Raw genomic sequence first — 56,748 nt, 5'->3', positions numbered from 1 at the left:
ATCACGCGGTCGACTTCTGGCTCTGCGGTGAGGACCTGCCGGACCCCGACAACCGCGTCACCCTCGACGCGGACGGCGGGATCCACCTCGCCCTCGACGAGCAGAACAACATCGCCGGCCTGAAGCGGCTCCGGCACAAACTCCAGGGAATGCTCGGCCACTTGGGCATGCACGAGCACCATCTGCTGCCGCACAGCATCTACCTGCACAAGGGCATGCCCATCGGCGCCACGGCACATCAGGCCGGCACCGTCCGCTTCGGCCGCGACCCTCGGAGCTCCGCTCTCGACGTCAACTGCAAGGCCCACGACCTCGACAACCTCTACGTGGTCGACACGAGCTTCTTCCCCAGCATCGGCGCGGTCAACCCGTCGCTGACGGCCATCGCCAACGCCTTGCGCGTCGGAGACCACCTCGCCGAGCGACTGCAATGACCGGGACCCGGGCGGATCACCGCTGAGCCGTCCCGAGGAGGAGAAACATGGACCGCTACCCGCCCATCGCCGACCACGGACTCGTGGGGGACCTGCAGACCGCGGCCCTGGTGTCGTCCAGGGGAGTGATCGACTGGTTCGCGGCTCCGCGATTCGACTCGTCCAGCATCTTCGCGGCGCTGCTCGACCACGACAAAGGCGGATACTTCCTGCTCGCGCCGGAACACGACGAGGGGACGTGGAGACAGCTCTACTACCCGGACACCGCGATCGTGGTCACCCGGTTCATGTCTCCCGACGGGGTCGGCGAGACCGTCGACTACATGCCGGTCCTCCAGGGCCGCACCGCGACCGACCGGCACACCCTGGTGCGCGTGATCCGCGCGGTGCGCGGCACGGTGCGCTTCTCCCTCGAATGCCGCCCCCGCTTCGACTACGCGCGGGCACCCCACCGACTCGACCTGGCGGACCGCACGGCGACCTTCCGGGCACCCGGGGCGACCGCGTTCCTGCAGGCCACCTTTCCGCTCGAACGGGATGGCCAGGACGTCCGGGCCTCGATCACGCTCACCGCGGGCGAGGCGGAGGCGGCGGTGTTCACGACCGGCGGGGAGGGCAGCACGGTGCCTCCGGCGCCGGATCGCGACAGGATCACCGACGAGCTGTGGGAACAGGTCGACTACTGGCAGAAGTGGGTGCGCAGGTCGCGCTACCACGGCCGCTGGGCGGAGATGGTGTACCGCTCGGCCATCACGCTCAAGCTGCTCACGTACGCCCCGACCGGCGCGCCGGTCGCCGCCGCCACCATGGGTCTTCCCGAGCAGGTCGGCGGCGAGCGCAACTGGGACTACCGCTACACCTGGGTGCGGGACGGCTCCCTGTCGGTACGGGCCCTGCTCGACCTCGGCTTCGTGGAGGAGGCGACCGCCTTCACCCACTGGCTGGGCGACCGCCTGCGCGCCCACGAGGGCCGGGACGGTGAGCCCCTCCAGATCATGTACCGGGTCGACGGTGACCCCAACCTGACCGAGGAGGTCCTCGAACACTTCGAGGGCTACCGCGGCTCGTATCCCGTACGCGCCGGGAACGCGGCCATGGACCAGTTGCAGCTCGACATCTACGGCGAGGCGCTCTACGCCCTGTCCGAGGCCCGGGAGATCGTCGTACAGGCCGACTACCGGGGATGGAAGGCGCTGGCACGGGCCCTGGACTGGCTCGCCGACTCCTGGGACCGGCCCGACGAGGGCATCTGGGAGACCCGGGGAGGCCGCCAGGACTTCACCTACAGCCGCGTGATGTGCTGGGCCGCCTTCGACCGGGGGATCAAGCTCGCCACCGAGTTCAGCCGCCCGGCCGACACGGCCCTGTGGACCAAGGCCCGCGACGAGGTCCTCGAACAGGTCATGGAGCGCGGCTGGAGCGACACCGAGCGCTCCCTGGTCCAGCACTACGGCAGCCACGTCCTCGACGCCTCGCTGCTGCTGGTCCCCCGGGTCGGCTTCCTCGCGCCGAGGAGCCCGACCTGGCTGTCCACCCTCGACGCCATGGACCGGGTCCTGGTGTCCGACAGCCTCGTCTACCGCTACGACCCCGCGGCCTCCCCCGACGGGCTCCGCGGCTCGGAGGGAACGTTCAGCCTCTGTACGTTCCTCTACGTGGACGCCCTCGCCCGCGCGGGACGGCTGCCGCAGGCCCGCTACACCTTCGAGAAGATGCACACCTACGCCAACCACGTCGGCCTGTTCGCCGAGGAGATCGGCCCCAGCGGCGAACAACTCGGCAACTTCCCGCAGGCCTTCACCCACCTGTCGCTCATCATGGCCGCGACCACCCTGAACGAGGCGCTCGACGCCATCCAGCGCTGAACCCGCGGCCGCCGCCTCCGCCGCGGCGCCCTGGCCCCGGACCACAGGCTGCTCTACCGTCGCCATCGGGCCCACCGTCCCCGGGCTCACCGGCCGACCCGATCAGGAGACACCCGTGCGGATGCTGATCAACAGCCCCGAGACCGTCGTCGCCGATGCGCTGCGCGGGATGGCGGCCGCCCATCCCGAGCTGGACGTCGACGTGGAGCGCCGCGTCGTCGTACGGCGCGACGCACGGGACGGGGGACGGGTGGGGCTGGTGTCCGGAGGCGGGTCGGGGCACGAGCCGCTGCACGCCGGGTTCGTGGGGCGCGGGATGCTGTCGGCCGCGTGCCCCGGGGAGGTGTTCACCTCTCCGGTCCCCGACCAGGTGCTGCGGGCGGCGGCCGCCGTGGACTCCGGGCAGGGGGTCCTCTTCGTCGTCAAGAACTACACCGGGGACGTGCTGAACTTCGAGATGGCCGCCGAACTCGCCGAGGAGGACGGCCTGCGGGTGGAGAGCGTGCTGGTCAACGACGACGTGGCCGTCACCGACAGCCTGTACACGGCCGGGCGGCGCGGTACCGGGGCGACGCTGTTCGTCGAGAAGATCGCCGGTGCGGCCGCCGAGGAGGGCGCCCCGCTGGAGCGGGTCGCGGAGCTCGCCCGGCGGGTCAACGCGGCCTCGCGGAGCTTCGGGGTGGCGCTCAGCGCGTGCACGACTCCGGCGAAGGGCAGCCCGACCTTCGACCTGCCCGACGGGGAGCTGGAGCTGGGGATCGGCATCCACGGCGAACCGGGCCGCGAGCGGCGGGCCATGATGCCTGCGCGCGAGATCGCCGAGGTGGCGGTGGGCGCCGTGCTGGAGGAGCTGGCGGAGGTGGGTCCGGCGGACGGACCGCTGCTGGCGCTGGTCAACGGGATGGGGGCGACGCCACTGCTGGAGCTGTACGGGTTCCACGCGGAGGTGGTGCGGGTGCTGGCGGAGCGCGGTGTGCCGGTGGCGCGGACGCTGGTCGGGAACTACGTCACGTCCCTGGACATGGCGGGCTGTTCGGTGACGCTGTGCCGTGCGGACGAGGAATCGCTGCGGCTGTGGGACGCGCCGGTACGGACGGCGGCGCTGCGGTGGGGGTGCTGAGAAGGTGGGCGGACACGGTGAGGAGGCTCCATTGCGTGACGCGGATTTCTTCCGGCGCTGGATGAACGTGGCCGGGGCGGCGGTGGAGCGCGAGGCGGACCGGCTGACCGAGCTCGACTCCCCCATCGGGGACGCCGACCACGGCAGCAATCTGCTGCGCGGGTTCACGGCGGTACGGGCGGCCTTGGAGGCGGAGCCCCCCGCCGGCCCGGGAGCGGTGCTGGTGCTGGCCGGGCGGACGCTGATCTCGACGGTCGGCGGGGCGTCGGGCCCCCTGTACGGGACGCTGCTGCGGCGTACGGGCAAGGAGCTCGGGGAGGCCGCCGAGGTCTCCGACGAGGCGCTGCGCAAGGCCCTGTACACGGGGGTGGGCGCGGTGGCCCAGCTGGGCGGGGCGGCTCCGGGCGACAAGACCATGCTGGACGCGCTGGTCCCGGGGGTGGCGGCGCTCGGCACCTCGTACCGGGCGGCGGCGGACGCGGCGGAGAACGGGGCGCTGGCGACGGTCCCGATGCAGGCCCGCAAGGGGCGCGCGAGCTACCTCGGTGAGCGGAGCATCGGGCACCAGGACCCGGGGGCCACCTCGGCGGCGCTGCTGCTGGGCGCGCTCGCGGACGCGGCGGAGGGCGAGTGAGCGGGCCCGTGGTCGGAATCGTGCTGGTGTCGCACAGCGCGGTGGTCGCGGAGTCCGTGGCGGAGCTGGCACGGGGCCTGGCGGCGGGCGGTCCGGTCGCCCCGGTTGCCGCGGCGGGCGGCACTGCGGACGGCGGCCTGGGCACGGACGCGGACCGCATCGCGGCGGCCGCGCGCGAAGTGGACGCCGGCGCGGGGGTCGCGCTCCTGGCGGACCTGGGCAGTTCGGTGCTGACGGTGAAGGCCCTGCTGGTGGAGGACGAGCTCCCGCCGGACTCGCGGCTGCTGGACGCGCCGTTCCTGGAGGGAGCGGTGGCCGCGGTGGTGGCCGCCTCCGCGGGCGCCCCCTTGGACGCGGTGGCGGCAGCGGCCGAGGAGGCGTACACGTACCGCAAGAGCTGACCCCCGGCCCGGCCCCCGGGTCACGGCCGGCGCGGGGTCACGGCCGGCTGCCCCGGCACGTCAGCGTCAGCGGCCGCGGCCGCCGCCGCGGAGGGATTCGATCTCGCGGCGGTCGCGCTTCGTCGGACGCCCGGTGCCGCGGTCGCGGACGCCGACCACCTCGGCCTCGATGCGCGTCGGCGCCGGCGGGCTGTTGTCGACGAAGCATTCGGCGGCGACCGGCGCACCCACCCGCTTCGTCACGGGCCGCTTGACCACGACGATGCGCTCGCGCCCCGCGTGGAACAGCCGTACCTCGTCCCCCGCCCGCACCACCTGCGCCGGCTTCGCGCGCTCCCCGTTCACCTTCACATGGCCCGCCCGGCAGGCGGTCGCCGCGACCGAGCGGGTCTTCGTCAGACGGACCGACCAGATCCAGGCGTCCACCCGGGCGGATCCCGCGGCTCCTGCGGTTCCCGCGGCTCCTGCGGCTCCCGTGGTTCCCGCGCCCGTTCCCGTTGCTTCATCAGCCATGCCGAAACTCTAGCCAGCCGGAGCACCCCAAGCGGAATGCTTATTGGCGGAATTGCCAAGAGGCATGGCATCTGCCATGTGTATCAGCCCAAGGGAATTGCAAATGCGGGACGGGTGCCCCTACCTTGTCGCTCATGCAGTCCTACACCATCGGACAGGCGGCGCGCCTGCTGGGCGTCAGCCCGGACACCGCCCGCCGCTGGGCCGACGCCGGCCGTGTCGCGACCCACCGCGACGACGCCGGCCGGCGACTGATCGACGGCCGCGACCTGGCCGCGTTCTCGGTCGCCGTGGGACAAGGTGCCCACGCCGAGGACGAGGAGCCGTACACCTCGGCCCGCAACGCGTTCCCCGGCATCGTCACCGCCGTCAAGCTCGGAGACGTGGCCGCCCAGGTCGAGATCCAGGCAGGTCCCCACCGCCTGGTCTCCCTGCTCACCCGTGAGGCCGTCGAGGAGCTCGGACTGGAGGTCGGCATGCAGGCCACCGCCCGCGTGAAGTCCACCAGCGTGCACATCGACCGCACCTGACGCTCCGGCACCAGCGCACGTTCCCACCCGCTCCGCCCGTCACCGGCGCGGGTCACCACCACGCGGACCGGCACCCGGCCGGCCGCCGACCCGACCGAGGAGCACCAGCTCATGTCCCCGATCCTGAACCGCCGCAGTACCCTCGCCGCCGCGCTGACCGCCGCCCTCCTCGTGCCCGCCCTGGCCGCCTGCGGCAGCGACAAGAAGGACGACGGCGCCGCGGCCTCCCCCTCGGCGAGCGCCTCCGCCTCGGCCGAGACCAAGGCCGCGAACCTCACCGTCCTCGCCGCGTCCTCGCTCACCGACGTCTTCAAGACCGCGGGTGCCGCGTACGAGAAGGCGCACCCCGGCACGAAGGTCACCTTCTCCTTCGCCGGCTCGCAGGAGCTCGCCGCCCAGGTGAAGCAGGGCGCCCCGGCCGACGCGCTGGTCACCGCCGACACCAAGACCATGGACGGTCTGAAGGCCGAGACCAACGACCCGGCGATCATCGCCAAGAACCGCCTGGTCATCGCCGCCGGCAAGGGCAACCCGTTCAAGGTCGACGAGCTGAAGGACCTGGCCGACCCCAAGATCAAGGTCGTGCTCGCCGCGCCCGAGGTCCCCGTCGGCCGGTACAGCAAGCAGATCCTCGACGCCCAGAAGATCGAGGTGAAGCCGGTCTCGCAGGAGGCCAACGTGCGCGCCGTGCTGAGCAAGGTCGAGCTCGGCGAGGCCGACGCCGGCCTCGTCTACAAGACCGACACCATCAAGTCCGGTGACAAGGTCTCCGTCGTGGACATCCCGGACGCCGAGAACGCCGTGGCCTCCTACCCGGCCGCCACCCTCAAGTCGTCCAAGAACGCCGAGGCCGCCGCCGCGTTCGTGGCCTGGCTGAGCACCCCCGAGGCGCAGAAGATCCTCCAGGACGCGGGCTTCCAGAAGGCGTAACCGCCGCCGCGGCCGGAAGGATCGAGAGGGACTGCCTGGTCCGGGGGGACAGGCGGTCCCTTTCGCCGTGTCCCCCGCGGAGAGCCGCGTACGCGGTCGCGTCCCTGGTACTTCTCGTACCCCCTCGTACTCGCCGTCCCCCGTACGCTCCAGCCAGGAACCCACATGAGCAGACACCGCACCCGCACCCGGCCCCCCTTGACCCTGGCGCTGCCCGCGCTGCTCGCCGTCGCGTTCCTGCTGCTGCCCCTCGTCGGCATCCTCAGCCGCACCGAGTGGGGCGAGCTCGGAACCCACCTCACGAGCCCGGGTGTGGTCGAGGCGCTGCGCCTCTCGCTCTTCGTGTCCCTGTGGGCGCTCGGCCTCTCGCTGCTCCTCGGAGTTCCGCTGGCCTGGCTGCTGGCCCGGGTCCCGTTCAAGGGAAAGGCGTTCGTCCGCTCGCTGGTGCTGCTGCCGATGGTGCTGCCGCCGACCGTCGGCGGTGTGGCGCTGCTGCTGGGCTTCGGCCGGCGCGGACTGCTCGGGCCCTGGCTGGAGGGCACGTTCGGGATCACGCTGCCGTTCCACACGTCGGGGGCCGTCGTCGCGGCCACCTTCGTCGCCATGCCCTTCCTCGTCATCAGCCTGGAGGGGGCGCTCGGTGGCCTCAAGCAGAGCTACGAGGAGACCGCGGCCTCCCTCGGTGCCTCGCCGGTGCGGGTGTTCTTCACCGTGACCCTGCCGATGGTGGCGCCCGGACTGATCGCGGGCGCCGCGCTCACCTGGGCCCGTGCGCTCGGCGAGTTCGGCGCGACCATCACCTTCGCGGGCAATCTGCCCGGCACCACGCAGACCCTGCCGCTCCAGGTGTACCTGCTGCTCCAGGACGAACCGGAAGCCGCCACCTCCGTCTCGCTGCTGCTGCTCGTGATCGCCATGGCCGTGCTGATCGCCCTGCGCGGCCGCTGGACCGGCACCCCGGTCGCCGCGCGACCCGCCGAGGCGCAGGCCCCGGCGGACGAGGCGGCGGCTGCGGCGCCGGAGACCGAACGGACACCGGCCGGAGCGCTGCCCACTGCCGGTGCCGGTGGCGGTGCCGGTGCCGGTGCCGGTGCCGGTGCCGGCAGCATTCCGGCGGGTGTTCCGGCCGACCCGCATGACAGCGGCCACTGGCCGCTCCACGCCGAGGTCACCGGCTTCAACGAGCTCACGCTGGACGCCGATCCCGGCACCACGATCGCCGTCGTCGGCGAGAACGGCGCCGGGAAGACCACCCTGCTGCGCGCCCTGCTCGGGCTCACGCCGCGCGCCCACGCCGAGCTCCGGCTCGGCGACACCGACGTCACCGCGCTGCCCCCGCACAAGCGCCAGGTGGCCTGGGTCCCGCAGGACGGCGCCCTGTTCCCCCACCTGAGCGCGCTGGCCAACACCGCGTACGGACTGCGCGCCCGCCGGGTGCCGCGCGCCGAGGCCCGCCGCGAGGCGCAGCTGTGGCTGGACCGGCTCGGTGTCGGCCACCTCGCCGCCCGCAAGCCCGCGCAGCTGTCCGGCGGCCAGGCCCAGCGGGTCGCCCTGGCCCGCGCGCTGGCCGCCCGGCCCCGCCTGCTGCTGCTCGACGAACCGCTCGCCGCCCTCGACCAGACCACCCGGGCCCGCGTCCGGCACACCCTGCGCACCCACCTGGCCGGCTTCGGCGGGGTCTGCCTGATCGTCACGCACGACCCGGTCGAGGCGGTCTCGCTGGCCGACCGGGTCCTCGTACTGGCCGACGGGCGCACCCTTCAGGACGCCCCGCCGGCCGAGGTCACCCGCCACCCCCGCTCCCCCTGGGTGGCCCGGATGCTCGGCCGCAACGCCTGGCCCGGCACCGCTTCGGCCGACGGCCTCGTGCTCTCCACCGGGGGGCGGCTGGTGGTGGCGGAGGCGCTGCCCGAGGGGTCCCGGGCGCTGGCGATCATCGGTCCGGAGGCGGTGTCCGTGCACCGGGACCGCCCGGCCGGCAGTCCGCGCAACGTCTGGCAGGGCTCCGTACGGGAGATCACCGCCGTCGGCAGCCGACTGCGCGTGCTCGTCGGCTCGGCGGAAGCCCCCGACCTGGTCGCGGAGATCACCCCGGAGGCGGCGGCCGAACTGGGCCTGGTCGACGGCACGGAGGTATGGACCAGCGTGAAGGCCACCGAGGTCACGCTGGTCGAGCTCTAGGGGCTGTCTTTCGGATCAGGGCGTGTGCCGGACGGCGAGCCAGTCACCGCGGGCGAAGGCGTCCACTCCCACCAGGGTGCGGCCGGCGCCCGGGGCCGCGACGGACAGGACGCCCTCGGAGCGGGTGGCCTCGAACTCCGGGGCCGCGAGGGTGAGGACGGCGGCGCGTTTGCCGGTGGTGCGGTGGAACTCGGCGAGCAGGCGGTCCGTCAGGGCCGACTCCTTGCCGTCCACGGTGCCCGGCGCATACGCCCGTACGACGGCCAGCGCGCCCGTCGCCGGCTCCCGGGCGGCCGCCGCCAGAGCCTCGCGCAGGGCCCGCATCCGGGTCAGGCCGCCTCCCTCCAAGGTGGGCTCGGCGGTGTCGAGCGGCAGGAACCGTACGCCGCGGTGCACGAACCCGGGCCGGTCGGCGCCGGTCAGCACGAAGTCGGCACCGGGGTCGCCCTCCCCGACGGCGAACCGCCAGGGCCGCGCCCGGACCCCGGCCTCGCCGGCCACGATCGGATCCCGGACCACGGGCACGGCGGCGGGTCCGGTGGGCGGGGTCAGGGCGCCGAGCGTGTCGAGCGCGAGCCGTCCGGGGCCGGTACCCCCGACCGCCGAGAGCCGGGTCACGGTCAGCGGCGGCCGCGCGGTGGGCGGCAGCGCCAGGGTGACCTCCCGCCAGCCGGTCCAGTCCGCGGCGGGCCCGGGCACCTCGACGGCGGCCCCGTCGGCGTCGGCCAGTTCGATGGCGGGCCGGGCCCCGGAGCCGTCGCCGCCCACCCAGAGCGTGAGCGAACGGGCCAGCTCCGGCACGGGCAGTGGCCGCGGCGGGACGGCGCCGCTCCGGGCCCCGGCCGCGGGCAGCTCCAGAGCGAGACCCGCCCCCGGATGCCCCTCGGCGGCGGAGGCACCCGGTCCGGTCCAGTTCCCGGCGTCGGCCAGGTCGGTGACGGGCAGCGTCACCAGCCCGACGCCGAGGGGGATCTCCACGCGGGCGGCCCCGGCCGTGACACGGAGCCGGCCCGTGGCCCGGGGGACGAGGGCGGTGACGGTGAAGCCGCCCCGCCCGTCGTCGGCGACTCCCCACCGCGACCGGTCGAACTCCAGGGAAACGTCCCGGGGTTCCACGATCGCGGCCGCGCCCTGCGCGTCGTACCCGGTCAGCCGGAAGCCCGCCGTCTCCCCCTGCTGCGCGAGCCCGATCCGGGGCCGGGTGGGCCGGATGCGGGTCAGCGGGCCGAGCACCGTGACCGGGAGCGCACCGTGCGCCGTCGCGCGCCGGGCGTGCGCCGTCGCACGGCCGGGGCGCACGGCGTGGAACACCCCGCCCGAATCGACCGTGCCCGCCCCCTCCCCGAACCACACCGGAGCGCCCGGGGCCGGGCCCAGCAACGCGTCGTACCCGGTGGCCTTCAGGGTCCGGGTGAGCCCGGGGAAGACCCGGGTGGGTTCCCCGGGGCTGGCGCCGACGGATTCGATGCGGTACCCGGCGGTCCGCCCGGAACCCGCCGGGGCCGTGAGGACCAGCCCGTTCGCCACGGGCCGGAGCCTTCCGTCCGAAGGGGAGTTCTCCAGCGCCAGGGCCGTCGCCCCGCTCGCCCCCGCGAGCAGGGTCGTGGAGCCGCCGCCGTCGAGGTTCAGGGCCTCGTACGAGCCCAGCCGGTGCATCAGCGCCCCCAGCGCGGTCAGGGTGAGGCCGCCGCTGTCGCGCTGGCGGCCGTCCACGGCGAGGATCCGCATCCGCCGTCCGTCCCGCGAGAACCCGACGGCCGTGCGGGGGGCGGCGGTGTCGTTCGGTTCGCCGTCGTGGTCCTGCGGGACACCGGCCACGACGAGGGCCTCGCGCCCGCCGACGGCCGCCACCGGTACCGGTCCGCCGCCCGGGAGGGCCCGGGCCGCGACGGCCACGGCGTCCCCGGGCCGCAGGGCGGCGAGTTCGGCGGCGGCGGCCCTGTCCCCAGCGGCCGCCGCCAGCAGGGTCGTACCGGGTTCCGGACGCTCCCGGCGCACCGGCGCGCCCGTCCGGGGGGCGGCCGCGGAGGCGGCGGGGACGGCCGCGGTGACCCGGCCGTCCCGGACCGCCACGGCAGTGCCCAGCGCGGGCAGCCGCGTCCCCGGCCAGTCGGCGGTGTACGCGGAGAGGCCCTCGGCGGCCGGCCGGGCCGCGTTGTGGCCGGTCAGCGGGCGCACCGCCCCGCCGGGGAGGGTGACGCTCCCGTCGAGCCCGATCCGCAGGACCCGGCCGGCGCCGTCCGCGCCGAATCCGACGGCCGGGGCCGCGCCCGGCCCGGGGCCGGCGGAGTGCAGCAGCCGGCCGCCGCCCAGTCCCGGGCCGAGCGGTGCGCCCGTACCCCGGATGTCGAAGAAGTCGCCGTTGACGGCGGCGACCACGCGCCGCCCCGGCCCAGCGGTGTGGCGGGCGGCGGACTCGGCGACGGTGGCCGGGCCGCGGAGGCCCAGGTACTCGGCGCGCACCCCGCCGCTCCCCCCGAGATCGACGAGGAGCTCGTCGATCCGCAGCCAGCGGTCGGCCTCCAGCCGGTCGTACGACTCCAGCCTGACCCCGGGGGCGATCTGCCGGCCGGTCCGGGCGGTTTCGATCCCGTCGGACCCCACGGCGGCGGCCCGCGCGGAAGCGGAAGCAGAAGCGGGGGCAGGGGCTGGGGCAGGGGCAGGGGCTGGAGCGGGCTCGGGGGCCGGGACGGCGAGGACGGCGGCGAGCAGGACGGGCAGCAGCGGACGCGGGCTCAGCACCCGGGCAGGATCGGCCACTCGGCCCGCCCCGGACGGGCACGACCGTCCGTGCCCCGGGGATTCAGCCATTCGCCCGTCGTTCTGGCTCCGGACGGGGATCCGGATAAGGATTTGGCCGGCGCATGCCGGGCTGGCAAGGTTCGAGCGTGCTCGCCGCAGGTCAGCGGGCACGCGCAGCTCAGTCGCATGTTCCCGTGGGGGGTACACACCGCATGTCCTTCAACGAGCCGCAGGGCCCGCCGACTCCGCCTCCGGCTCCGGCGTACCCGGCTCAGCCCCAGCCCGGCCAGCACCAGCCCGGCCAGCCCTACCCGGGCCCGCCGTACGCCGGCGGGCCCCGGCCCGGCCAGCCCGCCGGCCCGTACCCCGGCATGCCGTACGCCGCGCCCTGGCCCCCCGCCGACGTGCTGCGCTCCCCTCGCGGCCCGGCCCTCGCCGTCTGCGTCCTGCTCGGGGTCGCGGCCGCGGTCAACCTGTTCTCGGCGGCCGTCAGCGGGTACGCCTACTCGCTCATGAACCGCGTGATCGCCGGTCCGGCGGACGTCGGCGGCGACGCCCTCGACCGGTCGGACGTCCTGACCGGGATCGCCGGTGCGCTCCAGGTCGTGATCCTGCTGGCGACGGCGGTCGTCTTCATCGTCTGGTTCCACCGCGTCCGGGTGAACGGCGGGATCATGCGTCCCGAGGTCTTCACCCAGACCCGCGGCTGGGCCATCGGGGGCTGGTTCGTCCCGATCGGCAACCTGTTCCTGCCGTACCGGACGGCCAAGGAGATCTGGACCGCGAGCACCCGGTTCGCACCGGACGGCTCGCTCCACGGGGTCTCCGCCGCGCCCGTCAACGCCTGGTGGGCCGTGTGGGTCCTCTCGGCGGTGTCCGACCGCCTCTTCAGCACCCTGTACGGGCGGGCCGAGACCCCCGAGGCGCTGCGCGACGCGTCCGCCGTGGGGGTGGTCTCCGACCTGCTCACGGTCGCCGCGGCGGTCCTCGCCGTCGTCTTCGTCCGCAAGCTGACGGCCATGCAGACCCTGAAGGCGGAGCAGGGCCCGTACGCGGCCGTGTGAGCCCGGGCGCCGCGCCGCTCAGGGCGCCGCCTCGTGCCCCGGTACGGCGAACTCGCACCACACGCTCTTCCCGCCGCCCCGGGGCTCCACGCCCCAGTCCTCGGCCAGCCGGTCCACGAGCAGCAGCCCGCGTCCCGACACCGCCCAGTCGCCCGCCTCGCGCCGGCGCGGCAGGGCGCTGCTGGTGTCCTCGACCTCGATCCGGATCCGGCCCTCCGTGGTCAGCCGCACGTTGAGGTGGCCGCCGCCGTCCGTGTGCACGAGGGCGTTGGTCATCAGCTCGTCCGCCGCCAGTTCGATCTCGTCGGCCCGGTCCCGGGCGCCCCACGCGGCCACCGCCGCGCGGATCAGGTGGCGGGCCATCGCCGGGCCTTCGGGATCGCCCGGGGTGAGCGGCAGGCGCAGCGGGCCGCCGCCGCGCGGAACGGGGGTCCCGCGGCGGCGCAGCAGGAGCAGGGCCATGTCGTCGCCGGCGCCCGCGTCGCCGACGAGGTCGCACAGGACGTCGGCGAGCTCCTCGACGTCCACCGGCCCGCCGCGGACCGCCTCCATGAGCTCCTGCATCCCGTCCCCGGGGGCGCCGTCCGGCCGTTCCAGCAGGCCGTCCGTGCACAGCACCAGGGTGTCCCCGGGGTGCAGTTCGAGGCTGGTGACGGGGTAGCCGGTGCCGGCCCCCGACCCGTCGCGCGGCGGCAGCCCGAGCGGGAGTCCGCCGGCCACGGGGATGCGGTGGCAGCTGCCGTCGCCGCGCCGCACCACCGGGTCGAGGTGACCGGCGCGGACCAGCTGGAGCAGGCCGGTGTTCAGGTCCACCTCGGCGTACGTACAGGTGGCGAACCGCTCCGTCTCCAGCTCCCGCAGGAAGGTCGAGGCCCGCGCCATGGCCGTGCCGGGGGTGTGCCCCTCGGACACGTACGCCCGCAGGACGATCCGCAGCTGGCCCATGACGGCCGCGGCGTCCGTGTCGTGGCCCTCCACATCGCCGATCATGACCCCGACGCGTCCTTCGCCGAGCTGGACCACGTCGTACCAGTCACCGCCGATGTCCCGCCCCGCCCGGGCGGCCCGGTACCGTACGGCGATCCGCGCGCCCGGCACCTCCGGGATCCGGCGCGGCAGCATCGCCCGCTGCAGGCCTTCCGCCAGATCGTGCTCCTGCTCGAAGAGGATGGCCCGCTGGAGGCTCTGCGCGATGCCGCTGCCGAGCGCGACGAGCAGGTTCCGCTCCTCGGCGGTGAAGTCCCCGTCCCGCTGGTACAGCAGCCCGAGCGCGGCGATGGCCCGGCCCTGGGCGATCAGCGGCAGGTAGACGCCGCTGCGCACGGACAGCGGCTCGATGTACGGCCACAGCTGCGGATAGCGCCCCTGGAACTCCTCGCGCGAGGCGATGAACACCGGCTGGAGGTTGCGTACGGCCTCGCTCATCGGGAACCGCGCGTCGATGCGGGTGTACTCGATCTCCGAGACGTAACTGCCCAGCTGGCCCTCCGCGACGAGGTGGATCCGGCCGCCGTCGACGATGCCGAGCATCACGCTGACCGCGCCGAGGTGCCCGAGGGCCTCGGGGTCCTTGAGGACGTCGGTCACGTCGTTGACGGTGCGGGCGTGGGCCAGGATCGCGCTGGTCCGCTCGACGACCCCGGTCATCCGGCGGCGCCCCTCGTCCTGCTGCCCGCCGGCGCCGGGCTCGCCCGGGTCGTGGGCGGCGTCGCGCAGGATGCCGATGATCCGGTACGGGCGTCCGTTCCCCTCGCGCAGGATGTGGCCCTGGATGTGGGTCCAGACGGGTGTCCCGTCGCTCAGGCGGGTCCGTACGTACGCCCCGTAGTGACTGCGGCCGTCCTTGAGCGCCTGGGCCACCCGGGCGTCGAGCCTGGCCCCCTCGCCCGGCGGGACCCGCGCCCGCAGCCCTTCGGGGGTTCCGGTGAACTCCTCCGGGCGCAGGTCGAGGACCTCGAGGGCGGTGGGATCCAGATGCATCTGCCCACTGTCGAGGTCCCAGTCGAAGGTGCCCATACGGTTGAGCGCGAGGCTCATGTCCGGCTGCGCGGGCCAGTCGACCTCGGGGCTCGCTCGCCTTTCGGCCATGCAGCCAGGGTCTCACCGTTCCCGTACGCGTGCCCGCACAAGCAGGCCGTCGGCTATTCGGCGGCGCCTCGGGCGGACGGCGTGCCGGTGTCCGGCGGGCTCCCGGGCGGGGGCTCGGAGACGGGCTCGGAGGCGGGCTTCGACGCCTCCTTCGACGCGGGCTCGGACGCCGGCTTCGACGCCGGCTCCGATGGCGGCTTCGATGGCGGCTTCGACGCCGGCTCCGACGGCGGACCGGACGGGGGCGGGGTCGTCGGCGGGGGCGGGGACACGGGCGCCTTCCCGGCCGGGGAGTGCGAGGGGACCGGCGGCGACGCGGACGCAGCGGAGGTCGCGGGGGCGGGGTGCGAGGGAGTGGCCGGCGCGGTCGGGGGCACCGGCGGCGGCACGGGCTTGTCGTGCTCGCCCTGGTGGTCGCCCCGGTTCCTCTCGAACCAGCTGCGGTCGCGGTGGTCGTAGATCACGAACTTGTGGACGACCTTCTCCGACGGCGCGATGACCACCACCTCCGACGGCTGGTACGAGCTCCACGGCTGCCCGTGCCGCTTCGGATCGGCCGGCAGCGCCACCGGCGGTCCGAGCGGGTTTCCGCACGCGCACCGCACCCGCGGCACCCCCCGGTCGTCGATCAGCACCGCGGTGCCGGCCTGGAGCACCGCCTGGTAGGCGGTGGCCTTGCCGTCGCGATAGCCGTGGTTGGTGACCCGGGTGTCCGTGCGCAGCTGCACCGGGGTGAGCGAGCGCAGGTATCCGGGGACGGACTGCGGCCGGATGCCGAGTGCCGAGGCGAAGGCCTCGTTCTTGGCGGGCTCGGCGGACAGCACCCGGACCTGCTTCTCCACGTCGCAGCTCGTCACGGACTGCGTGCCGCCGTACAGGCCGGGCGCCGCGCCGCTGATGCTGCGGGTGGCGGTGGCTGCGGTGGTGGGCGTGGCGCCAGGCGGTGACGGAGCCGGGCTCTGCGGCGGCTCCACCGCCTCGCGCGCGGCGGTGGACTCGGTGAAGGGGTCGGGACCGGTGGCGGAGGCGGGCTGGAGGAAGACCTCGCCGCGGGCGGAAGGGGAGCCGCTGGGCCGGGTGAGGACCACGACCAGGGCCACGAGGGCGGCCACCGCGACGAGAGCGGTGGCCAGCCGCGGTACGGAGCGCCACCAGGGCCCCTCGGGGGGTGGTCCCGGCGGGGTTCCCCCGGACGGTGGAGCGGGAGGAGTCGGCGGCGGGCCCTGCCGGCCGCCCGAGAGGGGGCCGGACGGCGGACCGGTGGGGCGCGGGCCGGACGGCCGAGCGGACTCGGTGGGGCGCGGGCCCGGCGGCCGAGCGGACTCTGTGGGCCGCTGCGGCTCCGGGTCGGGGCCGGAAGGTTGCGTGGTCACGGGCTCTTCTTCCAGGCGGCGGAGTTCCGGTCCCTGCGGACCATTGTGTGCGTCGTCCCGGTGGTGGCCGCAAGCCGAGCGTGCCTACGGTGGCGGCGTGAGCGTGAGCGGTCCGTCATCCCCCCGTCCGGCATCGGCGCACTCGCCGCCGGCAGGCTCCGCGCGGTCCTGGCGGGACGCCCTCGTCGCCGTCGTGGCGGGCTTCGCCGTGATGGCCGCCGTCGCGGCGGCGGGTCTGGCCTGCGCGGGCGCGACCGGTCTGCCGGGCGGCGCGTTCCCCCGGGTGATCGCCGCGGTGGTCGTGATGGCGGCCGGCGGCTCGGTCGAGGTGACGGGCGGGGCCGGATTCCTGGCCGAGGCCGACGCGAGCCTGTCCGTGCTCCCGCTCTCGGTGAGCCTGGCCGGTGCCCTCACGGCGGGCTGCCTCTTCCTGCGGCCCCTGCACAACCGGGCGGTGACCCGGCCGGGGGAACTCCTGGCCCGCGCCGGCCCGTTGGTCCTGCTGTGGCTGCTCGCCCTCACCGGCACCGCGCTCCTGGCCCGCCAGAGCTTCGGGATCGCCCCGGGCGACTCGCCGATCGCCGACCTCGGCGAACTGCTCGACGTCTCCCCCACGGCGGGCTTCCGGGCCGCCCTGCCCGCAACGCTCGGCTTCGGACTGCTGTGGATCCTGGGCCTGTTGCTCATCGCCCTGCTGGTCTCGCGCCGCGCCCCGCTCCCGGCCGGGCTGGTCCGCTTCCACACGGCGGTGCGGCCCGCCGCCTTCGCCACCGTGGCGCTGCTCCTCGCGTACGTGGTCATCGGCATCGGCGTCGGTCTGGTGGTGGCCGCCACCCAGGGGCACGCGGACCGGACCTTCGCCGTGATCCTGCTGGGCCTGCCCAACCTGGCCTGGCTCGCGCTCACCCTGGGGTTCGGCGGGGCCTGGGAGGGCAGGGTCCAGGGGCCGTTCGGGCTGCCGGTGCCCCGGCTGCTGGACGAGGTGCTGCGCGGGCCCGACCTGTCCCGGGTCGACGTGGCCTCGCTCGCGGAGCACGACTCCCGTGCCTGGTGGCTGGTGGCCGTCGCCGCCGTCCTGCTGCTCGCCACGGGATTCCTGGCCGCCGTACGCTCCCCGGCCGGCGTCCGCGCCTGGCAGCACGCGCTGCACCTGGGCGTGGCCCTCGCCCTCGCCACTCTGGCGGTGTGCCTGCTGGCCGGGGTCCAGGCCCGGTTCGGCCTGTCGCTGCTGGGCATCGGGGACGCCGGCGGGCTCGGCGGCAGCGCTCAGCTGCGCCCGGTGCTGTGGCGCAACGTGGGCCTGGCCCTGCTCTGGGGCGCCCTCGCGGGCTTCCTCGGGGCGCTCCTGGCCCGGCCCGTGCACCGGCGCGGCCTCGTCGAGGAGCCGGCCGCGACCGCCGGAGGATGACCGGCCGTCAGCCGGCGTCCTCCTCCCGGAACACCGGCCGTGCCCAGCGCGGCGGCGGGGGTACGGGGCCGGGCGGCGGGGCCGCCTCCGCGCCCGCGCGGCGCAGTGCCCCCGTGAATTCCAGGCAGCTGTTCCACCGGTCCTCAGGGGATTTGGCCAGCGCCTTCGCCAGCACCTCGTCCACCGCCGCCGGCAGACCGGGCCGCAGTGAGCTGACCGGGGGCGGCGGATCGAACTGGTGGGCCCACAGCAGTGCCATGTCGTCGTCCCGCCGGAAGGGCGGGCTCCCGGTGAGCGTTTCGTGGACGACGCAGCCCAGGCTGTAGACGTCGCAGCGGCCGTCGACCGGCTTGCCGGAGATCTGCTCGGGCGCCACGTAGTCCAGGGTGCCGACGAACTGCCCGACGCTCGTGAACCCGGTCAGCGAGAGCGACTTCTTCGTCAGCCCGAAGTCCGTGAGGTACACGTGCTCGGGGTGCTCGCTGTCCGTTCCCTCCGCGACCAGGATGTTCCCCGGTTTCACGTCCCGGTGCACCAAGTCGTGGGCGTGCGCCGCGTCCAGCGCGGAGGCCACCTGGCCGGCGATCCGGGCGGCGGTCTCCACCGGCAGCGGCCCCGTGCGGTCCAGCAGGGCGCGCAGGTCCTGTCCGGGGACGTAGCGCATCGCGATGTACAGCAGCCCCTCGGTCTCGCCCGCCTCGAAGACCGGCACGATGTGCGGGTGGTCGATGGCCGCGGCGACCTTCGATTCGTGGGCGAAGCGCTGTCGGAAGACGTCGTTGCGGGCGAGTTCGGGGGCCAGCAGCTTGAGTGCGACCGGCCGGTCCAGCCGCAGGTCGCGGGCGAGGTAGACGACCGCCATGCCGCCGCGGCCGATCTCGCTCTCCACCAGGTATCCGGCGATCCGCTTCCCGCGCAGATCGGAGGGGCGCCCGCCCGGGGACCCGGCGGCCGTCACGGCGCGCCGCCCTCGGGCGGGGTGACGATCCGCGTGGGCTCGTGTCCGGCCGGCGGCGGCGACCCGGACCGCGAGTGCCGCGGCTGCGGCGGCTGCTCCGGCCCCGGCCCCGGCCCCGGCTCCGGCTCCGGCTCCGGCGGCTGTGCCTCGGGCGGAACCCCGGGGCCCTCGTCGACGGCGTACGTCACGAGGCCGGTGCCGTCCCCGTACAGCCAGCGCCCGGAGTCCTGCTCGTACAGCCAGACGGACTCCCCGTCGATGACGATGCCGGCCCGCAGCCCCCGGAGGGCCTGCCGGAAGTCTTCCGCGCCGCTGCGCCCCGAGGCCAGGTCCCCGGCGGCCCGCCGGTAGCGCTCCAGGGCCTCGGCGGCGCGCGCGAGCAGCGCGGGCGGGTCCTCGGCCCGCGCCGTCGGCCGCCCGCCGGCCGGCGGGGGCTCGGGTACGGGGACCAGCAGCCGCCCGTCCACCCAGGCTGACCAGCCGTTGGCGCACAGGATCTCCCCCCACTCCCCGCGCCGGTCCAGCAGCCGTACGGGCAGGAAGGGGTCCAGGGCGGCGGTGGGCCGGGAGGCGTCGGGCTCCTCCCATGCGGGCAACCCCTCCCGGGGGACCACGTGGGTGGGGTGGAAGCCGGCCGGCCCGGCCGTGGTGGTCATCGGCGGCTACTTCCGCATGATCGCGGGCTCGTGGCGGCGCAGCAGCCGCAGGACCAGCACCCCGAACAGGACGGACAGGGCGACCAGCATCCCCATGTCCAGCAGCCACACCCCGGCGCTGTGCGCGAAGAGCGGGTCGTCGGTGAGCTTGCCGGGCACGATCGCGCCGAGGTCGATGGTGCCCGCCATCGCGCCGAGCGCCCAGCGGGAGGGCACCAGCCAGGCCAGCTGTCCGATCACCGGTACGCCGTCGAGCTGGAGCAGGGCCCCGCAGAACACCACCTGCACGATGGCGAGGAGGACCAGCAGCGGCATGGTGACCTCCTCCTTGCGGACCAGGGCGGAGACCAGCAGGCCCAGCATCATCGCGGTGAAGGACAGCAGGGCGACGGCCAGGGTGATTTCGACGAGGGGTGGCATGAAGACGCCCTTGCCGCCCGGTGCGTTCGTGTCGACCCCGTAGAGGCCGACGAGCGTCAGCACCACGGCCTGGGCGACGGTGACGGCGCCGAGCACCAGCACCTTGGACATCAGGTAGGCGGATCTGGACAGGCCGACGGCCCGTTCCCGCTGGTAGATGACGCGCTCCTTGACCAGCTCGCGTACGGCGTTGGCAGCGCCGGTCAGCACGCCGCCCACGCACAGGATGAGCAGGGCGTTGATCGCGGTCTCCGCGGTGAGGGCGCTGCCGGCGAGGGCCCGGGCCATGGCGCCCATGACGAACGGCAGCGCGATCATGATCGCGAGGAACGTGCGGTCGGCGCCGAGCGCGGCGGCGTAGCGGCGCATCAGCGTGGAGAGCTGGGAGCCCCAGCTCTGGGCCTTGGGGGGCGGGGCCGCGAAGTCCGCCGTCCCGGAGCGGTCCTCCTCCTGCCGGGGCTGCCGCGCGGCGTTCCGTACGTAGGTGCGGTGCTGCGGGGAGGCGAGGTACTCCCCCGCCCAGTCCCGGTCCCGCTCGTTCTCGAAGGCTTCGAAGGCCTCGGGCCACTGGTCGAAGCCGAAGAAGGCGAGCGTCTCCCCGGGCGGGCCGAAGTACGCGATGCGCCCGCCCGGGGCGAGGACCAGCAGCCGGTCGCAGACGTCGAGGCTGAGCACGCTGTGGGTGACGACGATGACGGTACGGCCGTCGTCGGCGAGGCCGCGCAGCATGTGCATGACCGAGCGGTCCATGCCGGGGTCGAGCCCGGAGGTGGGTTCGTCGAGGAAGAGGAGCGACGGCTTCGTGAGCAGCTCCAGGGCGACGGAGACGCGTTTGCGCTGGCCGCCGGAGAGGCTGTGAATGGGCTGGTCGGCGCGCTGTCCGAGGCCGAGTTCGCCGATCACCTCGTCGACGCGGGCCTGGCGTTCGCCCGCGGCGGTGTCCTGCGGGAAGCGCAGTTCTGCGGCGTAGGTGAGGGCGCGGCGGACGGTCAGCTGGGCGTGGAGGATGTCGTCCTGGGGGACGAGGCCGATGCGGCTGCGCAGCTCGGCGTAGTCGCGGTAGAGGTCGCGGCCGTCGTAGAGGACGGTGCCGTGGTCGGCGGGACGCAGTCCGGTGAGGGCGCCGAGGAGGGTGGACTTGCCGGCTCCGCTGGGGCCGACGACGGCGAGCAGGCATTTGGCGCCGACGGGGAAGGAGACGTGGTCGAGGAGGGTCTTGCGGCCGTGGTCGACGGCCACGGCGAGCTCCTGGACGTCGAGGGAGACCTCGCCGGTGTCCACGTACTCCTGGAGCTGGTCGCCGACGAGGCAGAGGGCGGTGTGGCCGATGCCGATGACGTCGCCCTCGGTGACGGGGGCCCGGTCGGTGCGGATGCCGTTGAGGAAGGTGCCGTTGTGGCTGCCGAGGTCGGCGATCTCGTACGTGCCGTCGGCGCGGGCGCGCAGTTCGGCGTGGTGGCGGGAGACGACGAGGTCGTCGATGACGAGGTCGTTGGCGGGGGCGCGGCCGATGCTCACGGCGGTCCGGGCGGGCAGGGGGCGCACGGAGGTGGGCCGGCGGAAGGTGCCCGTGAGGGACGGGTGGGATACGGCGGACGGACGGGCTCCGGCAGGCTCGTGCCCGGAGGCGGCCGGAGCCGATGGCGCCGGGGCGGCCGGAGCCGGGGCGGCCGGAGCCGGGGCGGCCGGAGCCGGGGCGGCCGGGGCCGGGCCGAGCAGCAGGGCGCGCGGGCCGTCGGCGGCGCTGCCGAAGCGCAGCTCGCTGCCCGCGCCGACGTTCCACTCGTGGATGCGGTGTCCGTCGGCCCAGGTGCCGTTGGTGCTGTCCTCGTCCTCCACGGTCCAGTGGTCGCCGTCGGGGCGCAGGATCGCGTGGTGCCAGGAGACGCGGGCGTCGTCGAGGCAGACCTCGCAGAGGGGGTCGCGGCCGACGTGGTACGTCCGGCCCGGGACCATCGCGGTGGTACCGGCATCGGTTTCCAGGACGAGCTCGGGCGCGGTCGCCGCACCGGGGCGCTGGGCCATGCGCAAATTTTCCCACGATCCGTCCGCCTCGGCAGGTATCCGCATCACCGCAGGTCAGCGGCCTCTTATGGGTAATGACAACGGTCCCCGTTGCAGCCTTTGCCCATTGCGTCCCGGTGCGCTTCACTTCACGCGTCGGAACCGAACACACGGGGGACGCCATGAGTGGGCACGACCACGCGCACGACGACCACGGCCATGCCGCGGGCCACGATCACGGCGGGCACGGCGGGCACGGCGGGCACAGCCACGGGGTCTCCGCCGACGCCGACCGACGCTGGCTGGCCATCGCGCTCGGCCTCATCGGCGCGTTCATGGCCGTCGAGGTCGTCATCGGCATCGTGGCCCAGTCGCTGGCGCTGATCTCCGACGCCGCCCACATGCTGACCGACGCCGTCTCGATCGTGCTCGCACTGATCGCGATGCGGCTCGCGGCCCGACCGGCGCGCGGCGGGTTCACGTACGGGCTCAAGCGGGCGGAGATACTCTCCGCCCAGGCCAACGGGCTCACCCTGCTCCTGCTCGCGGTCTGGCTGGCCTACGAGGCGGTCCGGCGGCTGCTGGACCCGCCTCCCGTGGCGGGCGGGCTGGTCCTCGTGACGGCGCTCGCGGGCATCGTCGTGAACGTGGCCGCCGCCTGGTGCATCTCCCGGGCGAACCGCTCCTCGCTCGCCGTCGAGGGCGCCTACCAGCACATCCTGAACGACCTGTTCGCCTTCATCGGCACCGCCGTCGCCGGTCTGATCGTGCTCACCACGGGCTTCGTCCAGGCCGACGCGATCGCCACGCTGGTGGTCGTGGTGCTGATGGTCAAGGCGGGCTACGGGCTGGTCCGCGAGTCCGGCCGGATCTTCCTGGAGGCCGCCCCGGCGCACATGGACCCGGACGCGGTCGGTGACCGGCTCGCCGGGCATCCGCCGGTCACCGAGGTGCACGACCTGCACATCTGGACCATCACCTCCGGGCAGGCGGCGCTCTCCGCGCACGTCCTGGTCGAGCCGGCCGGCGACTGCCATGCCGTGCGCCGCGATCTGGAGCGGCTGCTGGAGAAGGAGTACGGGATCACGCACACCACCCTCCAGGTGGACCACGTACAGGAAGCCCTGCTCACGGTCGGGCGTCCCGGACAGGACCCGGCCGACCCGCACTGCGCGGACGCGCACGGTCCGGTGCACCGGCAGGGTCCGCACGATCACTGAGCGGACCGCGCGCGGGGCATGCATGGAGGCATGACGCAGAAACGCAGCGCCGGACTGCTCCTGTTCCGCCCCGCCGCAGGGGCCGCCGACTCGCCCGAGGAGGGCATCGAGGTCCTCCTCGGCCATATGGGCGGCCCCTTCTGGGAGCACAAGGACGACGGGTCCTGGGCCATCCCCAAGGGCGAGTACGAGGAGGAGGAGACCCCGATCGCCGCGGCCCGCCGGGAGTTCACCGAGGAAATCGGCCTGCCGCCGCCGGAGGGCCCGTACCTCCCGCTGGGCGAGCTGCGGATCCCGAACGGCAAGCTCGTGACGATCTGGGCGGTACGGGCGGACCTGGATCCGGCGCTCATGGTGCCCGGGACCTTCACGATGGAATGGCCCCCGCACTCGGGCCGGACGCAGGAGTTCCCCGAACTGGACCGGGTGGCCTGGTTCACTCCCCCCGTGGCCAAAAACAAGCTGATCCCCTCTCAAATCCCTTTTCTGGAGAGGCTGTTGGGGCTGCCGAGGGGTTGACCCGACCTTGACTTGCCAACAAACCCCACCTGCGTGGACATTGCACATATGACGAACGTCGTGCTGGTGGGAACCCTGGACACCAAGGGTGTCGAGTACGGCTGGCTGCGCGAGAGGCTGCTGCGCACCGGCGTCGAAGTGATCATGGTCGACACAGGAATCATGGGCGATCCCCGCGTGCCCTCGGACGTACCGCGCGAAGCGGTCGCCCGGGCCGCGGGGACGGAGCTGTCGGAACTGCGCGCGGCCGCCGACCGGGGCGCGGCCGTGACGGCGATGGCCAAGGGCGCGGAGGCGACGCTGTTACGCCTGCACGCCGAGGGCCGGCTGCACGCGGTGCTCGCCATAGGCGGCAGTGGCGGCACCTCCATCGCCACCCGGGCGATGCGCGCACTGCCCCTGGGCGTGCCGAAGCTGATGGTCTCGTCCATGGCGTCGGGGGACGTGGCCCCGTACGTCGGATCCTCGGACATCACGATGATGTACAGCGTCGTGGACATCGCGGGGATCAACAGCATCTCCGAGCCGGTCATGGCGAACGCGGTCGAGGCGGCGGCGGGAATGGCGAAGGCGTTCCAGCGGGCCTCGCGGGAACTGCGCCGCCCGGCCCGCCTGGGCACCGGCTCCCGCCCGCTGGTCGCGGCGAGCATGGCGGGCGTCACCACCGTCGGCGTGGACGCGGCCCGCGAAAGGCTGACCGAACTGGGCTACGAGGTGCTCGTCTTCCACGTCAGCGGCGCCGGCGGCCGCACCCTGGAGACCCTGGCCGGCCAGGGCATCTTCGCCGGCGTACTGGACCTCACCCTCAGCGAGCTCGCCGACGACCTGTGCGGCGGCATCCTCACCGCCGGCCCCGACCGGCTCAGCGCCGCCGGGCGGGCCGGGATCCCGCAGGTGGTGAGCCTGGGGGCGCTGGACATGGTGAAGTTCGGCCCGCTGGAGACCCTGCCCGAGCGGGCCCGCTACCGCCGGGTCCACGTCCACAACCCGTCGATCACCGTCGTCCGTACGACCCCCGCCGAGTGCGCCGAGCTCGGCCGCCGGGTCGCCGCCAAACTCCGCGTCGCCACCGGCCCAACGGCCGTCTGCGTCCCGCTCCGCGGACTGTCCACGCTCGGCGCCCCGGGCGGCACCTACCACGACCCGGACGCGGACCGGGCCCTGTTCTCGGCACTGCGCGAGGGGCTGCGGGGCAGTTCCGCCCGGCTCTACGACTACGACACCCACATCAACGACCCGGACTTCGGGAAGGCGGCGGCCGACCGGCTGCACACCATGATCGGCGTTGCGGCGGCCGCGGCGTGACCCCCTGAGAACCCGTGTACAGCCCCCGTAAATCCACCCCGGCCACCTTGTGAAATGCTCCGCGCGGCGGGGAACCGGCCGTGGCGGAAATCGTGTCCCTGGGTGTGGCCGCTCGGCACGAGCGGGCAGCCCGGGGCCCGGAGCCGCGGCTGACGGGACACGGATACGGGGACTGGACGGGGACGGGGGCATGACGATGAAGAACGCGTGGACGGTGCCCGGCTATGCGCAGGTCCGCGAGCTCGGCTCGGGCGGCAGCGGCCGCGTGGTCCTCGCCGTCCACGAGGCGACGGGCACCCCGGTCGCGGTGAAGTACCTCAGCGACCGGCTGCGCGAGGACCCCGCTTTCGTCGCGGAGTTCCGGGCCGAGGCCCGTCTCCTCGGCGGGCTGGACACCCCGTACGTGGTCCGGCTGTACGAATACGTCGAGCACACGGCGGGTCCCGGCGGCGCCGCCATCGTGATGGAGCTGGTCGACGGGATCTCCCTGCGCGCCCTGCTGAAGCAGGCCGGGCAGGCCGACCCCGAGGCCGCTCTGGTGGTGCTGAAGGGCTCGCTGCTGGGCCTCGCCGCCGCCCACCGGGCGGGCGTGGTCCACCGCGACTACAAGCCCGAGAACGTACTGGTCTCCGCCGACGGCTCCTCGAAGCTGGTGGACTTCGGGATCGCGGCGCGCCGCGGTACGACGCCCGGGGTGGCCGGCACCCCGGCGTACATGGCCCCCGAGCAGTGGCAGGGCCGGCCCGCCTCGCCCGCGGCGGACGTGTACGCGGCGACGGCGACGTTCTTCGAGTGCCTGACCGGCCGCAAGCCGTTCGCCGGGGAGAACTTCGCGGAGCTCGCGGTCCAGCACATCGAGGCGCCGGTCCCGGAGACCGAGGCCCCGGAGCCGGTCCGCCCGCTGATCCGGCGGGGTCTGGCCAAGGCCCCGGAGCAGCGGCCGGAGAACGCCGAGGCGTTCGTGGCGGAGCTGGAGGACGTGGCGCTCGCCGCGTACGGGGCCGACTGGGAGGAGCGCGGGCAGCGCAAGCTGGCGGCGCTCGCCGCGCTGCTGCCGCTGCTGTTCCCCTCCGCGGGCGCCCCGGCCGCGGGGACCACGGCGGTGGCGACGACCACGATCACGCCGCCCTCGCGCTGGGCGCCGGGCCGGCGCGGGCTCGTCGCGGGCGGGGTGGCCCTGGTCCTGGGCGTGCTGACGGCGCTCACCTACAGCGCGGCGGGCGGGGAGGCCGGCGGGGCAGCCGCGCTGAACGCGTTCGCGACGTCGAGCGCGAGCCCGGGCGGTACGGGCCCTTCGCCGGTGCCGGGTCCGAGCGCGTCGGCGAGTCCCTCCCCGTCCGCCTCCCCTTCCCCTTCCGCCTCTGCGTCCCCGTCGGCTTCGCCCTCGTCCACGCCGAGCCCGGTCTACTCGCCGACGGTGACGCCCACGATCACCGCGGCGACCACCGCACCGCCCACCACGGCGCCGCCCTCGCCGAAGCCGACGGTGGTCGTCGGCGCGGTGTCCGTCACCCTCCGCCAGACGGGAGTCTCCGTCGGCCAGGCGACCGTGAGCGTCGACGCGAAGGGCACCGCCCCGGTGACGGTGGTGCTCGAATGGTTCACGGGTGACGTGGAGGGCCGGCTGGGCAAGGCGGACGGCGCCGCGGACACCCTCACGTACCAGCCGGGCGCCGCGGCGCCGCTCGTCAAGACCCACACCTTCTCGGGCGCGGGCTGCTACTGGGGCGTGCGCGCCACCACCAGGCCCGCCGCCGGCAACGGTTCCTCGACCAGCCAGGTCTTCATCAGGCGGTGCACGATCTCATGAGCGACAGCAACAGCGACGACGACTACAGCGCCACCGTCCTCGGCAGCCACTGGTTCAGCGGGCCGCAGCAGACGGCCCACCAGACGGCTCAACAGACGGCCCACCAGACCCTGGTCCAGCCGCAGGACGCCGTGCCCGACCGGGTCGAGGGCTCGGTCCTGCGGTTCGGGCCCGGGGTGACGGCCGCCATGCCGGCCCCCTTCCCGGTGGTCGCGGAGCCGGTGGTGCGCCGCCGGCGCGGGGAGTGGCGCCGGTACACCCTGGCCGCCGTGATCCTGCTCGCGGTGCTCGCGTACCTGGCCTGGCAGCGGTACGGCCCGGCCATCGACGTACGGGGGGTGACGGTCGCGACCGTCGACCCGCAGGGTCCCGGCTGCGACTCGGCCGCCGACGTGGTGGCCGTCGTACGGACCAACGGGCGGGCGGGGACGCTCACGTACCGGTGGATCCGCTCCGACGGCACGCAGTCGGAGCAGCTCACCGAGCGGGTGCCGAGCGGGCGGAAGGAGGCCCGGCTGCACCTGCTGTGGACCTTCCAGGGCCGCGGCACGTACGCGGCGGAGGCCAAGCTCCAGCTCGTCTCGCCCGGGCAGCACACCGCGGCGACGCGGTTCACGTACCGCTGCGCCGACACCCCGTAGGACCGGGCCGCGGCCCGGAGGTGTCCCGGGGTGTCCCGGGGTGGCCCGGGGTGTCCCGGGGTGTCCGCCTCGTCCTTCCGGCCGAGGCGGCCGCCCGGGAGCCGGCCGTACGGCCGAAGCGTCCGCACCCCGCGCGCTGGTTGACTCGTAGGCGTTGACGAGGGCTCAGGGACGCCCTCCGGCACCCTTGCGCGTCACGTTCCAGCCGGCGAACACCCCCACCGGAGCGTGGCCGTCCCGCACGGATGCCAGTCCGCGCGGGAGGCCCGCAGCCGCTTTGGGGAGTGGCTGCGGGCCATCCCGCCGACCTGTCCGTGGCAGGTCGCTCAGAAGCGGGCGTGGGCGGTGATGTCCGCCTCGAACTCGCCCGTCATCGCGGGGGTCACCGTCGGCCTGCACTGCGCGATCGCCGCCAGGTAGTCCCCCGTGGAGGCTCCGGGCTGCGCCGCCGCTCCGCGCGCGCCCACCGCCTCCAGATCCCGCTCGAAGGAGACCTGCGCCGCGGTCCGCGCCGCGTGCTCGATGTCGGCCGGGGTGAACAGCTCGCTCGCCGCCACCAGCGCCGCCACGTCCACGTCGGTGCGGCCCGCCGTGTGGCGCGACCAGATCGCGGCCCGCGCCCCGGCGTCCGGGGTACCGATCGGGATCAGGTAGTCGAAGCGCCCGGGCCGCAGGAACGCCGGGTCGAGGGAGCGGATGGAGTTGGTGGCGCACACCAGGAGCCGCTCGCCGCCCTCACGGAACCCGGGGATCAGCTTCAGCAGCTCGTTGGTGACCCCGTGGATCCCGCCGGGCTGCGCGGGTTCGGTGCGGACGGGCGCTATCTCCTCGACTTCGTCGATGAAGACGAGGACCCGCTCCAGCTCGGCGATCCGGGCGAACGCGGCGCGCAGCGCGGCGGCCAGGTTCCCCTCGTCGGCCAGGCGGGAGGGCAGCAGTTCCACGAACGGCCAGCCGAGGCGGGAGGCGATGGCCCGGGCGAACGTGGTCTTGCCGGTGCCGGGCGGGCCGAAGAGCGTGATGGCGCGCGGCGGCCGCACCCCGTGCGCGGCGGCCCGTTCCGGCTCGGCGAGCGGGAGGACCACCCGCCGCTCTATGAGGTCCTTCTCGTGCTCCATGCCGGCGACCTTGGTCCACAGGTCGCCCTGGAGGAAGCGGCCGCCGAGGTCGTCGAGCAGGCCCGCCGCCGGTCCGTGCAGCGGTTCGGTCTTCTCGAAGTAGGCGACGGCGGGCTGGCGCGTGTACCCGGCGTTGAGCAGGCCCTCGCCGAGCAGGTCCTCCTCGGGCAGGACGTACGCGATCCGCCCGACCCGGGCCGCGATCAGCCGCCGCTCCAGCTCGACGAGCAGCGCGCTGGCCAGGCCCCGGCCGCGCCAGCCCGCGGCGATCGCGATCCGCATGACCCAGGCGCGCTCGCCGGTGACGCAGGCGAGGGCCGCGCCGATGGGGACGCCCTGGTGGACGGCGACCACGCAGGGCTGCCGGTCGGTGAGGGCGCTGATGCACTCGGCGAGTGAGAAGACCGACTCCTGGCCGAGTTCCGCCGTGGTGTCGATGAGGTGGACTACGGCCGCGAGATCGCCCTCGCGGTAGTCGTGGATGAGCCAGTTCACCGGGTACCGCCCCTCGTTCGTGCTCCTGCGGCGAGGCTAGGGGCGAGCGGGCCCGGCGCTCACGCTCCGCGGTGCACAACAGGCGGTCCGGAAACCGTCCGTGTCGTCCATAGACTGGTGCCTTCCGCCCGAACGCCAGACCTAGGATTCCAGCGCCTTCATGCATTGCCACATACCCGCGGCCCGTCGCGGGCCCCTCATCTGGCTCATCCCCTCCCTCTGGACGCTCGGGCTCGGCCTGTGGGGGCTCTCGCGGCAGGACAGCGTGTGGCGGGACGAGGCGGCGACCTGGCAGGTGGCCGGCCGCTCGGCGGGCGAGATCGTGGCGATGCTCGGCAACGTCGACGCCGTGCACGGGCTGTACTACCTGCTGATGCACGGGCTCTTCGAACTCTTCGGGGCGAGTACGACCACGCTGCGGCTCCCGTCGGTCCTGGCCGTGGCGGCCGCCGCGGCGTGCGTGGCCCTGATCGGGCGCCGGCTGGCGGGGTTCTGGGCGGGGCTGGGCGGTGGTCTTGCTCTCGGACTGCTGCCGGCCGTGCAGTTCTACCTCCAGGAGGGCCGCCCGTACGCGCTGGTCGCGGCCGGTGCCGGGCTCTCCACGCTGCTGCTGGTGTCGCTGCTGTCGGCCCCGGCCGGGCCAGGGGCCGGGCGGCGGGCCCGGCCGCGGTGGACGGCGTACGCGGTCACGGTGCTGGTGTGCGCGCTGCTGAACTGGCTCTCGCTGCTCGTCCTGCCCGCGCACGCGGCGACGCTGTGGTGGGTGCGCGCCGGGCGCGGGGTGTGGCTGCGCTGGGCCGCGTACGGGGCCTGCGCGGCCGCGGGGGCGCTGCCGCTGGTGCTGTTCAGCCGGAGCCAGTCCGACCAGGTGTCCTGGATCCCGCCGCTGACCTGGCACATGATGATCGGCCCGGCGATCCTGCTGACGCTCGGAGGCGTCTGCGCCCTGGCGGACCGGCCGCGCGCGGGCCGGCTGTCGGCGGCCGCGGTGGGGCTGCCGCTGCTGGCGGTCCCGCAGCTCGGCCTCATGGGCATCTCGCTGGTGCAGCCGCTGTTCCTGGACCGGTACGTGCTGTTCAGCATGCTCGGGCTGGCCCTGCTGATCGGCGCGGGGCTGGGGGCGGCCGTACGCGCCGTCCGGCCCGTGTTCCCGGGGGCGGCGGACGCGCTCGTGCCGGGCGTGGTCGGGATCGCCGTACTGGCGCTGCTGCCGGTGGAGCTGGACAAACGGGCTCCGGCCAGCCGGGTCGACGACGTACTGGCGGTGGCCGGGGAGGTGGCCCGGCTGGGGCGGCCCGGGGACGCGGTGCTCTTCGTACCGGCCGCCCGCCGGGACACGGCGCTGGTCTCGCCCGGGGCGTTCACGGGGCTGTCGGACGTGGCCCTGGAGCGCGGTCCGGTGGCCTCGGCCACCCTCAAGGGCGAGGAGGCGGACCCGGCGCGGATCCGGGAGGCGCTGCTCGGACAGCGGCGGGTGCTGCTGGTGACGGACGCGGCGAAGGTGGCGAAGCCTTCGGGGGCCGCCCGGGACGCGGCGAAGGCGGCGGTCCTGAAGGAGCGGTTCACGGCGGTGGAGGACCGCGAGGTCCGGGGCCGGCGCGTGACGGTGTACGAACGCCGGTAACGCGGGCCTCAAGCGGCGCGGGCCCCGGCGGCGTGGGAGTCCAGCCAGGACAGCGAGGCGCGGGCCAGGTCCGGCCAGCCGTGGTCGACGATCAGCGAGTGGCCGCGGTCCTCGAAGCACTGGTACTCGGTGGTCGCGTGCGAGTGGCGGTACTGCTTGTAGGTCGAGCGGGTCAGCAGGTCCGGGACGGTGTGGTCGAGCCGGCCGGACAGCAGGAGCAGCGGCCCGCGGGTCTCGTTCCCGGTGTCGACCTTGGCCGGGGAGTGCGGGGTGAAGTTGCCCAGGGCAAGCTGGAAGAGGGGGCGGGCGGTGCTCGGGATGGTCCACTCGTCGTACAGCTCCTCGGATTCCTCCTCGGAGACGGCGTTGGCGAAGCCGTAGCGGAACTGCTCGCGGTTGAGCGAGACGGAGCGGCGAGTGTTGCCCGGGTTGTGCAGGACGGCGAACGTCGACTTGGCCTGGGCCGGGGCGATGGCCCTGACGCCCTTGATCTGTCCGGGGCAGATGGCGACGGCGGCCTCGGCGAGGCCCTGGCCGAGCAGGTGCTGGGCGATGAACCCGCCGACCGAGTGCCCCACGAGAACGGGCCGCACGGGCAGGTCCCGAATGACCTTGGCGTGGGCGTCGGAGATCTCGACGAGTCCGACCCCGTCCTGGTCGTCGGGGCGGCGGCGGGCCTCGGCGACGGTGTCGGGGACCCCGGGCCACTCCGGCAGGACGGGCTCGTACCCGGCTTCGCGGAAGGCGTCGGCCCACCCCTCCCAGCTGGTCGAATGCAGCCAGAGGCCGTGGATGAACACCACGGGCGTGCGGTGCTGTGCGGTCATGCGGGGACACCTCCTGGACCCCCCTGCCGCCCCTGTCAGTCTCGCCCGCGCGGGGCGCGGCCGCCTGCGGAGCCCGGATTCACAGGACATTCATATGGAATACCGTGCTCCGGCCATAGCTTCGGCGGGGAGGCTCGGGGCATGATCCAGCGCATGCTTCCCCGACCGGCCCACAGCGCCCGCACCCGGCGGACGTCCCGGATCCTGCTGGCGCTGGCCGCGATGGCCGCGCTGGTGAGCGTGGACCTGCCCGACGCGGCGGCCGTGCCGCCCCTGGGGGTCACCGCCGAGGCCGGGTCCGACGCGACGTCCGACCGGGTCGGGGCCCTCTTCGCGGGCTCCCTCGACGGCGGGCACTTCTGCACCGCGGCCGTGGTGCACAGCGACGACCGCGACGTGATCGCGACCGCCGCGCACTGCCTGGACAACCCGGACACCACGGTCTTCGCGCCCGGATACCGGGACGGCAAGGCCCCGTACGGGGTGTGGAAGGTGACCGGGGTGTCCCTCGCCCCGGGCTGGACGGACGGGAGGGACCCGGACGAAGACATCGCCTTCGCGACGGTCGCCCCGGCGGACGGCGGCACCGCGCGCGTCGAGGACGCGGTGGGCGGCTTCCCGGTGGCCACCGAACAGCCGGACGACGTGAAGGTCACGATCCTCGGCTACCCGAGCGTCGACGAAGCCCCGCTGCGCTGCGCGAACACCACCAGCCTGTTCTCCGAGACGCAGCGCCGGATCGACTGCCCGGACCTCAGCGGCGGCACGAGCGGCAGCCCCTGGCTGGCGAACGGCGCCCTGGCCGGAGTCCTGGGCGGCTACGAGGCCGGCGGCACGGTCCCGGAGGTCTCCTACAGCGCGGTCATGGACGACCAGGCCCTGGAGCTCTACCGCGAGGCGGCGGTCTCCGCCGGCTGACCGCCGCCCTGGTCGCCGCCCCGCCCGACCGGGTCCGAGTGGAAATCGTCCGGCCGCTCCTCCCCCAGCTGCCCGGAGCGGTTGCCGAGCAGTTCGACCGCCTCCGGCAGGCTCACGCCGAACTCCTCCCGGATCTTCTGCACGGCCTGGAGCCGGCGGCCCCCGAGGATCAGGTGGTCGACGCGCGACCAGCTCTCCGCCGTGGCGTCGCCCGGCTGGGACAGGGACTCGACCTGGATCCGCAGCCAGGCGCTGTCGCGCAGCGCCGCGTCGCGCTCGGCCCGGGTCCGCTCCAGTTCGGCGCGCAGGCCATCGCCGTCCCGGTCCCGGTCCCCATTCCCGTCCCCGGCCCCGGCCCCGGCCCCGGCCCCGGCCCCGGCCCCGGCCCCGGCCCCGTCCCCGGCCCCGGCCGCAGGGGCGCTCGCCCCGGCCGCGCCGGCCGCCGGGGCGAACCAGGCCGGGGCGTCCTCGCTCCGGGCGCGCAGGATGCGGTCCACCGCGAACGGCTCCAGTTCCGGCAGGGCATCCACCGCGAACCAGCCCACCTCCAGCGACTCGCTGTCGTTGACGCGGGCCTCACCGCCCGTGGCGCGGCAGCGGAAGGTGATGTCCTGGAACTGGCAGACGTCCCCGTTCGGATAGGTCATCGGTTCGAGCATCTGGACCAGCACCACCCGCTCCGGGACGCAGTGCACCGCCGTCTCCTCGTACACCTCGCGCACCGCCGTCTCCGCAGGCTGCTCCCCCGGCTCCGCGATCCCGCCGACCACGGCCCAGCGGCCGGTGTCGGAACGGCGGCCGAGCAGCACCCGCCCCTCGTCGTCGAAGACGATGGCGGTCACCCCGGGCAGCAGGAGCAGCTGGTTGCCCGCGGAGGCGCGGATCTGGCGGATGAACTCGGGTGTGGTCATGCCCCGACCCTACGAGGCCGCGGGCGGTGACCGGGAGCCGCCGGTCCGCCGGGCCGGGTCAGGCGGCCGTCCGGCGGGACCGGATCCGGCGCGCGAGGGTCCAGCCGAGGCCCCCCGCGGCGACCAGGAGCAGCACGTACTCCGGCAGCGGGCCGAACCGGGTGGCCGGCGTCTGCGAGGAGCGCAGCGGGATCTCGGCGACCAGCGCGTCCGCCGTGAACATCTTCGTCTCCTGGACGATCTGCCCGTCGGGGCGGATCACGGCGCTGACACCGCTGGTGACGGGCACGAGCACGGTACGGCTGTGCTCCACGGCCCGCACCCGGTCCATGGCGAGCTGCTGGTACGTCATCTGCGAGCGGCCGAAGGTGGCGTTGTTGCTCGGTACGGCGATCACCTGCGCGCCGTCCTGGACGGTGGAGCGCACGGCGTCGTCGAACGCGGCCTCGAAGCAGGTCACCATCCCGACCCCGCTGCCCGCCATGGCGAAGACGCCCGGCTCCTTGCCGGGGCCGAAGTCGCGCTGCACCCGGTCCACGTCCGCGCTGAAGAGCCGGACGAAGGACCTCATCGGAATGCGCTCGCCGAAGGGCTGGATCTTGCGCTTGTCGTACGTGTCGACGGGCCCCTTGACCGGGTCCCACAAGATCATCGTGTTGCGCAGCGGGCCGGTGTCCGGGGCCAGTACGGAGCCGATCGCGACCGGGACCCCGATGGCCTTGACCGCGTTGTCGATGACCTCGTACGCGTCGGGCTGGGTGTACGGGTCGATGTCGGAGGAGTTCTCCGGCCAGACCACGAAATCGGGCTTCGGGACCCGGCCGGCCTTGACGTCCGCCGCCAGCTGGAGGGTGCGGTTCGCGTGGTTGTCGAGGACCGCGCGGCGCTGGGCGTTGAAGTCGAACCCTGCGCGCGGAACGTTGCCCTGGACGACGGCGGCCACCGCGGTCCCCTCCTCGGCCGCGTCCGAGACCAGCGGCCGGGACGCGAGGGCCCCGGCGAGCGGGGCGAGCGCGGCGGTCCCGGCGAGCAGCGCGGCGGTGGCCCGCCGGGTGCCGACGCCGGCGCGCACCGCCTCGTACAGCCCGAATCCGCACAGGGCGACGGCGAAGGAGAGCAGCGGGGTGCCGCCGAGGGCGGCGAGCGGCAGGAACACGCCGTCGGCCTGGCCGAAGGCCAGCTTCCCCCAGGGGAAGCCGCCGAACGGGGCCCGGGCGCGCAGCGCCTCGCCCGCGACCCACACGGCCGCGCCCCACAGCGGCCAGGCGGGAAGCCGGCTGACGAGGGCGATCCCGAGACAGGTGAGGCCGACCAGGAGGGCTTCCACCGTGGCGAGGGCCAGCCACGGGACGGGGCCCACGCCCTCGCTGGTCCAGATGAGCAGCGGGAGCAGGAAGCCCAGGCCGTGCAGGAAGCCGAGGCCGAAGCCGGCGCGGGCGCGGCGGCCGCGCAGGCAGGCACCGAGCAGGGCGAGGGCGAACGGGGCCAGCCACCACAGCGGACGCGGCGGGAAGCTCAGGTACAGCAGCGCGCCGGAGCCGACGGCGAGGGCCGCGCGCAGCGCCCCGCCCTTCCAGGCGGCGGACGTGGCCGGGCTTGCGGGTTCCGCTTCTCCGGCGACGCCGGATCCGGGCTCTGCGGTGATGCTGCTGCTCATCTGCCGGAGTGTACGTGCCCGGCCCGGGACGGCGGGAGACCCTCAGCGGGCGAGGGCGCGCAGGTGGGCGCGGATGACCCGGACCGCGTTCTCGGCGTCGTCGACGGTGACGGTGAACACCTTGCCGTCGCCGAGGCGCAGCTCGACGCCCTCGCCGCGCCGGACGATGACGGCGGTTCCCCTTTCGGGCCGCCAGCGGTAGCCCCAGCCGCCCCACTGCTGGGGGGTGATCCGGGGCACGAACTCGGCGGAGGCCACGTCCGTCAGCCGGATCTTGCGGCGCGGCAGCCCGATGTGGCCGCAGCGGACTTCCAGCGCCTCGGCGTCGACGGTGACGGCGACGTGCACGAAGGCGAGGGTTCCGAAGAGGATCAGCAGTCCGACGGCGAGACAGCCGATCACGGACATGAGCAGCGGGACGATGCCGGAGGTCCAGTTCGAGTCCACGGCGAGCTGGACGCCGAGCGCGAGGCAGGCCGCGCCGGCCGCGGCGAGCAGCCATTGGGCGCGGTTGGAGGCCCGTCCGGTCCACAGCGGACCCGGGGGGTGAACCGTCATGTGTAGCAGCGTACTCACGTTCCGCATGTGCGCCACTGCCTCTCACAGCGCGTCGCCCCCGCACCGGCAGCCCGCACCGGCAGCCCGCACCTGCCCGCCCTCGACCCCAACCAAACTCGGGGTTCTACGGTCGCGAACGTGACAGCCCAGGCAACGCACTGCGCACCACACGACGCACCGAAAGAAGCCGGGCCGTCCTGATGCTCGGCGGCACCGCGGCGGCACTGCAGCCGCCGGCGGACCTCCGGGGCTTCTTGACCCACCTGAAGGACGTTCCCCGGTCCGACCTCCGGCCGGCGGGCTCCTCGGGGGCGTCGGCGAAGTAGCGCAGTCCGCGAGCAGGGCGGTCCCGCCCACCCGGCCCACCGGGCGGGCACGGCCGACCGGGTACCCTCGCGGCCCGTACGCCCCGAATTGCCCGAGGAGGACTCGTGATCACTCGACTCGACCGCGCCATCGGTGCGGTTCTGGGCTCGGCCGTCGGCGACGCGCTCGGCGCACCGTACGAGTTCGGGCCCGCCGGCGAACTGACCGCGCGCGGCGAGGAGATGCGCGGGGGCGGCGGCTGGGATCCGGGCGAGGCGACCGATGACACGCAGATGGCCGTCCTGGTCGGCGAGTCCCTGCTGGATCACGGCGGCCTCGAACTCGCCGACGTCTTCGGGCGGTTCCAGCGCTGGGCGGCCTCCGAGCCCAAGGACATCGGCCTCCAGACCGAGGACGTGCTGACCAGCGGCGAGGCCTGGGACCTGGCTGCCGCACTGCACTTCCAGATCAACGCGCGGGCGGCGGGCAACGGTTCCCTGATGCGGGCCTCCACCTCGGCCGTGTACTTCGCCGCCGCCGGACGGGAGGGGACCATGGACGCCGCCCGGCGGATCGCGGCCCTGACGCACGGCGACCGGGCGGCGTGGGAGGGTACGGCCGTACTGCACGAGCTCGTACGGGTGACACTCGACGGGGGCGATCCGCTGGCCGCGCTCCCCGAGGTGCTCGGCGCGGTGCACCCGGGTCACCGCGAGCGGTACGGGGTCGTCCTCGGCCCCGACTGGCATCCGGGGCTGGCCACCGAGTTCAACGGGGCGGTCTGGCCCTGCCTGGGCTCGGCGGTGTGGGCACTGCGGACCACCACCGGGTTCGCCGGGGCCGTACGGGCCGCCGTGGACCTGGGCGGGGACACCGACACCGTGGCGGCGGTCACCGGCACCCTGGCCGGGGCCCGCTACGGCCAGGCGGCGATCCCCCCGGAGTGGACGGCCCCGCTGCACGTACCACTGCCCGGGTTCGGGGACCGCGTACTGGACGCGGACGGGCTGCGCACGCTCGCCCGATCGCTGGCGGGCGGCCGGAGGTAGCGCTCGGGACAGGGGCGGGCGGCGGGATCAGCGCCCGACGGGGGCGCCCTCGCCGGCCAGCAGCCGGCCTTCGGCGTAACCGAGCGCGGCGTCGGGGAGCGCGCCCTCCTCCCCGCTGAGCAGGACGGTCAGGGTGCCGGTGCGGGGCAGGCCCGGCTCGGGGAGCGCGCCGAGGCGGCGCAGCGCCTGTACGGCGACGGGCTCGGCGGAGCCGTGGTAGCGGAGCTCGGCGCCACCGGTCCGCTCGGCGAGGGCGGCCCGGATGGCCGTCTCGACGAGCTCGTAGTGGGTGCAGCCGAGGACGACGTCGGAGACGTCGGCCGGGGTCAGCGCGGCGGCCGCGGCCACGGTCGCGGCGATGGCGGTGGCGTTCCCCGTCTCGACGGCGTCGGCCAGTCCCGGGCAGGGCACCTCGGTGACCCGGGCCCCGGCGGCGAAGTCACGGATCAGCCCGCGCTGGTAGGGGCTGCCGGTGGTGGCGGGGGTGGCCCAGATGGCCACGCGCCCGCCCGGGGCGGCGGCGGGCTTGATCGCCGGCACGGTCCCGATCACCGGGATGCCGGGCTCAAGCGCGGCGCGGAGGGCGGGCAGGGCGTGCACGCTGGCGGTGTTGCAGGCCACGATCAGCGCGTCAGGCCGGTGCCCGGCGGCGGCCCGGGCCACGCCGAGGGCCCGCCCGGTCAGATCGGCGGGGGTACGGGGCCCCCAGGGCATGCCGACGGGGTCGGAGGAGAGGACCAGATCGACGTCGGGCCGCAGCCGCCGCATCGCGGCGGCCGCCGCGAGGAGGCCGATTCCGGAGTCCATGAGGGCGATCTTCACCTGGTCACCTTAATGGAAGCCAAGCCGCCGGAGGCCTCGGGGGAGGCCGACGGGGCGTGGCGGGGCCGGGGGCTTCGGGGGCGGGACGGCCGACCGGGGGCTTCGGGGGGCGGGATCCCCGTGTTCGGGGTCGGTGGTGTGTCCGGGGGCGTCCCGGCAGTCCACTGTCCTTCCGTGTCGGGTCGGTCCGTCAAGGGCGCTCCCTGCGGTCGCGTCGCTGCGCGATGGCCTTCGGCCACCCTTGACTGACCGCCCCGCCCCGGAATGCCATAAGACTGCCGGGAAGCCCCCGAAGGAATGGCCGGGAGGTTCAGCAAGAGGGACGGGCCCTCAGTGATGCCGATCGGGGCTCTCGGCCGGCGGTGTTCCCGTCCCGGGACCACCATCCCCGGCCACGACCAGGGACGCGTCAGATCGCTACGCGCTCCTCACGTCTCAGCGTCCGACGACCGCCTGTGGCCGGACATAAGCCGCCCAGACGTCATCCACGGACGACCATTTCGGCGTCTGCGGCCTGTTCCGGGGCAATGTGTCGTACGCAGAGTTGTTGTCAGTAGGCAGTGACGACGCGGGGAGTCCCAGGAGGCTGAAGAGCACGTTGCCGTGGAAGCGGTCGATGATGCCGCCGGGTACGACCATCTCGGCGGCGGCGAGGTCCTCCGGTGCCTGGCGCTGCGCAGCGTCATGAGGGTCGATGCCTCCGTCGACCCTGACGCGCAGGAGGACCTCGGCCTCGGCGGGCTGGATCGGGCCGCGTACGGCCGCGTTGGGCTTCTTCCGCCTGGTGAGCACGGTGAGCGCGAGCGTCAGGTGACCGAGCGGCACCGAACCCGAGCAGCCAGCGCCGACTACCAGCCCCTGCGCAGGTGGCCGCGAAAAGGATGAGTACTCCTCGTCCTCGGCAGGCATCTCCTCGGCCCGCAGGCCCAAGGCCGAACCGTCGCGCACCCTGAAGTGGGTCTCCGTCGGCCAGGATGTCCGCGAATCCGCGTTGTTCGAAGAGCCACAGTCCAACTGCCGGTCCCGGCGGCGGACGTCTGATCACGGCGACGGCTCAAGTGCGTTGCTGTGGTGACCCGACCCGTGGTCAGCCGACTTCAGGTACCGCGCCAGGCAGAGCAGGCTCCTGCGTGGTGACAGGCCGGATGTGGCCTACCCACGAACCCGGCGTCAGGGAGGACCACTCAACGTCGATCTCAACGCCGTGGAGCATGCGGGTGAGGTCCGCAAGCTGCGTGAAGATCGCCGTCTGTACGTCCTCAAGGGACGCGTCGGCGGGCATCGGGGCCTTGCCGCATCCGCCACCCGAGTCGTCGGCGATGAACCTGTAGGGCCACTCGTCTTGATCAGTCAGCAGGATGATCTCCTTTGGTATGCCAAAGGGGGCCCGCTTCTTCTTCGTCTTGGTTCGTCTCGTCACGGTGCCATCCAACCTGACGGACCGCAGGGTCAGGCACCCGGCACACACACCGCAGCCCCTTCCACGGGCTGAGAACCATCCCACTGACATCTACTCTGCGCACGACACGATGGACGGGTGGTGGAGACGAAAGACGGGCGTGGGGGAGCCTGATGCCGGACTTTTCAACCTCTCGGTCAGGCAGGGGCTCTTGCGGGTCCCGATCGGCCCCCAAATAGGGACAAACGGGCCGCAGGCGCCCTGTCGGAGGGGTATGGGGCTGGTCGTGGGCGGCTTATGTCCAGCCACAGGCGGTCGTTGGACGCCATGCCGTGAGGAGCGCGTAGCGATCTGGGGCGCCCCCGTCCTGGCCGGGCTTGGTGGTGCTGGTGGGGCGGGGTGTGGCTGAACCGGGTGGTGAGGTCGGCATCCCTGACGCACCCGTGGGCCTGGCTGTCCCCCTGACCGTTCCTTCGGGGGCTTCCCGGCAGTCTTGTGGCATTCCGGGGCGGGCCGGGCGGTCAAGGGTGGCCGAAGGCCATCGCGCAGCGACGCGACCGCAGGGAGCGCCCTTGACGGCCCGGACCGACACGGAAGGACAGTGGACTGCCGGGAAACCCCCGAACCCCCTCCGGTCCCGCCCGGCCGCAGCTCAGGCCCCGGCACCCCGACCAACCATCCCGACCCCGGCCAACCGCGCCCCCACCCCCACCCCCGCTCCCACCCCCGCCGCCCCCACCCTCTCCCAAATCCCCCACACCCCCCGCCGTCTTCGGCACACTGCCCGCATGGGCCTTCTCTGCACCGCCTGCGCTTCCCTCCTCGCCTGGATCTGGCTCACGTTCGCCCAGGGCATGTTCTGGCGGACCGACGTGCGGCTCCCTCCGCGCAGCGCCCCCCGGCGGTGGCCGTCCGTCGCCATCGTGGTTCCGGCCAGGGACGAGGCCGGGGTACTGCCGCGCAGCCTGCCCTCGCTCATCGCCCAGGACTATCCCGGCGAAGCCGAGGTCATCCTGGTCGACGACGGCAGTACCGACGGCACCGGCGAGCTCGCCCTGCGGCTGGCCCGGGAGAATCCCGGGCTGCCCCTCACCCTCACCTCCCCCGGCGAGCCGGGCCCCGGCTGGACCGGGAAGCTGTGGGCCCTGCGCCACGGCATCGCGCTCGCCCGGACCGCCCACGCCACCGAGCCCGAGTACCTGCTCCTCACCGACGCCGACATCGCGCACGAGCCCGACAGCCTGCGCGAGCTGGTCGCGGCCGCGACCGGCTCCGGACTCGACCTCGTCTCGCAGATGGCCCGCCTGCGCGCCGTCAGCGTCTGGGAGCGGCTCGTCGTACCGGCCTTCGTGTACTTCTTCGCGCAGCTCTACCCCTTCCGCCGCATCAACCGCCCGACCGGCCGGACCGCGGCCGCGGCCGGCGGCTGCGTCCTGCTGCGCACCGAGGTCGCCGTCCGCGCCGGCATCCCCGACTCCATCCGGCAGGCCGTCATCGACGACGTATCCCTCGCCCGCGCCGTCCGCCGCTCGGGCGGCCGGATCTGGCTCGGGCTGGCGGAGCGGGTGGACAGCGTGCGCCCGTACCCCGCGCTCGGGGACCTGTGGCGGATGGTCTCGCGCAGTGCGTACGCACAACTGCGCCACCAGCCGCTGCTGCTGGCCGGGACGGTGGCCGGACTCGTGCTCGTCTACCTCGTCCCCCCGGCCGCGCTGCTCGCGGGGCTCGCGACCGGGCACGCCGCGACCGCGTGGGCGGGTGGGCTGGCGTGGCTGCTGATGGCGGGCACTTATCTGCCGATGCTGCGCTACTACCGCCAGCCCGCGGTACTCGCGCCACTCCTTCCGCTCACGGCCCTCCTGTACCTCCTGATGACCGTCGACTCCGCCGTTCAGCATTACCGCGGCCGCGGCGCGGCATGGAAGGGCCGTACCTATGCCCGCCCGAGTGACGCCTGAAACGAATAACCACCCCCAGACCGCCCCCCTCATCGATGTCATCCCAGGTCACCGCCTTGTGACGCTGCGTCAGCGCCAAGTCGGTGCAACAGCCAACCGGTGAGTACGAGTAGGAACAACACGGTGCGGAAGGGACAAAAACGTGCACGTGAACGGGAAGTGAAGGGTGTGGCTCTGACCTGCGAATATGCAGGTCAGCGCGGTGTTCGTCACACCTCGCTATGGACCCGGTGAAGTCGTGGGCTTAACTTAGGTCCCATGACCTCCCCCCGCTCCACTTATGGCGGCGGTTACTACTCCGCGCCCTCTTTCCCGGACACCCCCATCTACGACTCGCTCGTCGCCGAACGGGGTACCCCGCAGATCGCTCCGATCCGCGTTCCGGCCGCCTACGACTCCCCCAGCTCGGGCTATTCGAGCGGTGGATACCTCCCGGCCCTGGCCTCCTCGCTGCCCGCACTGCCGGCCGCGCTGCCCCCGGCCATGCCGCAGCAGCAGCAAGCCCCGGCGTACGGGTACCCGTACCAGCAGCAGGCGGCGCCCGCACCGATGCCGCTGCAGCAGGCGCCCGCTCCGTACATCCCGCAGCAGCAGCCGGCCGTGGCCCGCGCGGGATACATGCAGCAGGCCCAGCCGCAGCAGCCCCGGCCCATGGCCACCGGGTACGAGGCGATGCGTCCGGCCGCCCCGCGCCCGATGCAGGTTCCGGCTCCGGTTCCGGCCGCCTCGTACGAGGACCCGTACGGCCGCCCGTACCAGGGGCGCGGGTACTGACGGATCCGGGAACGCCCACTAGGGCGGGCGCGGGAGGTCCTGGCAGGATGCTCCCATGTCGAACTTGCATGTCCAGGCGCTCCACGTCCATCCCGTCAAGTCGGTAGCGGGGACAGCTCCCGACGAGATGGCCGTGGAGCCCTGGGGTCTGTCCGGGGACCGTCGGTGGGCGGTGGTGGACACCGAGGGCACGGTCATCACCCAACGCCAGCAGCCCCGGCTGGCGTTGGCCGCGGCGCGTCCGCTGGGGGGCGGCGCGGTCGCCCTGTCGGCGCCGGGCATGGCCGAGCTGGCCGTGGAGGTGCCGGAGCCGGGTCCGCTGGAGCCGGTCACCCTGTTCGGGAAGAAGGTCGAGACCGTCGTCGCGGCGAGCGCCGCGGCGGACTGGTTCAGCACGTACCTGGGCGTGCCGGCGCGGCTCGTGCACATGGACGACCCTTCCGTACGGCGGCCCGTCGACCCGGCGTACGCGCTGCCGGGCGAGACGGTGAGCCTCGCCGACGCCTATCCGGTGCTGCTCGTGACCCTCGCGTCACTGGACGCGCTGAACTCTCTGATCGCGCAGGGGGACCATCCCGAGGAGGGTCCGCTGCCGATGAACCGTTTCCGCCCGAATATCGTGGTCTCCGGCGCCGAGGCGTGGGCGGAGGACGGCTGGCGGCGCATCGCGATCGGCGACGCCGTCTTCCGCGGGGTCCGCGAGTGCGGGCGGTGCATCGTGACGACCACCGACCAGGCCACGGCGGAGCGCGGCAAGGAGCCCCTCAAGACCCTGGCCCGGCACCGGCGGATCGGCAAGTCGCTGGCCTTCGGGCGGCAGCTGGTGCCGGTGCGGACGGGCACGGTACGGGTGGGCGACGAGGTCCGCGTCCTGGAGTAGCGGGCGGGACCGACCCCTCGGAATGACACCTTCGAGGGGCTGTGGGGGAAGGTTGGAACCAAGCGCCGTGATCGGGCCGTTGGAGCATTCGACGGCTGTGACGGGAAGGTGCGGGAGCGAGCTCGGCTTCGGCCGGGGCCAGGACCGGGGCCACGACCAAGGCCAAAACCGGGCCACGACCGGGGCCGGGACCAAGGCGGCGGTCTCGCTTCCAGGACTTCACGCACCGGATCGGGTGACACGGCTGCCGCACGTCCCGGAATGCGCGTTGCCGGGGGGTGCGGGAGGCTTGGACCGCAGGCAGACGGAGGCAAGGGGGTGCCGGACCGTGTGGACAGCAACGGGTGTGTGGCGTTGGCGGCGCAATCCACTGCGCCGGCCGACTGATCTCTTCGAGGCGTGGGTGGCGTTCGCCGCGCTGATCTGCGTCCTGCTGGTGGCTCCGGCCATCGGAACGGTCGCGGGCCTGGAGGTGGACGGCACGCTGCAGCGGGCCGCGCGTGAACAGCGGCAGGAGCGGTATCTCGTACCGGCGGTGGTGGTGCGGCCGGCCGCGCCCCCTCCCGCGGGGACGGAGGCCGATCCGTCGGCGCAGCGGCAGTCCCCGCAGCGCACGCAGATCGTCGCTTCCTGGACGGCGCCCGACGGCAGCAGCCACCAGGGCACGGTGCCGGCCGCGGAGGAACCGCCGCAGACGGGCGACCGGTTCCGGATATGGACCGATACGCAGGGCCGGCTCGTGGGGCGGCCTCTCGACGCCTCGTCCGCGAGCGCCCACGCGGCGGTGGTGGGCCTGGCCGCCGCCCTCGCCGCGGCCGCGCTGGTGGAGACGGTCCGGCGCCTGGTCGTACGTAGGCTCATGCATCGTCGGTACATACGGCTGGACCGCGCGTGGGCGGCTGCCGGGCCCGATTGGGGCCGGGCGGGCGCGGGCAGCTGACCTGGCATCTCACCGGCCCCGCGCGCGCTACGGTGGAGCGGCCGGAGTCGGTCGCCGCCAGGGCGGTGGGCGGCCGCGGTGGTTTCGGCCGCTTCGGCGGCACGAGTACGAGGGCGGGGGCACGACAGCACCATGGCACAGGGCACGGTCCAGGTGACGCACGGCGGGTCTTCGCGGTGGCGGCGCCGCTCCGGTGAGTATCCGACGCTGGCGGCCGCGCTCGCCGTCGCGGGCGACGGGGATGTTCTGTCCATCGCTCCCGGCACCTACCGGGAGAACCTGGTGCTGAACCACGCCGTGACCCTGCGCGGGCCGGAGGGCTCGGTGGGTTCGGTGCGGATCGCCCCGCTCGACGGCGTCGCGCTCACGGTGCGCGCCTCTGCCGTGGTCCAGGACCTGCACCTGGAGGGCCAGGACCGGGCGGCGCCCGCACTGCTGGTCGAGGAGGGCTCGCCGGAGCTCACCGATCTGCGGGTCAGCACCCGGTCGGCGGCCGGCATCGAGGTGCGCGGCGGGTCCGCCCGGCCCCTGGTGCGGCGGTGCACGGTGGAGAACCCGGCGGGGGTCGGGATCGCCGTGCTGGACGGCGGCGGCGGGGTGTTCGAGGAGTGCGAGGTGGTGGCCGCCGGCCAGACCGGGGTCTCCGTGCGCGGCGGCGGGCGGCCGCGGCTGGAGCGCTGCCGGATCCACCATGCGTCCGGGGCCGGCATCGCGGTCACCGGCGAGGGTTCGGGCCTGGAGGCGCTGGGCTGCGAGGTGTACGAGATCAAGGGCACGGGCGTGCAGATCGCCGCGCGGGCCGCTGCCCGCCTCACGGACTGCGCCGTGCACCGCACGTCCACGGACGGGGTCACCCTCGACACCGACGCGGTGCTCACGCTCGCCGGCTGCGACATCCACGACATCCCGGAGAACGCGGTCGACCTGCGTTCCCGTTCGGTGCTCACGCTCAGCCGGACCACCGTCCGCCGCTTCGGCCGCAACGGCCTGTCGGTGTGGGATCCGGGGACCCGGGTGGACGCCGAGTCCTGCGAGATCCACGACAGCACGGGCGACTATCCGGCGGTGTGGATCAGCGACGGGGCCACCGCCTCCCTGAGCTCCTGCCGCGTGCACGACGTACCGGACGCGGTGTTCGTCCTGGACCGGGGCTCGCGCGCCGACGTCGTCGACAGCGATCTGTCCCAGGTGCGCAACACGGCCGTCTCGGTGAGCGACGGGGCCACCGCGCAGGTCGACGACTGCCGGATCCGGGAGGCGGCGACCGGAGCCTGGTTCCGCGACCACGGCAGCGGCGGCACCCTCGCCAACTGCACGATCGACGCGGTCCAGACGGGGGTGATCGTCACCAAGGGCGCCGATCCCGCGCTGGAGCGGTGCACGGTCAGTTCCCCGTCCGAGGCCGGGTTCTACGTGTCGGCGGGCGGCCGCGGCAGCTTCCAGTCCTGCCGGGTGACGGGCAGTTCGGGCTTCGGCTTCCACGTGATCGACGGCTGCCGCACCACCCTGACCCGCTGCCACACCGAGCGCTGTGCGCGCGGGGGGTACGAGTTCGCGGAGGACGGCCCGATCGCCGAGGACTGCACCAGCGACGAGTCGGGCTCGCGGCTGGCCGCCCAGTCGGCCGGGGCCGGAACCGGGGCCCCTGCATCCGCTTCCGCCGAGCGCACGGGGATCCGTACGGTCGGCGCGGTCCGGGGTCCGGCGGCCGGGGCGGCCCCGGTGCCGGCCCCGCGGGGTGCGGAGCAGCCGGAGCCGGAGGCGGCGGGCGCGGCACGCGGCTCCGGCGAGGTGCTGGGGCAGCTCGACGCGCTGGTGGGCCTGGACAGCGTCAAGCGCGAGGTGCGGGCGCTCACCGACATGATCGAGGTGGGCCGGCGTCGGCAGCAGGCGGGCCTCAAGGCCGCCTCGGTCCGACGCCATCTGGTGTTCACGGGCAGCCCCGGTACGGGCAAGACGACGGTGGCCCGGCTCTACGGGGAGATCCTGGCCTCCCTCGGGGTCCTGGAGCGCGGCCACCTGGTGGAGGTCTCGCGGGTGGACCTGGTCGGCGAGCACATCGGGTCCACGGCGATCCGGACCCAGGAGGCGTTCGACCGGGCACGCGGCGGGGTGCTGTTCATCGACGAGGCGTACGCGCTGGCCCCGGAGGACTCGGGGCGGGACTTCGGGCGCGAGGCGATCGACACGCTGGTGAAGCTGATGGAGGACCACCGGGACGCGGTGGTGGTGATCGTCGCCGGGTACACGGCGGAGATGGACCGCTTCCTGACCGTGAACCCGGGCGTGGCCTCGCGGTTCTCCCGGACGATCACGTTCGGGGACTACGGGCCGCAGGATTTGCTGCGCATCGTGGAACAGCAGGCGGAGGAGCACGAGTACCGGCTCGGGGAGGGCACGGCGAAGGCGCTGCTGACGTACTTCACCGAACTCCCGAAGGGCCCGGCGTTCGGCAACGGCCGCACGGCGCGGCAGACCTTCGAGTCGATGGTCGAGCGTCACGCGGGCCGGGTGGCCCAGCTTTCGGACCCGGGCACGGATGAACTCACTCTCCTGTTCCCGGAGGATCTCCCGGCCCTGCCGGCCCTGCCGGCCCTGCCGGCTCCTTGCTGACCCTGGGGGCGGGCAGGGCGGGCTCGGCCGGGACGGCCGGGGTCGGCGTGGCGGTTGCGGCGGTTGTGACCGGTGACGCCGGGGGCGGGACGGCGGGTGCGGGAGGTACGGATGCGGCGGACCGGGTGCGGCGGCCGGACCGGGCGCGGCGTGCGGGACCGGCCAGCCGGGCCAGGAGGGCGTCTCGTTCGGCGGTGAAGGCCGGGTCGGCCTGGTAGTCGAAGTGGCCGAGGATCGGCGCGGGCAGGGGGTGGCGGGCGCTGCGCCCGTAGGCCAGCGGATCGGCGAGCGGTCCCCGGTCGACGCGGTCGGCTGCGGGGCCGGGTGCGGGTGGGGGGCCGGCTGAGGGGGCGGCCGGAGCCGCTTCAGCGGGCGGGGCCGGTCGGAGCCCCGGGAGGACCGGGCCCCCGATGGGGTCCGTGGCGCGCCAGAGGTTGCGCCAGCAGTCGACGTCGGCGTGCAGGGCCGCGAGGGGACCCGGGCCGAAGTACGCCGGGAACCAGCGCCCGTACAGCCGCCGGAGCGGTGAGCCGTACGTGAGCAGGGCGATCCGTCGGCGGACCTGCGGTGGCAGCTGCCAGACGGCGGCGGCCGCGAGGACGCTGCCCTGGGAGTGGCCGGAGATGACCAGGCGGCCGCCGGTGCGGCCGGTCCAGCCGGTCATCCGCCAGGTCAGGTCGGGGACGGCGCGCTCGGCGTAGCAGGGCGGCGCGAACGGATGGGCGGCCCGCGGCCAGAAGGTGCCGACGTCCCAGAGCACGCCGATGGTGCGGCGGGCGGCGGGGTCCCGGTAGGCGCGGCGGCCCCAGGCGATGAACGCGGCGATGGCGAGTCCTATCAGCCAGGACCCGGCGTCCTGCGCCGCCCGGGCCGCGGTCTCCAGCAGCGGGTGGGCCCCGCGGGCCGCCCGGCCCGGGACCTGCCCGCTGAGCCAGGCTCCGGCGAGGGCTCCCGCGCCCAGCAGCAGGGTGATCCCGGAGACGGCGGCCACGAACCAGGGCGCGGAGTCGGTGAGCGCGGCGGCCGCCCGGGCCCCGGCGATCCGGCGGCTGCGGTTCACGTCGGGCGGCTCCCCCGGGTACTCGGCGGCCACCCCCGCGGCGAGCCGGCGCCGCGCGAGGACCCCGCGTACGGCGAAGCAGACGGCGAGCAGGGCCAGTACGAGGAGCAGCGGCGGCAGTACGGCGGCCTGCCAGGACAGCAGTACGGGCGGCGCGGGCACCGGGGACGCCGCGGGCACCGGGGACCCCGGAGCCGCCGCCCCGCCCGCCCCATCGGCTCCGCCCAGCCAGTCCGCGATCCGCTGGGCGACCCCGCCGGACATCACCCCGCCGAGGGCGCAGCCGAGCATGGCGATGGCGGGACCGCCGAGCCCGTACAGCGCGGTCGCCGGGTCGGGGGCGAGCCGGTACAGCCGGACGGCGACGGCTGCGAGCAGCAGCACGCAGCAGCCCTGGCCGAGCATGAGGGCCCCGAACGCGAAGTCGCCGGGCAGCCGCCCGGCGGAGGTCCAGCCGGGGCGGGACCAGCCCGCGTAGAGCAGGACGGCGGCGAGCAGCGCGAGTGCGCAGCCGGGCAGCAGGGTGACGGCGGCCCGGTCGAGGCGGTGGTCGGCGCGCTCCTCGGTACGGCCGCGCCGGCAGACGACCCAGGCGACAGCCACGGCCCCGGCGGCCAGCAGTACCTCCACCGCCCCGCCGAGGGCTTCGAGTACGGGGCCGCCGGCGCGGCGGTCGTGGCGGGCGGTGGGCGCGGCGACGGCGGCCGCGACGATCAGCAGCCCGGCGGCGGTGTGCGCGGCGCGCAGCCGGGCCACGATGCGGCGCCCGTACCAGAATCCGGGCCGGCCGAGGGCGGGCGCACCGTCCGGGCGGGCCGCGGGCACGGCCGCGCCCGCCGGCGGGGGCTGCGACTCGTACGCGCTCCACGTGCGGTTCGACAGGTACCACAGCAGCCCCGTCAGGGCGGCCGGGACCAGCGCGCCGAGCGCCAGCCGGCGGCCGGGCTGTCCCCACCACCGGCCCGGCTCCATGAAGCCGAGCCAGGACCCGGGGCCTGAGCCGGAGCCGGAGCCGGTACAGGCGCCGGAGCCGGCGCACTGCCAGGCGAGGAGGTCGAGCGCCACCTCGCAGGCGGCCGCGACCAGCAGCAGGGTCAAGCTGAGCGCGAGGACCCGTACGAGCACCCCGTACGTGCGCACCGCGCGCCGCGCCGGACCGGTGGCGGGCGCGGCGGGCCGGGCCCAGTGGGCGAGGTTGACCACCATGAAGGGCAGGAGCAGCAGCCACAGGGCGCGGGCACCGTTGCCCGAGGTCAGCCTGGACCAGCAGTAGGCCTCGACGACGGGCCGGCCGGTGTACCGCTCGGGGTGGGCCTCGGCGTCGACGTCCGCGGCGCGACGGAAGACGGCGGCGGTGGAGTCCCCGGTGATCCGGACGGTGCGCGGGTCACCGAGCAGCTCGTCGGGGGGTGCGCCGTGGACCCCGTGCACGCGGAGTTCGAGGGCCAGGGGGTGGAGGGGCTGCGGGGGCTGGGAGGGGTCCGGCACATCGGCCTCCGCTCGCGGGGGCAGGATCGGCGCACTCCAGCATCCCGCGCCCCGAACCCCGTGCCTAGGCCTGTCCGGGGGACGTTCTGGCGGCGTTTTGGCGGCGTTCGGGGCCGGGTGCACGGGCTTCGTGCGCGGGTCCGACGTGAAGGCGGCCGGGCGGCGGACATCTGACGGGGCGGCAGTTAAGGTACGCGGACGCACGTTCCATCGCACACCCCCAGGAGGGACCGCCATGGCTCGCCGACTCCGCCCGGTGGGGCTGGACTTCATCGAGAACGCCCCGATCCGCCTGATCTACACCGCCCGGACGACGGCCGGTCCCGAGGCCGTGTACCGGGCCCTGGCCGAGGACGTCGAGGGGTGGCCGCGGTGGTTCGGGGCGGTGACCCTGGCCCGGCCGACGCACGGGGGTGCGGGCCGGGAGGTCCGGCTGGTCGGCGGGACCCGCTTCGCGGAGACCGTCATGGCGGCGGACCCGGAACGGCGCTACGCGTACCGGGTCGACGAGACCAACGCCCCGGGGATCCGCGCGCTGTTGGAGGAGTGGCTGCTCACCCCCGCCGATCCCTGCTCCGGCACGCTCGTGCGCTGGACCTTCGCGGTGGACGCCCCGGCGCCGCTCCGGCTCGCCCTCACCGCGGCCCGTCCGCTCCTTGGACGGTCGTTCCGCTCGGCGGTCCGGGCGCTGGACGCCCGCCTGACGGCACACCGCCCGACGGGTCACTGACGCGGGTCGCCCCTGCCGCCCCTTCGGCTGCTCGACCGTCGAGCCGCTCAGGGACGACGCCTGCGCCGACGGGCCGTGGCGTGCGGCCGGGTTGGTTACCCTGCTGCGATGAGCGCCGGCGAGTTGACCGTCGACCTACGCGGTCGGCCGATGGAGACACTCAGCGATTTCTGGGACGCGGTGAGGGAGCCGTGCGGGCTGCCGGAACGGCATGGCCGGAACCTGGACGCATGGTCGGACACCATCAACACCCGTGGCATCTCGGAAGTGATCGACAGCCATGACTCCCTCGTCGTGCACGTGGACGAGCGGGGGCTCTTCGACGGGAGTCGGCGGGAAGGACGGCTGCTGGCCGACACCTTCGACGCACCGCAGAACCGGCTGGTCGTCCACACCACAGCCTGACGACCGCGCCCCCTCCGGTCCGCCTCGCGCCCGGACGAGGCCGGCCGCGAGGTGGGACCGGCCGAATTCTCGGCATCCCGAGCCTCATCCCGAGCCCGAGCCTGATCCCGAGCCGAGCCCGAGCCGAGCCCGAGCCCGAGCCCGAGCCGAGCCCGAGCCCATGGCCGGTCAGGCCGCCGGTTCGCGCCAGACGCCGGTCGCCAGCAGGGTTTCGAGGGTCCGCGCGTACGGGGCGATGTCCAGGCCCTGTGCGGCCAGCCACTCGTCCGAGTAGTACTTGTCCAGGTAGCGGTCGCCCGGGTCGCACAGCAGCGTGACCACGCTGCCCTTGCGGCCCTCGGCCACCATTTCCGAGATGATCTTCAGCGCGCTCCACACGCCCGTCCCCGTGGAGCCGCCCGCCTTGCGGCCTATCGCCTGCTCCAGCGCCCGGCACGCGGCGACGCTCGCCGCGTCCGGCACCTTCATCATCCGGTCGATGGCCCCCGGCACGAAGCTGGGCTCCATCCGCGGCCGCCCGATGCCCTCGATGCGCGAGCCGCAATCGCTGCTCGCGTGCGGGTCGTTGTTGGTCCAGCCGTCGAAGAAGCAGGAGTTCTCCGGGTCCGGGACGCACACCCGGGTGTCGTGCTGCATGTAGTGCACGTAGCGCGCGATCGTCGCGGACGTACCGCCCGTGCCGGCCGTCGCCACGATCCACGCGGGCTCGGGATAGCGCTCCAACCGCAGCTGCTGGTACATCGATTCGGCGATGTTGTTGTTGCCGCGCCAGTCGGTCGCCCGCTCCGCGTACGTGAACTGGTCCATGTAGTGCCCGCCCGTGCGGGCGGCGAGGTCCGCGGACTCCTCGTACATCTTCATCGAGTCGTCCACGAAGTGGCATTCGCCGCCGTGGAATTCGATGAGCCGGCACTTCTCCGGGCTGGTCGTGCGCGGCATGACGGCGATGAACGGAACGCCGATCAGCTTCGCGAAGTACGCCTCCGACACGGCCGTGGAGCCGGACGAGGCCTCGATGACCGGGCGCCCGGGGCGGATCCAGCCGTTGCACAGCGCGTAGAGGAAGAGCGAGCGCGCGAGGCGGTGCTTGAGGGAGCCGGTCGGGTGCGTGGACTCGTCCTTGAGGTAGAGGTCGATGCCCCATTCCTCGGGGAGCGGGAAGCGCAGCAGGTGGGTGTCGGCGGATCGGTTGGCATCGGCCTGGACCTTGCGGACGGCCTCCTTCAGCCAGGCGCGGTAGTCCGCGTCGCTACGGTCGACGTCGATTGTCGTAGCCGTCGTACCGGAGGTACGGGTGGTGCTCATGCGACTGGCTCCTTCGTGCGTTTCTTCGCCCCCTGCTTTCGCAATGTACCTCCCCCACCTGCACAAACAGTCACTTTGGGTATCCATGCGGATCGCTTTCGATCGCGTTCGGTTGCATACACGGGCACCGTGGGTGACCCTGGTGGAGCATTACCGAGGGTGCAGCACCCGTAACACTCATGTCGGGGAGTCGCAGCCGTGATCAGTCATTCCCGCAGGCACTGCGTCGTCGAACTGCAGGCCTTGCCGTCCCGGATCGGACAGATCCGGAGGATCGTTTCAGCGCAATTGCGCCATTGGCAGCTCGATCCGCTCATAGACCGGGCTGCGCTCGGCGTGACGGAGCTGCTCAGCAACGTCCACCGCCACGCGCAGCCGGACAAGACGTGCACGGTCGAGATCGAGCTGCGGCTGGGTCGGCTCACGGTCTCGGTCTACGACAGCGATCCGCGTCTTCCCGTCCTGCGGGAGCCGGCCGTGGACGCGCTGGAGACGTGCGGGCGCGGTCTCGCTCTGGTCGCGGCGGTCAGCGAGTCCTGGGGCGCGCGCAGCCAGGCCGACGGCCCCGGGAAGGTGGTGTGGTTCTCGCTCCGCGCCGCCCCGGTGGGCAGCGGGTCCAAGCCCGTACGAGAGCCCGCGCCGGCGGTGGTGGTCGCCGTCGACCCGACGGCGGTCCCGACAGCGATGCCGGTGGCGGCCTCGGTCGGCGCCAGGCCCGGGTAGGCTCCGGCCGCCGCGCTTCCGGCCCGGCGTCCGGCCCGCGCCCGACTCCCGGCCGGCCCCGCCGCCCGACCGGCCCCGCCCCGCCCTGCGCCCGACGCGGGGCGCGCGGGGCGCTCGGGGTTACGCCGCCGTCCCCAGGGCGCCCAGGGGGTCGTCCAGGACCGGTTGCCAGGCCAGTTCCGCGGCGCCCACCAGACTGTTGTGGTCCAGGGTGCACGGCAGGATCGGGACTCCCCCGCTGCGGCCCCACAGGCTGCGGTCCGCGACCACCGCGCGCAGTCGCTCCGGGTCCGCGGAGAGCAGCTCGCGGTGGAGTCCGCCGAGGATGATCCGGTCCGGGTTGAGGATGTTGACCAGACCCGCGAGGCCCAGCCCCAGCCGGTCGATGAGCTCCTCGGCGGCCGCCCGCACCGCCGGCTCCGCGTACTCCTCGCGCAGCAGGTCGCGCGCCTGCTGGAGCAGCGACACCTCGGGGCCGGGGGTGCGGCCCGCCGCGGTCAGGAAGGCCAGCGGGTCGGCTTCCACGTCCAGGCAGCCGCGGCTGCCGCAGTGGCAGGGCCGGCCCTCCGGATTCACCGTGAGGTGGCCGACCTCCAGGGCCAGCCCCGAACTCCCGCTGTGCAGGCGGCCGTCCAGTACGAGCGCGCCGCCCACCCCGCGGTGGCCGGTGGCCACGCACAGCAGGTGCTGGGCGCTGCGCCCCGCGCCGTGCCGGTGCTCGGCGAGCGCGGCCAGGTTGACGTCGTTCCCGGTCAGGGCCGGGCCGTCGATCCCGGCCGCCTTCACGCACTCCGTGAAGATGTCCCGTACGGGAGCCCCGGCCGGCCAGGCCAGGTGCAGCGGGTTCAGCGCCGTACCGTCCGGCTCCGCGACCGCCGAGGGCACCGCGAGCCCCGCGCCGACGCAGCGGCGGCCGGTCTCGGCGAGGAGCTCCGCGCCCGCCTCCACGACGGCTCCGAGCACCTGCGCCGGGTCCGCGGAGACGGTGACCTTGCCGGGGGCGGTGGCCACGATCCGGCCGCCGAGGCCGACCAGCGCCGCCCGGAACCCGTCCGAGTGCACCTGTGCGGCCAGCGCCACGGGGCCGTTCTCGTCGATGGAGAGCCGGTGCGAGGGGCGGCCCTGGGTGCCGCCCGCGCCGCCCGGGCGGGAGTCGACGCGGATCAGGCCGAGCGCCTCCAGCTCGGCGGCGACCGCCCCGGCGGTGGCACGGGTGACGCCGAGCTCGGCGGTCAGCACGGCGCGGGTCGGGGCCCGGCCGGTGTGGACGAGCTCCAGCGCCGGGCCGAGGGCGCCGCGGCCCCGTTCCAGCCTGGCCCGCGCCGAGGACGCGGCCGAGCCGGAAGACGCGGCCGAATCCGTAGACGCCGCGGACACCGTGGTCGCGTCCCCCACCCGCGGCGGGGCCCCGTTGCCGTTCATGACAGCGATCCTCGCATGATCGGCGGGGTGCGCGGCGCCGCCGGTCAGTCGGGGCCGGTGCCGAGGCCGCCGACCCGCAGGGTGATGTTCAGCCGCCCGGTCAGCCCGAGCCAGGGCGGGGCGGTGCCGGGCAGGACCTTCGGCACCCCGTGATACGCCAGCCGTGCCGGGCCGCCGAAGACGAACAGATCCCCGCTGCGCAGCCGGACGTCCTGGTACGGGCGGCCGCGCGAGGCGGTGTTGCCGAAGCGGAAGACGCACGTATCGCCGAGGCTGAGGGAGACCACCGGAGCCGCGGACTTCTCCTCGGCGTCCCGGTGCATGCCCATGCGGGAGTCGCCGTCGTAGAAGTTGATCAGCGCGATGTCGTACGCGTACGGGTCGGCGCACCAGTCGGTGTCCGCCTCCGGGGGCGCGTCCGGGGGCGCGTACCGGTACGGGTCCGCGTCCGGGGGCTCGCAGGCGCCGGGCGGGGGCGGGTGCCCGTACGCCGCCGCAACCGCCTCCCGGCCCAGCTCCGCGAGCCGGCCGGGCATGGGCTTGACCGGTGCCCCGTCGCCGTCCACGGCGGTGCGGGCGTACCCGTACGGGTACCAGTGCAGCCCGAGGCACACCTGGCGGGCGGTCATCGTCCCGCCGCCCGGTGTCCGTACGGTGCGCAGGCCCGCGGGAGGGCGCGCCCAGTCACGGCAGGCGGCGAGCAGCTCCCGCTGGCGCCCGGGCCCGAGCCAGTCGGGCACGTGCACGGCGCCGGGGGCGATCTCGGTCCGCTCGCGCGGGAAGAGTTCCCCGTCCATGGCTCCATTCTCACCGGCATTGCCGGCGGCCGGTGCGACACTGCCCGCATGAAGATCTCGGAGTATGTGGAGACCCTTGCGCGGGAGGGCGAGTTGCTCGCCGAGACGGCCGAGCGGGCGGGTACGGATACCCCCGTGCCCACCTGTCCCGGGTGGCGTGTCGCCGACCTGTTGCGGCACACGGGTGCGGTGCACCGCTGGGCCGCCGGGTACGTCGGGGACGCCGTCCTGGAGCCGGGCCCGTTCCCGGACGCCCCGGAGCTGGCCGGCGCCGAGCTGCTGGCCTGGTACCGGGAGGGTCACGAGGCGCTGGTCCGGGTGCTGACCGAGGCTCCGGCCGACGTGCAGTGCTGGACCTTCCTGCCGACGGCCGCGCCGTCGCCGCTGGCGTTCTGGGCGCGTCGGCAGGCGCACGAGACGGCCGTGCACCGGATGGACGCGGAGGCGGCGCTCGGCGCGGTCTACTCCCCGGTGGCACCGGAGTTCGCGGAGGACGGTGTGGACGAGCTGCTGACCGGCTTCCACGCGCGGCCGCGCAGCCGGATGCGGACCGAGGAGCCGCAGGTGATGCGGGTCCGCGCGGCCGACACGGGCGCGGTGTGGACCGTACACCTGTCGGCGGAGCCGCCCCGCACGGTGTCGGGCGACACGGGCGACCCGGCGCACTGCGAGGTGACCGGGACGGCTTCGTGGCTGTACGAGGCGCTGTGGAACCGGCTTCCGCTGATGGGCCCGGGGGTGAGCGGCGACGAGTCGCTGGCGCGCCGGTGGGTGGAGACGGCCGGGATCGGCTGACGGGCGGGGCCGGCTTACGGCGGGATCGGCTGACGGGCGGGACCGGCCGGCGGGCGGGGTGCGCACCCCGCCTGCGGAAGGCGTCGTGCGGCGGTCGATGCGGGCTCCGGGCGTCCTTGTGACAGGGCGGTACGGGCTGTGACAATGCGTACATGGGGAGACGGACTCAGGCGGACCGGGACGCGGTCACCACGGAGATCGGCTACGCGTTCATCAGCGGATGCTTCGCCGCCGCGCTCGTCTTCGGGGCGGTCTACGGCCCCGCCCTGGTCTTCGACGCCTCCCCCACCGCCGATGCCGCGCTGAGGCTGGCGGCCGGGGTCCTGGCGGGGGTCGTGTTCCTGCTCCGGATCACGCACGTCCTGTGGCGCTTCGCCCGCCGCCCGGAGAACGACGGCGCCTGACGGCCGAGCCCCCGGCCGAACCCCCGGCCGCGCTCCGGCCTCACCGACTGCCTCCGGCCGGTACCCGGCCGCCGTCGCCGGCCCCTCCGGCCGCCCCGTTCGTCAGCCCAGGGTGGCGGCGTACAGGGTCTGACTGCGGTATTTCCAACTCGGCGATTCGTCCCACGGGTTGGGCATCCGCGTGCCGGTCGCGTAGGCGTAGCCCGCGCCGCGGTCGAAGGCCGTACGCAGCGTGGTGCGCATGGCGGCCGCGTCCGGGACGGCGTGGACGAGGTGCCAGAACGCGGTGCCGGTCGGGTCGAGTTCGGTACCGGCGCGGTAGCCGCCCGAGTCTGCGAAAACGTTCCCTCCGAGCCAGCCGCTCCCCGTGTACGCGGCGTAGGTGTCCTCGAAGGTGACGAAGACGTCCGCGGTGCGGTGGCCGGGCTCCAGGTAGCAGTCGGCGATGGCGGTACCGGGATTGTCGACCACGAGGTCGGCCGCGGTGGGGTCCACGGCGTTCATGGTGTCCTGCACGTACTCGCGCAGTCGGGCGTAGTGGTCGCGGGTTGCGTTCCCGGGGCCGCAGTCGCGGCTGACGACGTCGAAGAAGATGCCGTCCACGTGCAGGCGGCCGTCGCGGGTCTTCAGGTAGTTGTCGACGGAGGCCTTGACGGCGGCGATGCCGCGGTTGCCGTGGTCGGTGTGAACGTAGCCCAGGACCTTGGTCTTCTCCCCGGTGGCGGTGGTTCCGGCCCTCAGCGCGTCGGCGCGGGCCTGCCAGCGGCCGTCGAAGGGGGCGTCACCGTTCCCCGGGTTGAGGACGACGACGGAGGCTGCGGGCGTGGTGGCGACGAGGTCGCCCAGCATGCCGTCGCCGGCCCAGGCGTAGGCGGGGACGCCGATCTCCAGGCCCCGTACGCCGGCCGCCCGGGGTCTCGGGGCCGGGGTCGCCTCCTCGGCGGCGGCACCGGCCGGGGAGGCGGTGCCGGCCGAGGCGGTCACGGCGGGCGCCGGGGCGGCCAGCAAGGAGGTGACCAGGACGGCGTACAGGGCCTTCACGGCGCGGGCCACGGCTGTTCCTCCGGCGAGGGGCGGGGGCGGGAGCACGACCCGACGAACACTAGACGGGCGCCCGTTCGGTGAAAGCCGAACCACTCGGATTGATGTGAGGAACAGACAAGCGATCCGTCACCTCATCATGTGAATCACGCGCACCGTGCGGCCCCCGCGGGCCGTCGCGCGGGCCGTCGCGGGAGCCGTCGCGGGAGCCGTCGCGAGAGCCGTCGCGCGGGCCGTCGCGGGAGCCGTCGCGGGAGCCGCCAAGCGGGCCGTCGTACGCACGGCGGCGCGAGCCGTCATACGGCGGGCAGCCCGACCCCGTGGGCCAGTTGGCCCGCGGCGTGCGCGAAGAAGGCGGCCCGGTCCTCGACGACCCGGTTGAACTGGCCGAACAGCTCGAAGGAGATGAGGCCGACCAGCTGCGCCCAGGCGGCGACCAGGGCGGCGGTGACCTCGGGCGGCAGCCCCTCGGCGAAGTCCTCCGTCATCCGGACGGCTTCGGGGCGCAGATCGGCGGGCAGCGGCGGCAGCGCGAGGCCCCGACCGGCATGGGCGGCGCGCACGATGCCGATGAACGTGTTGCCGACGCGGGAGGCGGGCCCGACGGTGTCCATGGGGGCGCTGTAGCCGGGGACCGGGGAGCCGTAGATGAGGGCGTACTCGTGCGGATGGTCCAGGGACCAGGTGCGGACAGCCTCGCAGACGGCCGTCCACCGCTCGCGGGGAGGGGCTCCGGCGGCGAGGGCGTGGGCGTCGGCCTGCTCCGCGGCGGCGCCGATGCTGTCGTAGGCGTCGATGATGAGGGCGGTCAGGAGCTCGTCGCGGCTCGGGAAGTAGCGGTAGAGGGCCGAGGAGACCATGCCCAGCTCGCGGGCCACGGCGCGGAGCGAGAGCTTGGCGGCGCCTTCGGCGG

48 protein-coding genes and 1 pseudogene (2 of these 49 running past the window's edge) are annotated in these 56,748 nt (G+C 74.5%); 28 read left to right on the top strand and 21 right to left on the bottom strand.

The genetic code is table 11. The features are described 5' to 3' along the window. The 5 genes from ACFYXV_RS10145 to ACFYXV_RS10125 all read left to right on the top strand — a co-directional run. Positions 1 to 434 carry the 3' end of a GMC oxidoreductase gene (locus tag ACFYXV_RS10145; RefSeq protein ID WP_389382565.1) on the top strand. The gene continues 1,147 nt to the left of window position 1, outside the view, so the window shows 434 of its 1,581 coding nt (coding positions 1,148-1,581); its start codon lies beyond the left edge, outside the window; its stop codon occupies positions 432 to 434. Between the two features lie 47 nt (positions 435 to 481). After that, complete coding sequence (locus ACFYXV_RS10140) at positions 482 to 2,299, top strand: glycoside hydrolase family 15 protein (protein WP_389382564.1); 1,818 nt, start codon at positions 482 to 484, stop codon at positions 2,297 to 2,299. Between the two features lie 115 nt (positions 2,300 to 2,414). After that, positions 2,415 to 3,419 (top strand): dihydroxyacetone kinase subunit DhaK, encoded by a 1,005-nt coding sequence (gene dhaK / locus ACFYXV_RS10135; protein ID WP_389382562.1) that lies wholly within the window; start codon positions 2,415 to 2,417, stop codon positions 3,417 to 3,419. A gap of 31 nt (positions 3,420 to 3,450) precedes the next feature. After that, a complete protein-coding gene (gene dhaL, locus ACFYXV_RS10130) occupies positions 3,451 to 4,053 on the top strand; it encodes a dihydroxyacetone kinase subunit DhaL (RefSeq protein WP_385470987.1) in 603 nt (200 codons plus the stop codon). Next, on the top strand, positions 4,050 to 4,454 hold the full coding sequence (locus ACFYXV_RS10125; RefSeq protein WP_385470989.1) for a PTS fructose transporter subunit IIA: 405 nt from the start codon (positions 4,050 to 4,052) through the stop codon (positions 4,452 to 4,454). The genes dhaL and ACFYXV_RS10125 overlap by 4 nt, the downstream gene beginning before the upstream one ends. Before the next feature lie 66 nt (positions 4,455 to 4,520). Here ACFYXV_RS10125 and ACFYXV_RS10120 read toward each other — a convergent pair whose 3' ends face one another. Further along, the gene (locus tag ACFYXV_RS10120) at positions 4,521 to 4,967 is read right to left on the bottom strand and encodes an RNA-binding S4 domain-containing protein (protein ID WP_389382561.1); all 447 of its coding nucleotides are present in this window, start codon (positions 4,965 to 4,967) and stop codon (positions 4,521 to 4,523) included. A 134-nt stretch (positions 4,968 to 5,101) separates the two neighbouring features. Between ACFYXV_RS10120 and ACFYXV_RS10115 the strand changes: the two genes are divergently transcribed. The 3 genes from ACFYXV_RS10115 (at position 5,102) to ACFYXV_RS10105 (ending at position 8,608) form a co-directional block, all read left to right on the top strand. Beyond that, positions 5,102 to 5,497, top strand: a complete 396-nt coding sequence (locus ACFYXV_RS10115) for a molybdopterin-binding protein (protein WP_053692665.1) — start codon at positions 5,102 to 5,104, stop codon at positions 5,495 to 5,497. A 111-nt stretch (positions 5,498 to 5,608) separates the two neighbouring features. Further along, a complete protein-coding gene (gene modA, locus ACFYXV_RS10110) occupies positions 5,609 to 6,427 on the top strand; it encodes a molybdate ABC transporter substrate-binding protein (RefSeq protein ID WP_385470994.1) in 819 nt (272 codons plus the stop codon). Between the two features lie 165 nt (positions 6,428 to 6,592). Next, positions 6,593 to 8,608 carry an ABC transporter permease gene (locus tag ACFYXV_RS10105; protein WP_389382560.1) on the top strand — a complete coding sequence of 672 codons (2,016 nt, stop codon included), beginning with the start codon at positions 6,593 to 6,595 and terminating at the stop codon, positions 8,606 to 8,608. Positions 8,609 to 8,623: 15 nt separating this feature from the next. On the opposite strand, the gene ACFYXV_RS10100 is transcribed toward ACFYXV_RS10105, so the two are convergent. Then, positions 8,624 to 11,350: a phosphodiester glycosidase family protein gene (locus ACFYXV_RS10100; protein WP_389382559.1), complete on the bottom strand. Its 2,727-nt coding sequence runs from the start codon at positions 11,348 to 11,350 to the stop codon at positions 8,624 to 8,626. 212 nt (positions 11,351 to 11,562) lie between these two features. On the opposite strand from ACFYXV_RS10100, the gene ACFYXV_RS10095 reads away from it, so the two are divergent. Next, positions 11,563 to 12,414 carry a DUF4328 domain-containing protein gene (locus ACFYXV_RS10095; RefSeq protein ID WP_389382558.1) on the top strand — a complete coding sequence of 284 codons (852 nt, stop codon included), beginning with the start codon at positions 11,563 to 11,565 and terminating at the stop codon, positions 12,412 to 12,414. Between the two features lie 18 nt (positions 12,415 to 12,432). Here ACFYXV_RS10095 and ACFYXV_RS10090 read toward each other — a convergent pair whose 3' ends face one another. Together ACFYXV_RS10090 and ACFYXV_RS10085 are read right to left on the bottom strand one after the other, a co-directional pair. Further along, a complete protein-coding gene (locus ACFYXV_RS10090; protein ID WP_389382557.1) occupies positions 12,433 to 14,502 on the bottom strand; it encodes a SpoIIE family protein phosphatase in 2,070 nt (689 codons plus the stop codon). A gap of 53 nt (positions 14,503 to 14,555) precedes the next feature. Then, complete coding sequence (locus tag ACFYXV_RS10085) at positions 14,556 to 15,614, bottom strand: DUF6777 domain-containing protein (RefSeq protein WP_389382556.1); 1,059 nt, start codon at positions 15,612 to 15,614, stop codon at positions 14,556 to 14,558. 364 nt (positions 15,615 to 15,978) lie between these two features. On the opposite strand from ACFYXV_RS10085, the gene ACFYXV_RS10080 reads away from it, so the two are divergent. Beyond that, on the top strand, positions 15,979 to 17,283 hold the full coding sequence (locus ACFYXV_RS10080; protein ID WP_389382833.1) for a streptophobe family protein: 1,305 nt from the start codon (positions 15,979 to 15,981) through the stop codon (positions 17,281 to 17,283). 7 nt (positions 17,284 to 17,290) lie between these two features. Here the strand turns inward: ACFYXV_RS10080 and ACFYXV_RS10075 are convergent, their stop codons facing one another. From ACFYXV_RS10075 to ACFYXV_RS10065, 3 genes are read right to left on the bottom strand one after another with little or no spacing between them, the layout of a single operon-like run. Beyond that, the gene (locus tag ACFYXV_RS10075; RefSeq protein WP_385471006.1) at positions 17,291 to 18,241 is read right to left on the bottom strand and encodes a serine/threonine-protein kinase; all 951 of its coding nucleotides are present in this window, start codon (positions 18,239 to 18,241) and stop codon (positions 17,291 to 17,293) included. Then, the gene (locus tag ACFYXV_RS10070; RefSeq protein ID WP_389382555.1) at positions 18,238 to 18,897 is read right to left on the bottom strand and encodes a hypothetical protein; all 660 of its coding nucleotides are present in this window, start codon (positions 18,895 to 18,897) and stop codon (positions 18,238 to 18,240) included. The genes ACFYXV_RS10075 and ACFYXV_RS10070 overlap by 4 nt, the downstream gene beginning before the upstream one ends. A 6-nt stretch (positions 18,898 to 18,903) precedes the next feature. Then, positions 18,904 to 21,342, bottom strand: a complete 2,439-nt coding sequence (locus ACFYXV_RS10065; RefSeq protein ID WP_389382554.1) for an FHA domain-containing protein — start codon at positions 21,340 to 21,342, stop codon at positions 18,904 to 18,906. A 161-nt stretch (positions 21,343 to 21,503) separates the two neighbouring features. On the opposite strand from ACFYXV_RS10065, the gene ACFYXV_RS10060 reads away from it, so the two are divergent. From ACFYXV_RS10060 to ACFYXV_RS10040, 5 genes are all read left to right on the top strand, one after another. After that, positions 21,504 to 22,541, top strand: coding sequence for a cation diffusion facilitator family transporter (locus tag ACFYXV_RS10060; RefSeq protein WP_389382553.1), 1,038 nt, complete (start codon positions 21,504 to 21,506; stop codon positions 22,539 to 22,541). A 30-nt stretch (positions 22,542 to 22,571) separates the two neighbouring features. Next, positions 22,572 to 23,060, top strand: coding sequence for an NUDIX domain-containing protein (locus ACFYXV_RS10055; protein ID WP_389382552.1), 489 nt, complete (start codon positions 22,572 to 22,574; stop codon positions 23,058 to 23,060). A 48-nt stretch (positions 23,061 to 23,108) separates the two neighbouring features. After that, entirely contained in the window at positions 23,109 to 24,365 is a 1,257-nt protein-coding gene (locus tag ACFYXV_RS10050) for a Tm-1-like ATP-binding domain-containing protein (RefSeq protein ID WP_385471016.1), read from the top strand. A gap of 190 nt (positions 24,366 to 24,555) precedes the next feature. Continuing rightward, complete coding sequence (locus ACFYXV_RS10045; RefSeq protein WP_385471018.1) at positions 24,556 to 26,175, top strand: serine/threonine-protein kinase; 1,620 nt, start codon at positions 24,556 to 24,558, stop codon at positions 26,173 to 26,175. After that, on the top strand, positions 26,172 to 26,816 hold the full coding sequence (locus tag ACFYXV_RS10040; RefSeq protein WP_385471020.1) for a hypothetical protein: 645 nt from the start codon (positions 26,172 to 26,174) through the stop codon (positions 26,814 to 26,816). The genes ACFYXV_RS10045 and ACFYXV_RS10040 overlap by 4 nt, the downstream gene beginning before the upstream one ends. A gap of 326 nt (positions 26,817 to 27,142) precedes the next feature. Here the strand turns inward: ACFYXV_RS10040 and ACFYXV_RS10035 are convergent, their stop codons facing one another. Further along, on the bottom strand, positions 27,143 to 28,429 hold the full coding sequence (locus tag ACFYXV_RS10035) for an ATP-binding protein (protein ID WP_385471022.1): 1,287 nt from the start codon (positions 28,427 to 28,429) through the stop codon (positions 27,143 to 27,145). Positions 28,430 to 28,589: 160 nt separating this feature from the next. Here ACFYXV_RS10035 and ACFYXV_RS10030 point away from each other — a divergent pair, with 160 nt between their 5' ends. Further along, positions 28,590 to 30,053: a hypothetical protein gene (locus ACFYXV_RS10030; RefSeq protein WP_389382551.1), complete on the top strand. Its 1,464-nt coding sequence runs from the start codon at positions 28,590 to 28,592 to the stop codon at positions 30,051 to 30,053. 8 nt (positions 30,054 to 30,061) lie between these two features. Here the strand turns inward: ACFYXV_RS10030 and ACFYXV_RS10025 are convergent, their stop codons facing one another. Next, positions 30,062 to 30,880, bottom strand: coding sequence for an alpha/beta hydrolase (locus tag ACFYXV_RS10025; RefSeq protein WP_389382550.1), 819 nt, complete (start codon positions 30,878 to 30,880; stop codon positions 30,062 to 30,064). Between the two features lie 153 nt (positions 30,881 to 31,033). On the opposite strand from ACFYXV_RS10025, the gene ACFYXV_RS10020 reads away from it, so the two are divergent. After that, on the top strand, positions 31,034 to 31,798 hold the full coding sequence (locus tag ACFYXV_RS10020) for a trypsin-like serine peptidase (protein ID WP_389382549.1): 765 nt from the start codon (positions 31,034 to 31,036) through the stop codon (positions 31,796 to 31,798). 437 nt (positions 31,799 to 32,235) lie between these two features. Here the strand turns inward: ACFYXV_RS10020 and ACFYXV_RS10015 are convergent. The 3 genes and pseudogenes from ACFYXV_RS10015 to ACFYXV_RS10005 form a co-directional block, all read right to left on the bottom strand. Next, a pseudogene (locus tag ACFYXV_RS10015) lies at positions 32,236 to 32,709 on the bottom strand (NUDIX domain-containing protein); the annotation flags it as partial. Positions 32,710 to 32,767: 58 nt separating this feature from the next. Next, positions 32,768 to 34,366 carry an apolipoprotein N-acyltransferase gene (gene lnt, locus ACFYXV_RS10010; RefSeq protein WP_385471030.1) on the bottom strand — a complete coding sequence of 533 codons (1,599 nt, stop codon included), beginning with the start codon at positions 34,364 to 34,366 and terminating at the stop codon, positions 32,768 to 32,770. Positions 34,367 to 34,408: 42 nt separating this feature from the next. Then, positions 34,409 to 34,924: a hypothetical protein gene (locus ACFYXV_RS10005; protein ID WP_385471032.1), complete on the bottom strand. Its 516-nt coding sequence runs from the start codon at positions 34,922 to 34,924 to the stop codon at positions 34,409 to 34,411. A gap of 434 nt (positions 34,925 to 35,358) precedes the next feature. Between ACFYXV_RS10005 and ACFYXV_RS10000 the strand changes: the two genes are divergently transcribed. After that, on the top strand, positions 35,359 to 36,279 hold the full coding sequence (locus ACFYXV_RS10000) for an ADP-ribosylglycohydrolase family protein (RefSeq protein WP_385471046.1): 921 nt from the start codon (positions 35,359 to 35,361) through the stop codon (positions 36,277 to 36,279). 27 nt (positions 36,280 to 36,306) lie between these two features. Here ACFYXV_RS10000 and ACFYXV_RS09995 read toward each other — a convergent pair whose 3' ends face one another. The 3 genes from ACFYXV_RS09995 to ACFYXV_RS09985 form a co-directional block, all read right to left on the bottom strand. Continuing rightward, positions 36,307 to 37,101 carry a glutamate racemase gene (locus tag ACFYXV_RS09995; protein WP_389382548.1) on the bottom strand — a complete coding sequence of 265 codons (795 nt, stop codon included), beginning with the start codon at positions 37,099 to 37,101 and terminating at the stop codon, positions 36,307 to 36,309. Between the two features lie 435 nt (positions 37,102 to 37,536). Further along, positions 37,537 to 38,049: a hypothetical protein gene (locus ACFYXV_RS09990; protein ID WP_389382547.1), complete on the bottom strand. Its 513-nt coding sequence runs from the start codon at positions 38,047 to 38,049 to the stop codon at positions 37,537 to 37,539. Positions 38,050 to 38,188: 139 nt separating this feature from the next. Further along, positions 38,189 to 38,521: a hypothetical protein gene (locus ACFYXV_RS09985; RefSeq protein WP_389382546.1), complete on the bottom strand. Its 333-nt coding sequence runs from the start codon at positions 38,519 to 38,521 to the stop codon at positions 38,189 to 38,191. A gap of 767 nt (positions 38,522 to 39,288) precedes the next feature. On the opposite strand from ACFYXV_RS09985, the gene ACFYXV_RS09980 reads away from it, so the two are divergent. From ACFYXV_RS09980 to ACFYXV_RS09960, 5 genes are all read left to right on the top strand, one after another. After that, positions 39,289 to 40,458, top strand: a complete 1,170-nt coding sequence (locus ACFYXV_RS09980; protein WP_385473139.1) for a glycosyltransferase — start codon at positions 39,289 to 39,291, stop codon at positions 40,456 to 40,458. Positions 40,459 to 40,716: 258 nt separating this feature from the next. After that, positions 40,717 to 41,232, top strand: a complete 516-nt coding sequence (locus tag ACFYXV_RS09975) for a DUF6643 family protein (protein WP_385473142.1) — start codon at positions 40,717 to 40,719, stop codon at positions 41,230 to 41,232. A gap of 55 nt (positions 41,233 to 41,287) precedes the next feature. Next, entirely contained in the window at positions 41,288 to 42,112 is an 825-nt protein-coding gene (locus ACFYXV_RS09970; RefSeq protein WP_385473145.1) for an MOSC domain-containing protein, read from the top strand. A 328-nt stretch (positions 42,113 to 42,440) separates the two neighbouring features. Beyond that, positions 42,441 to 43,052 carry a hypothetical protein gene (locus tag ACFYXV_RS09965; RefSeq protein WP_389382545.1) on the top strand — a complete coding sequence of 204 codons (612 nt, stop codon included), beginning with the start codon at positions 42,441 to 42,443 and terminating at the stop codon, positions 43,050 to 43,052. Between the two features lie 132 nt (positions 43,053 to 43,184). Beyond that, positions 43,185 to 45,665, top strand: coding sequence for a right-handed parallel beta-helix repeat-containing protein (locus ACFYXV_RS09960; RefSeq protein ID WP_389382544.1), 2,481 nt, complete (start codon positions 43,185 to 43,187; stop codon positions 45,663 to 45,665). Here ACFYXV_RS09960 and ACFYXV_RS09955 read toward each other — a convergent pair. Then, positions 45,598 to 48,213, bottom strand: coding sequence for a hypothetical protein (locus ACFYXV_RS09955; RefSeq protein WP_389382543.1), 2,616 nt, complete (start codon positions 48,211 to 48,213; stop codon positions 45,598 to 45,600). The genes ACFYXV_RS09960 and ACFYXV_RS09955 overlap by 68 nt on opposite strands. Positions 48,214 to 48,448: 235 nt before the next feature. Between ACFYXV_RS09955 and ACFYXV_RS09950 the strand changes: the two genes are divergently transcribed. Next, positions 48,449 to 48,943 carry an SRPBCC family protein gene (locus ACFYXV_RS09950; protein ID WP_389382542.1) on the top strand — a complete coding sequence of 165 codons (495 nt, stop codon included), beginning with the start codon at positions 48,449 to 48,451 and terminating at the stop codon, positions 48,941 to 48,943. A 108-nt stretch (positions 48,944 to 49,051) separates the two neighbouring features. Further along, positions 49,052 to 49,348 (top strand): barstar family protein, encoded by a 297-nt coding sequence (locus tag ACFYXV_RS09945; RefSeq protein ID WP_389382541.1) that lies wholly within the window; start codon positions 49,052 to 49,054, stop codon positions 49,346 to 49,348. A gap of 168 nt (positions 49,349 to 49,516) precedes the next feature. Here ACFYXV_RS09945 and ACFYXV_RS09940 read toward each other — a convergent pair whose 3' ends face one another. Beyond that, the gene (locus ACFYXV_RS09940) at positions 49,517 to 50,653 is read right to left on the bottom strand and encodes a PLP-dependent cysteine synthase family protein (protein WP_389382540.1); all 1,137 of its coding nucleotides are present in this window, start codon (positions 50,651 to 50,653) and stop codon (positions 49,517 to 49,519) included. 198 nt (positions 50,654 to 50,851) lie between these two features. Here ACFYXV_RS09940 and ACFYXV_RS09935 point away from each other — a divergent pair, with 198 nt between their 5' ends. Then, positions 50,852 to 51,376: an ATP-binding protein gene (locus tag ACFYXV_RS09935; RefSeq protein WP_383339084.1), complete on the top strand. Its 525-nt coding sequence runs from the start codon at positions 50,852 to 50,854 to the stop codon at positions 51,374 to 51,376. Positions 51,377 to 51,496: 120 nt separating this feature from the next. On the opposite strand, the gene ACFYXV_RS09930 is transcribed toward ACFYXV_RS09935, so the two are convergent. After that, on the bottom strand, positions 51,497 to 52,798 hold the full coding sequence (locus ACFYXV_RS09930; RefSeq protein ID WP_389382538.1) for an ROK family protein: 1,302 nt from the start codon (positions 52,796 to 52,798) through the stop codon (positions 51,497 to 51,499). 44 nt (positions 52,799 to 52,842) lie between these two features. Further along, positions 52,843 to 53,595 (bottom strand): alpha-ketoglutarate-dependent dioxygenase AlkB family protein, encoded by a 753-nt coding sequence (locus ACFYXV_RS09925; protein ID WP_389382536.1) that lies wholly within the window; start codon positions 53,593 to 53,595, stop codon positions 52,843 to 52,845. 48 nt (positions 53,596 to 53,643) lie between these two features. On the opposite strand from ACFYXV_RS09925, the gene ACFYXV_RS09920 reads away from it, so the two are divergent. Further along, complete coding sequence (locus ACFYXV_RS09920; RefSeq protein ID WP_389382535.1) at positions 53,644 to 54,390, top strand: maleylpyruvate isomerase family mycothiol-dependent enzyme; 747 nt, start codon at positions 53,644 to 53,646, stop codon at positions 54,388 to 54,390. Between the two features lie 152 nt (positions 54,391 to 54,542). Then, positions 54,543 to 54,794: a DUF6332 family protein gene (locus ACFYXV_RS09915; RefSeq protein ID WP_385473172.1), complete on the top strand. Its 252-nt coding sequence runs from the start codon at positions 54,543 to 54,545 to the stop codon at positions 54,792 to 54,794. A gap of 102 nt (positions 54,795 to 54,896) precedes the next feature. On the opposite strand, the gene ACFYXV_RS09910 is transcribed toward ACFYXV_RS09915, so the two are convergent. Further along, positions 54,897 to 55,847: a spherulation-specific family 4 protein gene (locus ACFYXV_RS09910; RefSeq protein WP_385473175.1), complete on the bottom strand. Its 951-nt coding sequence runs from the start codon at positions 55,845 to 55,847 to the stop codon at positions 54,897 to 54,899. 284 nt (positions 55,848 to 56,131) lie between these two features. Further along, a protein-coding gene (locus tag ACFYXV_RS09905; RefSeq protein WP_383499382.1) for a TetR/AcrR family transcriptional regulator crosses the window boundary here: on the bottom strand, positions 56,132 to 56,748 show its 3' portion. 82 nt of this gene lie beyond the right edge of the window; the window shows 617 of its 699 coding nt (coding positions 83-699); the start codon falls outside the window, past its right edge; the stop codon is at positions 56,132 to 56,134.

The sequence above is a fragment of the Streptomyces sp. NPDC002181 genome, from assembly GCF_042890485.1.
Taxonomy (GTDB): Bacteria; Actinomycetota; Actinomycetes; order Streptomycetales; family Streptomycetaceae; genus Streptomyces.
This window is presented reverse-complemented; position numbering and strand designations above follow the sequence as displayed.

Coding starts and splice junctions, on each gene's coding strand:
- ACFYXV_RS09975 (WP_385473142.1), top strand. CDS start 40,717: ATGACCTCCCCCCGCTCCACTTATGGCGGCGGTTACTACTCCGCGCCC.
- ACFYXV_RS10065 (WP_389382554.1), bottom strand. CDS start 21,342: ATGGCCCAGCGCCCCGGTGCGGCGACCGCGCCCGAGCTCGTCCTGGAA.
- ACFYXV_RS10105 (WP_389382560.1), top strand. CDS start 6,593: ATGAGCAGACACCGCACCCGCACCCGGCCCCCCTTGACCCTGGCGCTG.
- ACFYXV_RS10095 (WP_389382558.1), top strand. CDS start 11,563: ATGTCCTTCAACGAGCCGCAGGGCCCGCCGACTCCGCCTCCGGCTCCG.
- lnt (WP_385471030.1), bottom strand. CDS start 34,366: ATGAGCAGCAGCATCACCGCAGAGCCCGGATCCGGCGTCGCCGGAGAA.
- ACFYXV_RS10060 (WP_389382553.1), top strand. CDS start 21,504: ATGAGTGGGCACGACCACGCGCACGACGACCACGGCCATGCCGCGGGC.
- ACFYXV_RS10115 (WP_053692665.1), top strand. CDS start 5,102: ATGCAGTCCTACACCATCGGACAGGCGGCGCGCCTGCTGGGCGTCAGC.
- ACFYXV_RS10120 (WP_389382561.1), bottom strand. CDS start 4,967: ATGGCTGATGAAGCAACGGGAACGGGCGCGGGAACCACGGGAGCCGCA.
- ACFYXV_RS10055 (WP_389382552.1), top strand. CDS start 22,572: ATGACGCAGAAACGCAGCGCCGGACTGCTCCTGTTCCGCCCCGCCGCA.
- ACFYXV_RS10070 (WP_389382555.1), bottom strand. CDS start 18,897: ATGACCACCACGGCCGGGCCGGCCGGCTTCCACCCCACCCACGTGGTC.
- ACFYXV_RS10030 (WP_389382551.1), top strand. CDS start 28,590: ATGCATTGCCACATACCCGCGGCCCGTCGCGGGCCCCTCATCTGGCTC.
- ACFYXV_RS09920 (WP_389382535.1), top strand. CDS start 53,644: ATGAAGATCTCGGAGTATGTGGAGACCCTTGCGCGGGAGGGCGAGTTG.
- ACFYXV_RS10040 (WP_385471020.1), top strand. CDS start 26,172: ATGAGCGACAGCAACAGCGACGACGACTACAGCGCCACCGTCCTCGGC.
- ACFYXV_RS09945 (WP_389382541.1), top strand. CDS start 49,052: ATGAGCGCCGGCGAGTTGACCGTCGACCTACGCGGTCGGCCGATGGAG.
- ACFYXV_RS09980 (WP_385473139.1), top strand. CDS start 39,289: ATGGGCCTTCTCTGCACCGCCTGCGCTTCCCTCCTCGCCTGGATCTGG.
- ACFYXV_RS09960 (WP_389382544.1), top strand. CDS start 43,185: ATGGCACAGGGCACGGTCCAGGTGACGCACGGCGGGTCTTCGCGGTGG.
- ACFYXV_RS10140 (WP_389382564.1), top strand. CDS start 482: ATGGACCGCTACCCGCCCATCGCCGACCACGGACTCGTGGGGGACCTG.
- modA (WP_385470994.1), top strand. CDS start 5,609: ATGTCCCCGATCCTGAACCGCCGCAGTACCCTCGCCGCCGCGCTGACC.
- ACFYXV_RS09940 (WP_389382540.1), bottom strand. CDS start 50,653: ATGAGCACCACCCGTACCTCCGGTACGACGGCTACGACAATCGACGTC.
- ACFYXV_RS10005 (WP_385471032.1), bottom strand. CDS start 34,924: ATGACGGTTCACCCCCCGGGTCCGCTGTGGACCGGACGGGCCTCCAAC.
- ACFYXV_RS09930 (WP_389382538.1), bottom strand. CDS start 52,798: ATGAACGGCAACGGGGCCCCGCCGCGGGTGGGGGACGCGACCACGGTG.
- ACFYXV_RS10025 (WP_389382550.1), bottom strand. CDS start 30,880: ATGACCGCACAGCACCGCACGCCCGTGGTGTTCATCCACGGCCTCTGG.
- ACFYXV_RS09950 (WP_389382542.1), top strand. CDS start 48,449: ATGGCTCGCCGACTCCGCCCGGTGGGGCTGGACTTCATCGAGAACGCC.
- ACFYXV_RS10050 (WP_385471016.1), top strand. CDS start 23,109: ATGACGAACGTCGTGCTGGTGGGAACCCTGGACACCAAGGGTGTCGAG.
- ACFYXV_RS10045 (WP_385471018.1), top strand. CDS start 24,556: ATGACGATGAAGAACGCGTGGACGGTGCCCGGCTATGCGCAGGTCCGC.
- ACFYXV_RS09915 (WP_385473172.1), top strand. CDS start 54,543: ATGGGGAGACGGACTCAGGCGGACCGGGACGCGGTCACCACGGAGATC.
- ACFYXV_RS10020 (WP_389382549.1), top strand. CDS start 31,034: ATGCTTCCCCGACCGGCCCACAGCGCCCGCACCCGGCGGACGTCCCGG.
- ACFYXV_RS10090 (WP_389382557.1), bottom strand. CDS start 14,502: ATGGCCGAAAGGCGAGCGAGCCCCGAGGTCGACTGGCCCGCGCAGCCG.
- ACFYXV_RS09970 (WP_385473145.1), top strand. CDS start 41,288: ATGTCGAACTTGCATGTCCAGGCGCTCCACGTCCATCCCGTCAAGTCG.
- ACFYXV_RS09925 (WP_389382536.1), bottom strand. CDS start 53,595: ATGGACGGGGAACTCTTCCCGCGCGAGCGGACCGAGATCGCCCCCGGC.